Below are 53988 nucleotides of genomic sequence, written 5' to 3' on the forward strand. Positions count from 1 at the left end.
GCCACTCGGTTGATTTACATTGCAAATCCGGCCAACCCGACCGGGACGGCGCTTGACCAGGCAGAACTGTCCCGGTTGGCACATGCCGTGCCATCCGGTTGCCTGCTGGTGCTTGACGGGGCCTATGCCGAGTTTTTCGATGAGTATGATGGTGGTGCCGCGCTGGTGACAGCGCACGAAAATATTGTCATGACGCGGACGTTCTCAAAGCTCTATGGGTTGGGCGGATTGCGTGTGGGTTGGGGGTACGCGCCGCATCCTGTCATTGATGTGCTCAATCGCATCCGAGGGCCCTTTAACATGTCGGCTGTGGCTTTGGCCGGCGCCGAAGCAGCGGTGCGGGACCGGGATTTTGTCAAAACCTGCCTTGAAGAAAACGCGGAACAACGCGCGCGGCTGACGGTTGGTTTACGCCAGTTGGGTATTGCCTGCGACACCAGCCATACCAATTTCGTCCTGGCGCGATTTGCCAACGAGGCAGAGGCTTTGAACGCGGATGCCCATCTGAAGGCAGCGGGCATTCTGGTGCGCCTGGTCAAGGGATACGGGTTCCCGCAAGCGCTGCGGATCACGGTCGGACGGTCCGAAGATATGACCCGCGTCCTAGCAGCCCTTGGGTCGTTCAGAGGCGCGCAATGAGTGTGATATACAACCGCGTGGCGTTGATCGGTCTGGGGCTGATTGCCTCGTCGATGTTTTGGGGGATGAAGCGCAAAAGCCTGGCGGGCGAAGTGACAGGCTATGCGCGCAGCTCGGCAACACGTGAAACGGCGCGGCGTATTGGCCTGTGTGACGCTGTATGCGACAGCCTTCAGGAGGCGGTCAAAGACGCCGATTTGATCGTCCTCTGCGTGCCCGTTGGTGTAATGGGGGATGTTGCGCGCGAGATTGGGCCGCATTTGAAACCGGGCGCCACGGTCACGGATGTCGGGTCGGTAAAACGCGATGTTATCGAAAATGTGCAGCCCCATTTGGCAGACAGTGTCCATTTCATCCCCGGTCACCCTCTGGCCGGGACAGAACATTCCGGTCCCGAAGCAGGCTTTGCTGAGCTTTTCGACAACCGTTGGTGCCTGCTGGTGCCTGTCGCCGGAAGCGATCCCGAAGCCATCGCCCGATTGCGTGCCTTGTGGGAGGGACTGGGTAGCAATGTGGAGGAAATGGAAGCAGATCACCATGATCTGGTTCTGGCCGTGACCAGCCATGCGCCGCATCTGATCGCCTATACGATGGTGGGTGTGGCAGACGATTTGCGCCGCGTCACGGACAGCGAGGTGATCAAATACTCGGCCGCAGGTTTTCGGGATTTTACCCGCATCGCAGCCAGTGATCCGACCATGTGGCGGGATGTTTTCCTGACGAACAAGGATGCAACCCTCGAAATTTTGGGACGATTCACAGAGGAACTTTTCGCCTTACAACGGGCAATCCGCACCGGCGACGGCGACCATTTGCACGATTACTTCACACGCACGCGCGCGATCCGGCGCGGCATCATCGAGGCAGGTCAGGACACCGATGCGCCAGACTTTGGGCGTAGCAAGAGCGCTAAATGAGGGTCTGGGCGATTGTTTTTCTACTGGCCACCAATGCGGCAATAGCGGCGCCCCCTGCAACATCTTTGAGACCAGTTGTCCGGCCGACCGCCCTTGCCGGAACGCAATCGGTGACGTTGGACCCATCGGGCGCTCTCACGCCTGCGCAACGATCTCAAGCAGCCAATGCGGCCGTTCCGAAAAGCGACGCACCACGCAGTTCTTTGCGCCCAAAGATGCGCACGCGTGCGGTAAAACGGGCGATCCGCAAAGAACAGAAATTGCGTGCCAAGGGCGCGGTCTGTGGTGACCCGGATATTCAGGGCGATATCGTCGGCCGGGTGCCGGGAAAAGTCGCTGGCTGCGGCGTGTCCAAAGCGGTCCGAGTTCGGTCAGTGTCAGGCATTGCGCTCAGCCATCAATCCGTCATGGATTGCGGCACCGCGCAAGCGCTCAAAACATGGGTGGACAATTCCGTCAAACCCGCATTGCGCAAAAAAGGTGGCGGGCTCGCGGGCCTTCGCGTGGCCGCGCATTACGCCTGCCGCACACGTAACAACAAAATAGGCGCACGTATTTCCGAGCATGGCAAAGGTCGCGCGATTGATATTTCCGGTTTTGTGTTGCGCGATGGGTCCATGATCACGGTTTTGAAGGGATGGACGGCGCGAGACACGAGTCAGGCGTTGCGGGAAATCCATCGCGGGGCTTGTGGCCCTTTTGGCACCGTGCTTGGCCCCCATGCCGATAGCTATCACCGCGACCACTTCCATTTCGACACGGCACGCTATCGCAGCGGCACCTACTGCCGTTAACGCAAGACCAAGCGCGGTGCTTCGCCCAAAGGTATGAACCCCAGAGAAATGAACCCGTCCCGCAGAGTGAGCGTCAAATCCAGAGTTTCCGAATTGCCTGACAGGCTTGCAAACGTCGACAAGGCCTGTTCGATCTGCGGTCGTATGGCTGCGGGCAAAGCGCCGGATTTCTCCGCAAGGTTTAACATCGCGCGCCAGTTTCGGGCCTGTAGGCTGACGGTGCCGCTGGCAGCCCCCGCGGCATCAACATCCAACGCGGCTGCAAAGCGCAATTGCAATTCGCCCCAAAGCGCCTCTGCCTGTTGTACTGCGATCCGTCGCGGTTGCGGGCGGGACACTTCCAGCGCCGTGATGTCCCACGGTCGGTCAAAAGTCACCGTAGAGGTCAAGGTGAATTGATCGAAAGCAACGGGCCAGTCTTGCGGAATGCTCAGGGCGGCACGCGGTACAGCACCCGGTCGCAAGGCGTCGACATCTAGCTCGAACTGGTATTGCGAGGCGTCTTCTTCGTCTTGCGTGATCAAAACCCGGGATGCGCTACCTGCCAGCACGTCCCCGGCGGCGGCCTTAAGCAACCAGGCGTCCGCGTTGGCCTGCATTGTCTCCAATGCCAGCGACTTATTGGTTTTTACGTGAAGTCTGGCCTGCGCGTTTTGGGTGAGCAGCTGGTTTTGCCCCTCTGGGCTTGCCAATAGCATGGGATCATCCGGCAGAACCAATGTGACATTGCCCGGATCCCAGGCAGGCGCCAGCAAGGTCAGTTTTGAGCTTTCCAGTGCGATGCCAGTATCGGGATCCGCCAACGCCAGATCTTTCAGTGTGATTTGAATGTCGGCGGGGTACCCGTCAAAGGCAATAGCGGTTGTTTCTGCTTGCCAGCCTTCTGCCTGTCGCGCAGTTAACCAGCCGTCGATACCGCGCACTGCGCCGATCGTGGCCAGAGCCCACCATCCACTCCACACCACGGCTGCCCAGACAATCAGCCAAATTACCCGTCGCATGACTGCGCCCTTTCCCTTGTCGCTTAATTGAGGTTTACGCATTGCAACCAAGGAGAACCAGCAAGATGACGATGTGGGTATTCGGTTACGGCAGCCTGCTATGGAATCCCGGATTTGACGTTGCCGAGCGGTGTGTGGGCACCTTGCCGGGCTATGCGCGGTCGTTTTGCATGCGGTCCATTCACCATCGGGGCACCGAGACGGAACCCGGGCTGGTCCTGGCGCTGGACGAAGAGCCCGCGCATGTTTGCGAAGGGGTGGCACTGGCCGTCGCCACAGGACACGAGGCGCAAACCCTGATCTATTTGCGCGAACGTGAATTGATCTCATCCGCCTATCTGGAACGCGAACTCGACATCGATCTGGTCGATGGCCGTCGGGTCAAGGCGCTGTGCTATGTCATCAACCCAGAACACGTACAGTATTGTGGCGGAATGCCGCTGGAAGAACAGGCGCAGATCATCGCAAAGGCAAAGGGCGGCATGGGGCCAAACACTGAATATTTGTTTAATACGACAGCACATCTGACCGATATTGGCCTGCACGATCCCGACCTTGAGTGGCTCAGCCAACGGGTTCGTCACCTCACCGCATAAATCCTTGGCGCTAGGGGCCGTTTTCAGTGTAAGCTACCGCACGAGCAGAACAATAAGGCGCAGGAGCAACAGCGCATGGTATTGCCAGAGCATGAGGTACGACCGGTCTTTTCGCAACCGGTGCGACAAATATCTCTGATGTTGATTGTCCTTGCTCTGTCAGGTTTTGGCAGTTTTCTGGCGTTGCCCCGGGTGCTGCCGGTCTTTGAGGCCAATCCCTATCTCAACGGGTTCATCATCTTCGTGTTCTTCCTCGGTGTCCTCGCTTGTTTCTATCAGGTGTTCCAACTGATCGGATCGGTGCGTTGGATCGAGCGCTTTGCATCAGATTCGCTCGACAGCAGCGGCAAAGCGCCGCAAATGTTGGCCCCGCTTGCCGCTTTGCTGCGTGCCCGCGGCGCACGCATGCAGGTGAGCGCGTCGTCGACTCGATCGATCCTTGATTCCGTGGTCAACCGCATCGAAGAGGCGCGGGAGATCACACGCTACATCGTGAGCATGCTGATATTCCTGGGCCTTCTGGGGACATTCTACGGTCTGGCAACCACTGTGCCCGCCATTGTTGATACCATATCCAGCCTTGCGCCTGAGGAGGGCGAAGGCGGGGTGCAGGTGTTCAACCGCTTGATGAGTGGATTGCAGACCCAATTGGGCGGTATGGGCGTTGCCTTTGCATCTTCCCTCCTGGGTCTTGCAGGGTCCCTGATCGTGGGGCTTCTCGAACTCTTTGCTGGTCACGGTCAGAACCGGTTCTACCGCGAACTGGAAGAATGGCTCAGCTCGATCACGCGGGTCGGATTCAGCTCCGGCGATGAAGCATCTGGCGATCAAGGCGCTTTGGCTGCCGTGGTGGAACATATGGTGGAGCAGATGGAAAGCTTACAGCTGATGTTTCAGAAATCTGACGTCAGCCGGGCCGAAGTCAATGAAAACCTAGGCGCGCTGGCAAGTTCTATCCAGCGTATGACGCAAAAAATGGATGGCATGGATCCGGCAAGCGTGGCGCTGGAGCGGGTCGCTGCCGGGCAGGAACGATTGATTTCAGCCTTGGAAAACCAGACCCATGGCGACAGTGGTATCGATGCAGAAAGCCGCATGCGTCTTCGATCCATTGATGTGCAGATGCTGCGGATACTCGAAGAGATATCCGCAGGACGCCAGGAAAGCATGGCAGAACTGCGTATGGAAATGTCCAGGCTGACCGAAGCCCTGCAAACGGGCCGGTCACGTGCCAGGACCACGATCAAGTCCGGAGATCGGTGAGCATGGCGCTGTCTCGACGCACAGGCGCACGGTTTCAGGCTTCGATCTGGCCCGGGTTCGTTGACGCAATGACCGGTCTGTTGCTGGTTTTGATGTTCGTGCTGACGATTTTCATGGTGGTTCAGTTTGTTCTGACCGAGCGCATCTCCGGGCAGGAAACCGAATTGGACCAGCTGGCGGGGGAGGTTGCCGCGCTGGCGCAGGCGCTCGGACTGGAACAGCAAACAAACAGCACCCTTGAGACGCGCGTCGGCGAGTTGAGCAGTTCATTGACGGATGCGCAGACGCAAATTGCCAGTCTTTCTGCTACAAGAGACGCGCAAGCCGCGGCATTAAACGCCGCCCAAACGCAAATCACCAGCTTCGAAGCGCAAGTTGCAGCGTTGATTGCGCAACGCGATACCGCGCTTGGCGATGTTGCGGCTTTGGAGCAAACCCGTGAAGCCCTGGAGCAAACGCAAGCTGAATTGCTGAGCGAGCAGGAAGCGCTGAACTTGGCGCTTGCGGGTGCGCGCACCGAAATTGATGCGCAAGTCGAGGCGGCGCGTTTGGCGGCTGCGCGGAGGGAGGCATTGGATGCTCTTGTGGCCGATCTGAATGCGCGCAATGCGGCTGTCGAAAATCAGGTCGATCAATTGACCGCAAATCTGGAGCAGACTCGCGAAGCGCTTAGCGCGGAAGAAGCTGCACGGCTGGCGGAAGCTGCGGCAGCCGAGGCCTTGCAGGCCCGGTTGGAGAATGCTGATGCAGAGTTGACGACCATGACCCTCGCGCTCGAGGCGCAGCGTCAGGAAGCCGAGGACACGTTGACGCTGCTCGCAGCAGCGCGGGCTTCGGAAAGCAAGCTGGACCTTCAATTGGCAGCCGCGCTGATCCGTTTGCAAGGCGTTGAAGGCAACCTGGCAACTGCCACGGAAGAGGCAGAGGCATTGCGTCGCGCCGAGATCGCGTTGCAATCTGAATTGCGGGCCGCACAGCGTGAAGCGGCGACGAACAAACAATCAGAGCAATCACAGCAGGAAGAGCTGCGCGCGGAACAGGCGCGATTGCGTGATCAACTGGCAATGGCACTGGCGGCCAAGTTGGCGGCAGAAACGTTGGCTGAAACGACAACCTCGGAAGCTGAACGCCGCGCAGCCTTGCTGGCGCAAGCGCAGCGCTCATTGTCGGAAGAACAAGAGATCAGCAACGAGGCACAGCGGCAGACTGAGTTGTTGAACCAACAGGTTGCAGCACTTCGGGCACAGCTGGGCGGATTGCAGTCGTTGCTCGATGATGCTCAGGCGCGGGATGCAGCCTCGCAAGTGCGTCTGCAATCACTTGGTTCCGAGCTCAATACAGCGCTGGCGCGCGTGGTTGCCGAAGAACGCCGCCGCGCCGAGTTGGAAGAAGCGGAGCGGATCAGGCTTGCCGAAGAAGCGGCCCGGCTTGCCGAAGAAGCTGCCCGTTTGACCGAGGAGACAAAAGATCTTGAACAGTACCGATCCGAGTTTTTCGGGCGCTTACGTGATGTTCTGGGGCGACAGGAAGGCGTTCGTATTGAAGGCGACCGGTTTGTTTTTTCCTCAGAGGTCCTTTTTGCACCGGGGCGCGCGGATCTCTCGCTTGAAGGACAAGGAGAAGTTGCCAAAGTAGCCCAGATCATAGCGAGTGTCGCGGACGAGATACCGCCGGAAATTGATTGGATCATCCGAGTGGATGGGCATACCGACAATTTGCCTCTGTCGGGTTTTGGTGAATTTGCGGACAACTGGGAGTTAAGCCAAGGGCGCGCACTGTCGGTCGTCAAATTCATGGTCAATGCATTGGGTATTTCGCCGAATCGATTGGCCGCAAATGGTTTTGGCCAATATCAGCCCGTGGCGGTTGGAGATAGCGAAGAAGCCCGCGCCTTGAACAGGCGGATTGAGTTGAAATTCACTGAAAAGTAGACGTTTTACGCGCCGTGCTTAAAGCACTCAATGATCTTGAAATCCTCATATGGGCAAGATTTGCAATGATATCGGCTTACTGCGAGTCGGTTCCTGCATCGAAAAGCATTTGTTTTTCGTGAAATAGCATCTGTCACATAAGCCCCCGCCACATGTCATGTGGCGGGTTTTGTAAGTTTGGGAGTTATTCAGCAGTCAGAAGAGGTGGCTTGTTGCCAGAAAGACGCGGCTTGTCCGGTCCTTCGATCTTCAGATCGAGCTCGCCACCCTTGATGCCAACCTTAACAATGCCGCCTTTTGCCAGTTTTCCAAACAGCAGATCTTCGGCCAATGGCTTCTTGATATGCTCCTGAATGACACGTCCAAGAGGTCTGGCGCCCATTTTTGCATCATACCCTTTGTTCGCCAGCCACTCAGCGGCAGGTTTGGTTAGTTCGATGGTGACATTTCGATCCATCAGCTGTGCTTCCAACTGCAGAACGAATTTTTCGACCACCCGCAGGATAACTTCCTTAGGCAACGGCGCAAAACTGATGACCGCATCCAACCGGTTTCGAAACTCCGGCGTGAATGTACGTTCAATCGCAGCGGTATCCTCGCCCTCCCGGCGGTCTCGACCAAAGCCAATGGCTTCCTTGGCTTGCTCTGCCGCACCCGCATTCGAGGTCATGATCAGGACTACATTGCGGAAATCGACCGTTCTCCCGTTGTGATCTGTCAGCTTCCCGTGATCCATTACCTGCAACAGAATATTATAGACGTCCGGATGGGCTTTTTCCATTTCATCAAGCAACAAGACGCAATGTGGATGCTGGTCGACGCCATCGGTAAGCATGCCGCCTTGGTCAAAACCAACGTAGCCTGGAGGCGCTCCGATCAGGCGGCTGACCGCGTGCTTTTCCATATATTCCGACATATCAAAGCGCAGCAGTTCAACACCCAGCGTATCCGCCAACTGTTTGGCAACCTCGGTCTTGCCCACCCCGGTCGGTCCTGCAAAAAGGTAGTTGCCGATCGGTTTTTCAGGTTCGCGCAGACCAGCACGTGCCAGTTTGATTGCCGAAGACAGTGCGTCGATGGCGTTATCCTGTCCGAACACCACGCGTTTGAGAGACCCTTCTAGGTCTTTCAAAACCTCCGCGTCATCTTTGGACACGTTTTTTGGGGGAATGCGCGCGATTTTCGCAACAACATTCTCGATTTCCTTGGTGCCGATGGTCTTCCGACGCTTGGCCGCTACGACCAAGTGCTGTGCAGCGCCTGCTTCATCGATGACGTCAATTGCCGAATCCGGCAGCTTGCGATCATTGATGTAGCGTGAGGCCAGTTCCACGGAGGACTTAATCGCATCCGCCGTGTATTTTACGGAATGATGGTCTTCGAAATAAGGTTTGAGGCCGCGCAGGATTTTGACAGCATCTTCGACGGAAGGTTCGTTCACGTCGATTTTCTGGAAACGGCGGCTTAGCGCACGATCCTTTTCGAAATGCTGCCGAAACTCTTTGTACGTGGTTGAGCCCATGGTCCGCAGTTTGCCACCAGCTAACGCTGGCTTCAGCAGGTTGGACGCGTCCATCGCGCCGCCAGAGGTAGCACCCGCGCCAATGACGGTGTGAATCTCGTCAATGAACAGAACCGCATCATGATGTTCTTCGAGCTCGGAGACCACGGCCTTCAACCGTTCCTCGAAATCGCCGCGATAGCGTGTACCCGCCAAAAGTGCGCCCATGTCGAGCGAGTAAATCGTCGTGTTTTCCAAGACTTCAGGCGTTTCACCCGCGACGATCTTTCGCGCGAGACCTTCTGCAATCGCCGTTTTGCCAACCCCGGGATCGCCAACCAATAGAGGATTGTTCTTGCGGCGACGACAGAGCACTTGAATGCAACGTTCGACCTCGGAATCCCGTCCAATCAGCGGATCAATATCGCCTTCGCGGGATTTGGCATTCAAATCCACACAATACTTCTCGAGGGCGCTCTCTTTTTTCTCACCTTCCGTGACACCCTGGGTTTCTTCTTCGTGCTCCGGGGCACCGGAAACCGGTCGCGGCTCTCCGAAGGCCGGATCTTTTGCAACACCATGCGCGATGAAATTTACCGCGTCATAGCGCGTCATGTCCTGTTCTTGCAGGAAATAGGCCGCGTTGCTTTCGCGCTCCGCGAAAATCGCCACCAACACATTTGCACCAGTTACTTCCGTGCGTCCAGATGATTGCACGTGGATGGCGGCGCGCTGGATAACCCGCTGGAACGCAGCCGTTGGCACCGCTTCGGAGCCATCTACATCTGTCACCAGATTACTGAGGTCCTCGTCCACGAATTCGACTAGCGTCGCGCGCAAGTCGTCGATGTCGACGCTGCAGGCCTTCATCACGCGGGTCGCATCCGGCTCATCTATCAAGGCAAGCAGAAGGTGCTCAAGCGTGGCGAATTCATGGCGCCGTGCATTGGCAAGAGCCAATGCTGAATGAATTGCCTGTTCCAGTGTGGTCGAAAATGAAGGCACAATAAGCGCTCCTTCTGATCGGGGTCGGTGGAGGATCTGATTCATGTCGATCCGTAAGACGACCATGGCCTCATAGTGTTAGAGTTTGGTTGATCATGGCCCGGCTTCAAGTTTTTTCTTCAATTTACCGGTCACAAATTATGTGAATTCGTTTCGGAAGGCAGTGTTTTAGGCGTTAGAAGGCGTCCTTGCGGGCGCGAATTTCGGCGAAGACCTGAGCATTTGTTGCGTTTGCTAGACCCAAACGGTTTCGAATGTCGGCGTTTTGGGCACGTAGAAATGGATTTGTGGCCATTTCAAGTGCCAGAGTTGACGGGACGGTCGGGACACCAGCAGCTCGGGCTGCGTCGATCTCTTGAGACCGCGATATAAGTTCCAGATTATCAGGGTCAATGGTTAACGCAAACTTAGCATTCGATGCGGTGTATTCATGTCCCGAAAAAATAAGTGTGTTTTCTGGCAGCGCCGTCAGCTTGCCAAGGCTGGACCACATCTGATCCGCCGTGCCTTCAAACAGCCTGCCGCACCCTAAGGCCATCAAACTATCGGCTGTGAAAGCCGCATCGGCGTCCGCCACATAGTAAGCGATATGTCCAACAGTATGCCCTGACACATCTAAGATCTGCACCGCATGACCGGCAAACGAAAAGGTCTCAGCATCGGATACCTTTCGGTCCAACGCGGGCAAACGATGGGCATCGGATGCCGCACCTGTTACGGTGGCCTGGTGTTCATCTAAAACGCGTGCCAAACCTTGTACGTGATCCGCATGATGATGAGTGATCCAAACCTCGCTGAGGGCCCATCCCCTCTTTTTGAGCGTGCTCAAGATCGGCTCTGCTTCGGGGACGTCAACAAGCGCTGTTTTGCCGGAAGCTTCATCATGCACCAAAAATGCATAGTTGTCCGACAAACAAGGGACGGTCACAATTTCGACAGGCATGGTCATTTACCTCTGGTTTTGCAAAGCTGGGAACAGAGTGACCGATACCGAGGCTGGCTGCAATGCATCTGGACGTTCAGGATCTGCGAAATTTTTACTACCGGTCGGCCTTGGGTCGCGCGGCACAGTCGAGCTTGCAGGCGCGGGTGGGCGAGATTTGGCCTGAAGCCAAAGGTCAGACGGTCGTGGGTTTTGGGTTTGCAGCGCCTTTGCTGCGGCCCTATCTCAAGGATGCGCGACGGGTCATCGCGTTGATGCCCGGGCCGCAGGGGGTGATGCCTTGGCCAACGGGGAAGCCAAATGTATCGGTGCTGAGCGAGGAGACACTCTGGCCATTGGAAACGGGGCATGTGGACAAGCTACTGCTGCTGCATGCGCTTGAGACATCAGAACGCGCTTCGGACTTGTTGGAAGAATGTTGGCGCGTGTTGGGCCCCGGTGGCCGGGCTCTGTTCATTGTGCCGAACCGCGCTGGTCTGTGGGCCCGACGTGATCGGACCCCTTTCGGTTACGGCAGACCCTACTCACCAGGCCAGCTCGAAACGCAACTGCGTAAACACCAGTTTCTACCCGAACGCCACGCGGGAGCCCTGTATCAGGTGCCATCCTCAAAGCGCTGGTGGATGAAATCGGCACCCGCCTTTGAAAAAATCGGCCGCCGTGTGCCGACGATGATGGCTGGCGGGGCTTTCATGGTTGAAGCCACGAAACTGGTATATCCTCCGAAAGGCAAAATTGCACCTACGCGCATACGTCGTGCCAGTGCGGTGTTGGAGCCCACCGCGAAACCCGTTTAGAGAACCAAGCGCTATTTCATGCAATCTCACGGTTGATCAAAATGCCGTAATTTGAAGCTCGGGAATCGCAAAAACGAATTTTAATTGTCCGAAAACGCAAACTTTCTGAGTGGCCAAACGGTCGCACTTGGCCCAAGTTACTGAAAACACGATAAAAGCCATGGAATCGGTGTTCATTATCATATGTTGCGGGGTGTGATCCTCTCTGCTACATCACCGCTGATTTCGACGTCTTGAGTAATTTCAAGCCGCGCCAACACTCTCGGTGACGCGATAGTTTCGTGTATCCGGGTCCGACTATCGAAAGGGTGGACGTGTCAGAAACAGCTTCGATTTCCACAAGCATTGCCGCGCGATATGCTACGGCTGTTTATGAAATTGCCAAAGATGGAAAAGCCATCCCAGCACTAGAAAACGACCTTGATATGCTGCAGGCCGCACTTGCGGACAGTGAGGACTTTCGAGCATTGATCCATTCTCCTGTTTACACGCGCGACGAACAAGGCGCTGCGATCAAGGCTTTGGCAGAGAAAATGGATCTGTCGGGTACGGTCAGCAATACACTTGCCCTGATGGCGCAGAATAGGCGCTTGTTCGTATTGCCGCAGTTCGTCTCGACATTGCGTGAGGTGATCGCCGCGGAAAAAGGTGAAGTCACCGCAGACGTCACCTCCGCCAAGGCGCTGACGAAAACACAGGCTGACAAGTTGGCCAAAACACTGAAAGCCTCCACAGGTAAAACCGTCACACTCAATGCGACCGTCGATGAAAGCCTCATCGGCGGTCTTGTTGTAAAAGTTGGTTCGCGCATGATCGATACCTCGATCCGCTCGAAACTGAATTCCCTCCAGAACGTAATGAAAGAGGTCGGATAAATGGGTATCCAAGCAGCAGAAATTTCTGCGATCCTGAAAGACCAGATCAAGAATTTCGGTCAAGAAGCTGAAGTGGCCGAAGTGGGTCGCGTGTTGTCCGTTGGCGACGGTATTGCGCGCGTCTACGGTCTGGACAATGTTCAGGCCGGTGAAATGGTCGAATTCCCCGGTGGCATTCAGGGCATGGCGCTGAACCTCGAAGCCGACAATGTCGGCGTTGTGATTTTCGGTTCCGACCGAGACATCAAAGAAGGCGACACGGTCAAGAGAACCAATTCGATTGTGTCCGTGCCAACCGGTGATGAACTTTTGGGGCGCGTTGTGGACGGTCTGGGCAACCCGATTGATGGCAAGGGCCCGATCAACGCGAAGACATCTTCGGTTGCGGACGTCAAAGCGCCGGGCATCATCCCACGCAAGTCAGTGCATGAGCCGATGGCAACTGGCCTAAAGGCCGTAGATTCGATGATCCCGATTGGCCGCGGCCAGCGCGAGTTGATCATTGGCGATCGTCAGACCGGCAAAACCGCCGTGGCGCTCGATGCGATCTTGAACCAGAAGTCCGTGAACGATGATGCGGGCGACGACGAGGGCAAAAAGCTTTACTGCGTCTATGTCGCGATTGGCCAGAAACGCTCCACCGTTGCGCAGCTTGTGAAAAAGCTCGAGGAAACCGGCGCGATTGAATATTACATCGTTGTGGCTGCGACCGCTTGCGAGCCTGCGCCCATGCAGTTCCTCGCCCCCTATTCCGCGAGCGCAATGGCCGAGCATTTCCGTGATAATGGCCGTCATGCTTTGATCATTTATGACGACCTCTCCAAACAAGCGGTATCTTATCGCCAGATGTCCCTGTTGCTGCGTCGCCCACCGGGCCGTGAAGCCTACCCTGGCGAGGTTTTCTATCTTCACTCCCGCCTGCTGGAACGCTCTGCGAAGCTTGGCGACGATGCCGGCAACGGATCTCTGACGGCCTTACCGATCATTGAAACGCAAGGTGGCGACGTTTCCGCCTTTATTCCCACAAACGTGATCTCAATCACCGATGGTCAGATTTTCCTTGAGACCGAACTCTTCTATCAAGGCATCCGTCCTGCCGTGAATACCGGTCTGTCGGTGTCGCGCGTTGGTTCGTCGGCGCAAACCAAAGCCATGTCTTCTGTGGCCGGTCCGGTGAAATTGTCGCTGGCGCAATACCGCGAAATGGCGGCCTTTGCGCAATTTGGGTCCGATCTTGATGCTTCCACTCAGCAGTTGCTGGCCCGGGGTGCACGTCTGACCGAATTGATGAAGCAGTCGCAGTATGCGCCCTTGACCAACGCGGAAATCGTCTGCGTCATTTTTGCGGGTACCAATGGTTTCCTCGACAAGATCGACGTCAAGGACGTGGGTCGTTTTGAGGCCGGGATGCTGGCGCATTTGCGTTCCAAACATCAGGCGTTGCTGGACGACATCACCAACAACGACCGGAAGGTAAAAGACGAGCTGGCCGACAGTATCAAGGCTGCGCTCGATGAATTCGCCGCTGATTTCGCTTAAGAGGTAGGCCCATGCCAAGTCTTAAGGATCTCAAAAACAGGATCGAGTCGGTCAAATCGACCCGCAAGATAACCAAGGCGATGCAAATGGTTGCAGCTGCGAAGCTGCGCCGTGCCCAGGAAGCTGCGGAACAGTCGCGCCCTTATACAGAACGGTTCAACGCCGTGATGGCTGGGCTGGCGGCCTCCGTTGGTGGGTCTGACTCCGCGCCCAAGCTGCTGTCCGGAACTGGTAGCGACAAGGTGCAGCTTCTGATCGTCATGACATCTGAACGCGGCCTTTGTGGTGGCTTCAACTCAAACATCGCGAAACTTGCCCGGACCCATGCGCAAAAGCTGCAGGGCGAAGGAAAAGAGGTGAAAATCCTCACTGTCGGGAAAAAAGGTCGCGACCAGATGAAGCGCGATTACGGCCAATTCTACATTGGCCACGTGGACCTGACGGAAGTGAAACGCGTTGGCTATGTGAACGCCCAGGGCATTGCCAAGGACGTGCTCAGCCGTTTTGACGGTGGAGAATTTGATGTGGCGACGCTCTTCTACGCGAAGTTCGTCAATGTGGTCACGCAAATCCCGACAGCACAACAAATCATACCCGCCACTTTTGACGAGGCGGAAGGCGATGAGGGGTCCACCCTCTTCGACTACGAACCTTCCGAGGAAGCCATTCTGGCAGACTTGTTGCCACGGGGCGTGGCGACGCAGATCTTTGCGGCTCTGCTGGAGAATGGTGCTTCCGAGCAAGGCTCCCGGATGTCTGCGATGGACAACGCCACGCGTAACGCGGGTGAGATGATCGACAAGTTGACCATCCAGTTCAACCGTTCACGCCAAGCCGTTATCACCAACGAGCTGATTGAAATCATTTCCGGCGCAGAAGCGCTGTAGAACAAACCGGAGAAACGACATGGCAAATGCAGTCGGAAAAATCACACAAGTCATCGGCGCGGTCGTTGACGTCCAGTTCGGAGATCACCTGCCGGAGATTCTGAACGCTTTGGAAACAGACAATAACGGCAACCGTCTGGTGCTCGAAGTGGCACAGCACTTGGGCGAAAACACAGTGCGCGCCATTGCGATGGACGCCACCGAGGGTCTGGTGCGTGGCCAAACCGTGACAGACACTGACGGACCGATCTCGATCCCTGTGGGTAACGCTACCTTGGGTCGTATCATGAACGTGGTAGGCGAGCCCATCGACGAAAAAGGTCCTGTGGACGCTGACGAGAGACGCTCCATTCACCAGGACGCGCCAGCCTTTGCCGAACAGTCCACGACATCAGAAGTGCTGGAAACCGGCATCAAGGTCATCGACCTTCTGGCGCCTTATGCCAAAGGCGGCAAGATCGGCCTATTCGGCGGTGCCGGCGTGGGCAAAACGGTTCTCATCATGGAACTGATCAACAACATTGCCAAAGTGCACTCGGGTTTCTCCGTGTTTGCCGGTGTGGGCGAGCGGACACGTGAAGGAAACGACCTTTACCACGAGATGATCGAATCCGCTGTTATCGTGCCAGACAACCTGACCGAATCCAAAGTGGCACTGGTCTACGGCCAGATGAACGAGCCTCCCGGAGCACGGATGCGTGTGGCTCTGACCGGCCTCACACTGGCTGAACAGTTCCGCGACCAGTCCGGTACCGACGTTCTGTTCTTCGTGGATAACATTTTCCGCTTTACGCAGGCGGGTTCCGAGGTGTCTGCTCTCTTGGGTCGTATTCCTTCCGCTGTGGGTTACCAACCAACACTGGCGACGGACATGGGTCAGATGCAGGAACGCATCACATCGACCAAGGCGGGTTCCATTACGTCGGTGCAAGCCGTCTACGTGCCTGCGGACGATCTGACCGACCCGGCCCCTGCGACATCCTTTGCGCACCTTGATGCGACAACGGTTCTGTCCCGTGCGATCTCCGAACTGGGCATCTACCCTGCCGTGGACCCGCTCGATAGCTCCTCGCGTCTGATGGACCCGCAAGTTGTGGGTGAAGAGCATTACCAGGTCGCGCGTGACGTCCAGGGGATCCTGCAGCGTTACAAGTCGCTTCAGGATATCATCGCGATCCTCGGCATGGACGAACTCTCTGAGGAGGACAAGCTGACCGTGGCCCGCGCCCGGAAAACCCAGCGCTTCCTGAGCCAGCCTTTCGATGTTGCCAAAGTTTTCACCGGCTCTGACGGCAAACAGGTGCCGCTCGCGGAAACCATCGAGAGCTTCAAAGCGGTTGTGGCGGGCGATTATGACCACCTTCCCGAAGGCGCCTTCTATATGGTGGGTGGCAGCGAAGAAGTGAAAGCCAAAGCCGAAAAAATGGCGGCTGACGCAGCCTAAGGAGCCGGAACATGGCAGATACGACGCAATTTGACCTGGTCTCGCCCGAGCGGCGGCTTGCCTCTGCGCAGGTCGTATCGGTGCAGATCCCCGGTGCCGATGGTGACATGACAGCGATGGCAGGTCACGCGCCGACCATCACGACTCTGCGCCCCGGTGTGCTCAGCACGGACGGCCCTGATGGTGCGTCCGAGTATATCGTCACAGGCGGTTTCGCTGAAATTACGGCGGCGGGTGTGACGGTTCTGGCAGAACGCGCCATGCCACGCAGCGAGGTGACGTCTGAACATTTGGCCGAGTTGGTCAAAGAAGCCGAAGAGGCGTTGGAAAACGCGAAGTCAGCATTCGTAAACGAGCCCGGCCCGGTAGATGATGCGGCAAAACTGCTGGCGGACATGGTAGCGGTTGGAGACCACATCGGCCTGTGACGCATCCTGCTAACGACATTACAAAAAACCGCTAAACTTTTAGCGGTTTTTTTTCATTTTGACTGTCGGTATCCAAGTTGGTTGCAAAGTTAGAAGGGTTTCAGCTTGCGTCTTTGTCCCTATCAAGGGGCAATTCGGGTAGCAAATTGTCTTCATGCCATTGGGTGGCAAGATCCCATCCCTTGATCACGGGGCGCGTGGGTACAATCTCGTCAGGATGCAGCAGTGCTGTGTCGATTAACCCCTGTCGAGCCGCTACCAATACTGCCTGAAAGATGGACTTGACCCCCAGCTTGCGCATGACTTGGATTTGCAGGTTTTTGGGAGAACCAAACGAGCAGTGCATTTTCAAAGCCGCCGAGGGGTCTTCGCTCATCGCGACAAGACGCAAAAAGCGGATTTCCTCCGGGTTGAGCGGTGTTTGGTTGCTGGCGCCGACCTGCGAGAAATAGACCAATGCGTCGCAGACTGCATGTGCAACGATGTGCAAATCTTCGCGAAACATTCGAAATTGACGGCGTGCGTAATCCGGTGTTTTTACTGTGTTCAAAGCGACCGCGGCCATCAGGCCGGATGGGTAACTGACCTTGAAAATAACGCCATTGCATCCGATGTGATGCGTCTCGGCTGCCTTGAGGTAACGATGTGCTGCGCCATCTTGACCAGTCACGAGTTCATCCAGAAACAGTTCATGCGACTGCGAGATGATGCCAGCGACGATCGGATCATCTGCTGCCAAATTCAGCCGGTCATAGTCATCCCACCATTCGGCCGGCAAGCTTGATATCACACGCCGGGACAGACAGATTTTCCCCTCCTTCAAGATGATGAGTGTAGCATCATCAAATCCGTATTCGCGAGGCATCCGGCCAAAAACAGCGGCAACTTGATCTAGCGTTTCTGCCTCATCGATCTCGCTCATCACGTTTTCGGTCGCAGGATTCCGGGGCAGCAGTCCGTTCTCTTGCGCCAAACGATCCCGGGCGGACCGCAGTTCTTCGATCTTGTCTGAATCAAGACCGCTTCCGGTCGCAATAATATCGTCTAGCAATTCAGCATACCAATTCATCGGGTACTCCATCAGCGCACATTTTGCAGACTTGAACCACCGACGATGGACTTTAGTTGCTGCACCGTTCGTATAGGTAGGATTCTCCTAAAAGGCAGTTAATTTGCGATTCAAATTTTCCGAAAATCCGGTTCAACTGACGTGTGACTCAAATGGCACACCTGTGGTGACCACAATGCCGGGCTTTATGTCGCTGGGCCGCATATTGATTTGCAACAACCGGCAAGGTGCATCGGGTTGGTTGTGGCATCAAGAAAATCTAGCGGCTTCACTTGCCCCGGTTTCGCGTGATCCCAAGTGGGGACAGGCAAAAACTGTTGAGACGGGAGGGTATCTGGATAATCGCTCCACATCCGGCCAGGGGGATTGCGGCGGCTTTTGGGGCTGGTTGGGACAAATCCATCTACCAGGCGACGCTTGTAGTCAAAAAGAGCCGCAGTTACTGCAAGGTAACAGATGCCAGACTACGCAGCGTTAACCCCTCGATGTACGAACTGTGCAGGCGTAGCTTACAGGTAACACACGAAGGATTATCCAATGAATTGGGGTACTATACTCATCGACCCGAAAGGTGCCGCTGCCCTGTGCGCTTGGTTGTTTGTACGCGGTGGGTCCGACTATTCGGCGGCGTACATTCCGTCGTAGATCGGGCTCAGTGTATCCGCTTCGAAAAGCGAAGATACCGACGTGCCGTTCCAGATGTTCAGTATGGCCTGCGCAAACACCGGCGCTGTCGGCACGATGCGGATGTTCTTGGCTGCCTTGACGGCTTCGGTTGCGGCAATGGTATCCGTGGTAACCAGGGACTTCATGACAGAATTGGTGATCCGTTCCACGGCGGGGCCGGACATAATGCCGTGGGTGATATAGGAGTGCACTTCCTTTGCGCCGTTCTCCATGAGAACCTCAGCAGCCTTGCAAAGTGTACCTGCTGTGTCGCACATATCATCCACAATCAGGCACGTTTTCCCCGTAACATCGCCAATTACCTTCATTTCTGCGACTTCTCCGGGTTTTTCGCGCCGTTTATCCACAATGGCGAGAGGAGAATTGATACGTTTGGCCAGCTCGCGCGCCCGTGCCACACCGCCCACGTCCGGGGAGACAATCATTAGCTCGTTCATACGGCTTTTGAAGGCCGTCTTGATGTCCAGCGCAAAGATCGGTGAGGCGTAGAGGTTGTCCACTGGGATATCGAAAAACCCCTGAATTTGCGCGGCATGCAGGTCCATGGTCAGAACCCGCTCGATGCCGGTACCCACCAGCATGTTCGCAACAAGCTTGGCGGTGATCGGCGTGCGCGCTTTGGTACGTCGATCCTGACGGGCATAGCCGAAGTAGGGCAGCACGGCTGTCACGCGTGACGCAGAGGACCGCCGCAGGGCATCTGCCATGATCAGCAGTTCCATCAGGTTGTCATTGGCCGGGTTTGACGTGGATTGCAGGATAAACATGTCTTCACCGCGGACGTTCTCGAAAACCTCCACGAATATCTCGCCGTCGTTGAAGCGCTCGACGCGCGCGTCCACCAGATTCACCGGTTTGCCGCGATGCATCGACATGCGTCGGGCAATGGCACTTGCCAATGGCATGTTGGCATTGCCGGCAATAAGCTTGGGTTCTTGGAAGTCTGGCATGAGGGCGATCCTGAGGTTGCTGGGGGCAAATGTGACAGATTCGTGATGTTGACTTCACCTAACATGGCCTTACCAATCGGCAAAGAACCTGGCAGCTCAAAGGAGCCTCAAAATGGCGCATATCGACCTCTTTTTTTCCACCCTGTCCCCATATGCCTACCTGGCCGGGAACAGAGCGGAAGCCGTGGCCGCAAAACATGGTGCGACGATCACCTACAAGCCGCTCGATATCATGGCGCTCTTTGCACGTACGGGTGGGACACCACCCAAAGACCGACACTTCAGCCGTGTCGAAATGCGCGCGCAGGAATTGGTGCGACAGTCCAAACTGCTGGGCATGCCGCTGAACCTGAAACCCGCTCATTGGCCAACCAATGCAGCGCCTTCGTCTTATGCTTTTATTGCGGCGCAAAATGCCGGGGGTGGAGATCTGGGCAAACTGATGGCCGCGATCCTTCGGTCCGTATGGGCGGATGAAAAAGACATCGCCGAAGACGCAGTCGTGCGGTCTTGTCTGAATGAGGCCGGATTTGATGAGAGCCTTGCGGACAGTGGTATGCTGGAAGGGGCGGAAACCTATGCGGCCAACCTCGAAGAAGCCGTCGAGCGCGGCGTATTTGGCGCGCCGTTCTACATCACAGATGGCGACCAGCGCTTCTGGGGGCAAGACAGAATAGACGATTTGGATGCCCATCTTGCCGGGAAAGTATGACCGGAGGCTTTGTGACCCACGCCCAAACCTTTGGGCGAGGTAACAAGCAAGCACTGGCGATACATTGCACCCTTGCGCACTCCGGCGCGTGGCGCGGTGTAGGGGACGCGTTGCATGATCAATTGACACTGACAGCTTTTGACCTTCCCGGTCATGGAAAAAGCCCGGATTGGGATTACAAGACGGATTTGCATGAGCTGTGCCGGGACGCGGCGCTAGCCTATTTGCCGGGACCGCGGGACTTGATCGGGCACTCTTTCGGGGCGACTGTTGCGTTGCGTCTTGCCGTGGAACATCCGGATCTGGTGCGCAGTCTGACCCTGATCGAACCTGTTTTCTTCGCTGCTGTGATTGCCGACGCGCCGGAACGCATGGCAGCGCATGATCTGGAAACTGCCCCAATTACGTCCGCGCTTGTCGCTGAGGATCACGCCCGCGCTGCGCAGTTGTTCAACCGCTTCTGGGGGGACGGCACGAAATGGGATGCGATGTCGGCGGCGACCCGACGATATCTGACCGAGCGCATGACGATTGTGCCGGGACAATCTGCGATGATCTTTGAGGACAATGCGGGCTTGATGGCGCCGGGCAAACTGGCGCGCGCGAAAATGCCCTGTCTTTTGATAGAAGGTGCAATGTCACCAGATATTATTGATGCGATACACAGCAGTCTCGTACACCGCCTGCCTAATGCCGTGCGTGCGACGATTGCGGGGGCGGGACATATGTCGCCGTTAACGCACCCAAACGAGGTCGCATCGCTGATACTGCGGCTAATCGAAGTGGCTGAGGAATAGGTCAATCTGCTCATGGGTGATTGACCAGTCGCAGACCAGACGAGCCGCGAGCATCGCCTCCGGATCCGCGCCCTCGAGCGCGTCATCCCACATGTTGTAGTGCGCGCCCGCATCATGAAGACGCTGATGCAAGCGGGCTGGAAATCGCGTGAAAACCATATTCGCCTGCGGTTCGTGCAAGAATTCCGCCCCCACCCTGCGTAGGCCGGCCACCAGGTAGTCAGCATTGGCATTAGCGCGCGATGCGGCTTCCAGCCATGCGCCATCCTGCAGGTAGCCCGCCATTTGAGCCGACAAATACCGATGCTTTGAAAACAGATGGGCCCCGCGCTTTCGGCGCAGTTCAAATTCCCATGCTTTTGACGGGTCAAAGAAAACAACGGCCTCGACACCCAGGCAGCCGTTTTTTGTGCCGCCAAAGCTGACCACATCCACACCCGACTTCCAGGTCATTTCCGCCGCCGAACATCCCAATGCAACCAGCGCATTGGCAAACCGAGCGCCGTCCAGATGCACGGGTAGTTCAAAAGACTTGGCCACGGCCGTCAATTCTCGCAACTCGTCCAGTGTGTAAACACTTCCGCGCTCAGTCACTTGTGTGATCGACACAGGGCCGCGTTGCGGTCCGTGCACGCCGCGCACGCCTTCGGCCTCGATCCGGTCGCGCAAGCCTTGCGCGGTCATCTTGTCCGATGTTTCCACAAGGCACAGCTTGGCGCCACCGCTGTAAAATTCGGGCGCGTTGCATTCGTCTTCTTGGATGTGCGCAATCCGGGTGCAAAACACAGCCTGCCAAGGACGACAATAGCTTGCGAGTGCCAGAGCATTCGCCGCCGTTCCGGTGGCAACCAGGAAAACAGCCGCATCTGGCGCTTCGAAGATGTCACGGATCCTTTCGCGCACCTCTTTCATTATTGGATCGGCGCCATAGGGCAGCGCAAATCCGGTATTTGCCTCTTGGACGCGTTGCATGACTTGTGGCAACGCGGGCCCGGCATTGTCAGAAGAAAAATACATCAGGTCGGTTCCTCGATAATATGCTCTTCCCATTCTTCTTCCGGAATGTCGAATTCACTCAGCGTCCACCCCTGCACTGAGACGCCCGCATCATGAACCGATTGCGCGGTGCCACTGATCAGCGGATGCCAATCGGGCAAGGCATCCCCTTGCCAGAGCAACCGGTAGGCGCATGTGTCGGGCATCCAATAGGCGTGCGTGTCGAGGTTGTCCGGTTTCAAAACGATGCAATCTGGCACGAACTGATGTCTGTTGTCGTAATGCGCGCAGCGACAGGTGGAATCGTCCAACAAGCGGCAAGCGATGCGGGTCAAAGCCACCGAGCCGCTGTCTTCGTCCTCGAGTTTGTTGAGACAGCATTTGCCGCACCCATCACATAGGGACTCCCATTCCTTCCGGGTCATTTTGGCCAGCGGCTTACGCTCCCAGAAACGATCCTTCAGGCCCGCGCGGTCAATCGGATCCGTCACAATGCGCTCAAAATTTTGCGGGCCTCGGCACTGTCGGCATCCATCTGCGCAATAAGCGCATTCAGCCCGTCGAAGTTTTCTTCAGGGCGCAAGTGGTCCACCAAAGCAACCGACAATGCTGTCCCGTAAAGATCGCCCTGAAAGTCGAAAATGAAGGTTTCCAGATTGGGTCGGTTTTCTCCAAACATGGGTCTGACACCCATCGAGGCAACACCATTGTAGCTGCCGGCGTGCGGGCCCTCCAACACGTCCACAAGCACGGCGTAGACCCCAAAAGCCGGCGGATGCAGCCCGTCGATGGACATATTCGCAGTGGGGTATCCCAATTCACGCCCGCGCTGCTCACCGCCGATCACAGGTCCCTCGATGCGGTGCCAGTGACCCAACATTGAGGCCGCCAGACGGGGGTCGCCATCGCTGAGGGCGCGGCGAATGGCGGTGGAAGAAACAGTTTCTTCAGCTTGTTCGATCAGCGGTGCAATGGTGACGCCGAAACCCATATCTTGGCCAAATTGGCGAAGATGCGTGGCAGTGCCCGCGCGCCCTTGGCCAAAGCAGAAATCCGCTCCGACGATCACGTGTTTCAGGCCAAAGCCCTGTGCAATCACCTTGTGCGCGAAGCCTTTCGGCGAAAGTGCCGCGAGGGCTGCGTTGAAATTCAATTCGTAGAGACGCGCCACACCCAGCTTTTCCAAGCGGCTGGCGCGCGCTTCGCGGCTCATCAAACGAAAGGGGGGCGCATCATGCGCAAAAAATTCGCGCGGGTGCGGCTCGAAAGTGACAATGCCCAGCGGAGCATCGGGCGCTGCCTGGCGCGCAAGATCAATAACCGACTGATGACCCAGATGCACACCATCGAAGTTTCCGATCGCTGCACTTGCGCCGCGATTTTCCGGGTCAACAAACTGATAGTCGCGGATTATCCTCATCCGCCTTGCGTACCCTTGAAGGTCAAAACACGCAAGCGCGTGACACGGGTATTCTCGTCACAACAAGGGTCGTTTCTGGGTCAGTCGAATTTGCGCGATGGCGCCATCACAGTTGCTTCGCCCACCAGGACTTTCTTCCCGCCCACAGCGCAGTGACAGTCGAGACGCACCCGCCGCTTGGCCATATCGATGTCGATCACCTTGACCTCGGCATAAACCATATCCCCCGGGCGCACAGGAGCGAGGAATTTCAACGACTGGCCCATGTAAACCGTGCCATGACCGGGAAGCTGCTCGCCGATCACGGCCGAGATCAAACCTGCGGTTAACATGCCATGGGCAATGCGGCCTTCGAAAATTGTGTCTTGCGCGTAATCGTCGTCCAGATGTACCGGGTTCCGGTCGGTTGAGATTTGGGCGAACATCTCGATATCCTCATCTGTCACCACCTTTTGCAAATTGCGTGACATCCCCATTTCGATGTCTTCGATGCAGATGGTGCCGCGGAGCATATTGTCCAACATGGTGACCCTTCCGGTAACTTTCTGACGTTTACGCTAATATAGTTGTAACTTTATTACTTCGCGACTGCAGAAAATCAAGAGAAAAATAGGTCAGCGCAGGTACCCTATTGTGTAGGTTGGGTTAGACATTTCTTTTTTTAAATAGAGGCTTAGTGCATCCGGGTCCGGATCAGTTCGGGTTTTTGTTTCGGCAGCGGCCAGCCCCCCGGATATGAACAGCGAATCAATGTCTTCACCCATGGCGCCTGCAATGTCAGTCAGTACACCGTCGCCGATGGCCAATATCCGATTATCCGGTACATCTGCACCAAGAGTTGCCAGCCTGCGGCGCGCCAGATCGTAAATCGGCGGATGCGGTTTGCCGAAATAGAGGCTCTCTCCTCCCATCTCCGTGTAAAGCTGAGCTAAAGCACCAGCGCACCATTCGCGCTGTTCGCCTCTGTCGACCACGATATCGGGATTGGCGCACAAAAGTTTGAGACCGCGCTGCTTGGCCACCAGGAATTGAGGACGCATCACGCTAGGGTCGGCGAGCGGGTCATAAGGGCCTGTGCAAACTATGCCTGTTGCTTCTTCCAAAGGTACCGCACGCACTTTGATAGGATCCTTGACCACGCCGATGGGCTCGAAAAACCGTTCATCGCCGGGGTATCCGATGTGCCAGACGTCTTGGCCGACCACGCCGCGAAACATTGCGGAACGCGCGCTGTCGCCTGAAGTGGCAATGGTGTCCCAACTGTCATCCGGAACGCCAAAAGCGATTAGCTGTTTTTCGACACCGGCGCGCGGACGCGGCGAATTGGTCACAAGCACGACCTTGCCGCCAGAAGCGCGATAGGCCTGAAGCGCCGCAACCGCGTCCGGCAAGGCCGCCACACCGTTGTGCACGCATCCCCAAAGGTCTACAAATAGGGCGTCATATTGGGCTGAAACATCGCTAAGAGAGGTGATGATGCGCGACATGTGCGGTTCGTCCTTGTTGTATGGCGTCAGGGTGCCGACGAACGGATGATCAATCAGCCTGGTAAAACGCCCGGCGTCGGAACACCGGGCGGCGCGATCACACCTTGAGGTTCGGAATGATCTGTTTTTTGCGGCTCATGATACCAGGCAGAACAACCGTGTCGCCAGCAACGGAGGCATCAAAGCTCTTTTCTGCGATGGATTTCACTAAGTCGTTTGGCACCAGTAACGTGGCCTCTTCACTCAGAATATCGACGACGAACAACAGGACCTGGTCGGCACCGTCCTCGGTCGCAACGCCCGGCATTGCGGCCATGAGTGCGTCTTTGCGGTCCAGCACTTGCGCGGGCGAGGTTGTTTCCAGCACGGACACGCGGAATTGCTTGCCGTCGACTGCATATTCTTTGCTGTCCATGCGCAGCAGTTCCGCTTCGGAAAAGGCGGACACATCGGATTTCGCAGCAAACATCTCGGCAGCATACTCGGGTATGTTGATGTCCAATGCCTGCGCCAGATCCCAGGCAATCGCCTTGTCTTCGTTGGTGGTGGTGGGGCTGCGGAACTCAAGCGTGTCGCTCAGGATGCAAGAAAGCATCGCGCCTTGGATGTTCGCGGGCATTTGCGCCATATCCTTGCCAATCATCTTCCACATGATGGTCGCGGTGCAGGCCAGAGGCTCGATGCGAATGTCGATGGGGCCTTTGGTTTCAAGCCCGCCAACCAGTTTGTGGTGGTCAATGATCCCTTGAATATCGGCGTCGTTGATGCTGTCTGGCAATTCCGCCGGATTGTTTGTGTCCACGATCACGACGGGCGTATCAGCCGCGACTTCGGAGATGATGTCCGGTTTGTCGAGCGACCAGCGATCCAGAACGAAAAGGGCTTCTGTGTTAGGCTCTCCCAGTAGAACAGGCTTGGCTTCGACGCCCTTGATCTGGTTCAGGTACCACGCCCAGATGATGGGCGACCCGGTGCTGTCGGTGTCGGGGGATTTGTGGCCAAAAACGAGCGTGCTCATACGAGAGAATCCTAAAGTTAACGGTGTCAATTTCGGCGCCTTATAGCACGGACGTCAGCCTTGTCACCCCGCATATGCTGCATTGCAGCATTAGAGGTTAATTTCCGCACGCTTCTTTTTGGTCAAGCCCGCTACGACCATATCATAGGAGGCCATAAGGTGGTTTTGCAGTTCGTCGTCTGACAGGCCGGGCGCCGCGTAATGTTGCAGCCATTTGAGCCCCCTTGAGGCCATGTAAGGCGCAGGGCGAATGCCAGGAACATCCTGCAACACTTCAAAGGCCAGATCGGAGGCTTTGAAGGTAAAGGCGTCCGCCCCCTTGTTCCATCCGCAAATGGCAAAGACTTTTCCACCGACTTTCCAAACATCTGAGTTGCCCCATTGGACTACGTGGGTCGCCGAGGGCAACTTGGCACAAAAACTGTTGAATTCTTCACGTGTCATCGGGCCAAATTAGGCTGGATGGCCGGCCTTGTCATTGAGAACCTCACGGGGCGCGGGCGGTGCTCGTCTGTCTTGCTGCGGTCAAAAGCGTATTTGGGTTTGTCGATTTACGGGCTTTGTGGTGATGTAAGCGCAAAGCACTCAGAGTAATGTGACACGCCCAAGGTAAAACCCATGCCTAAACCGGCCAAACCGCCCAAGGAAATGGACCTGTATCCACCGATCAAATCGCTTTTGGAAGGGCAGGGGTATGAGGTTAAGGCCGAAGTGGCGGCGGCGGATGTCGTTGCCATGCGGCCCGGCGAAGAGCCAGTGGTCGTGGAATTGAAGCTCACGCCGTCGCTTGCCTTATTTCATCAATGTGTGGAGCGGCTGGCTGTTACGGATGCCGTGTATATGGCGTTTACCCATCAACCGGGCAAAAGAGGTCAGAAATCTCGCAAGCAGGTCATCGCCATGGCCCGCAGGCTTGGGTTTGGGGTCATCACGGTGCGTGCAAAAGATGAATTTGTGCAAGTGCACTGTGACCCGGGTCCCTACGCGCCTCGAAAATCAGCCAAGCGCAAAGCCGCCATGATCAAGGAATTCACGCGACGTACCGGTGATCCGAATGCGGGCGGGCAAACCCGTTTGGGGCTGGTAACATCCTATCGTCAGGACGCGTTGCGATGTGCGGCACATCTTGCAGAACATGGGGCGACCAAGGGTGCACAGGTCGCCAAAACCACCGGGGTTCCAACGGCAACCAGGTTGATGGCCGATAATCACTACGGGTGGTTCCAGCGTGTGGACAAGGGTATTTACGACCTGACGGATTCGGGCCGCAACGGTCTTGTGCATTGGGCTTATAGCTGGGAATAGGCATGACAAGGCCCTGACTCCAACCTCTCACCTGTATTGACGCAAAATTTTCACATCATGGCTGTTGACACGCCCGCGGTGGGTGCCTAGCTATGCGCCGTTAGCACTCAGTAGTTACGAGTGATAACGGTCCAGGTGAAGTAATATTGCTTGGATCAATTGGGAGAAACTTTGAGCCTTAAGGAGCTGCAAAGATGGCATTGAAACCGCTTCATGACCGCGTGTTGGTACGCCGCACGGAAAGCGAAGAAAAAACTTCTGGTGGATTGATCATCCCCGATAGCGCAAAGGAAAAGCCCTCGGAGGGCGAAGTTGTTGCATGTGGCGAAGGTGCCCGCAAAGACAGCGGTGAACTGATCGATATGGCTGTCAAAGCCGGTGACAAAATCCTGTTCGGAAAATGGTCCGGCACGGAAGTCACGCTCGACGGTGAAGAACTGCTGATGATGAAGGAAAGCGACATCATGGGAATCATCGAGTAAGCCATCTGGCTGGCTTGATGGTGGACTGAAATCCACCCCCACGACATATCGCTGCACTAAACTGATTATTCTCAAGAGGAGAAAACAACATGGCTGCTAAGGACGTCAAATTCGACACCGATGCACGTAACCGTATGCTCCGGGGTGTGAACATCCTGGCTGACGCGGTCAAAGTCACGCTTGGTCCAAAAGGCCGCAACGTGGTTCTGGACAAATCTTTCGGTGCACCGCGCATCACCAAGGATGGTGTATCCGTGGCGAAAGAGATCGAGCTTGAAGACAAGTTCGAGAACATGGGCGCACAAATGGTCAAAGAAGTGGCCCAGCGTACCAACGACGAAGCTGGTGACGGCACAACCACTGCAACCGTTCTGGCGCAAGCAATTGTCAAAGAAGGCATGAAGTCGGTTGCCGCTGGCATGAACCCGATGGACCTCAAGCGCGGCATTGATCTGGCAACTGCAAAAGTTGTCGAATCGATCAAAGCGGCCTCGCGTCCGGTCTCTGACAGCGACGAAGTTGCTCAGGTTGGTACAATCTCTGCAAACGGCGAAGCCGAAATCGGTCAGCAAATCGCCGATGCGATGCAAAAAGTTGGCAACGAAGGCGTGATCACCGTCGAAGAGAACAAGGGTCTGGAAACAGAAACTGATGTTGTCGAAGGCATGCAGTTCGACCGCGGCTACTTGTCACCTTACTTTGTGACCAATGCCGACAAGATGACCACCGAGCTGGAAGACTGCATCGTGTTGCTGCACGAAAAGAAACTGTCTTCTTTGCAGCCAATGGTTCCGCTCTTGGAGCAAGTCATCCAGTCGCAAAAGCCACTGTTGATCGTCGCAGAGGATGTTGAAGGCGAAGCGCTGGCTACTCTGGTTGTGAACAAACTGCGTGGCGGTTTGAAAATCGCAGCTGTGAAAGCACCGGGTTTCGGCGATCGTCGCAAAGCCATGCTGCAAGACCTAGCGATCCTCACAGGCGGTCAAGTGATCTCCGAAGATCTGGGCATGAAGCTTGAGTCCGTCACAATGGACATGCTTTGCTCCGCCAAGAAGATCCAGATCACCAAAGACGAAACAACAATCGTTGACGGTTCTGGCGAAAAAGCCGAGATCGAAGCACGTGTTGCTCAGATCCGGACGCAGATCGAAGAAACCACATCTGACTACGATCGTGAAAAGCTGCAAGAGCGTGTTGCCAAACTGGCGGGCGGTGTTGCTGTGATCCGCGTCGGCGGCATGACCGAAGTTGAAGTGAAAGAGCGTAAAGACCGTGTCGCTGACGCGCTGAACGCAACGCGCGCTGCTGTGCAAGAAGGCATTGTCGTAGGTGGTGGTGTTGCTCTGGTTCAGGCTGGCAAATCGCTGGCCGGCCTTGAGGGTGCGAACTCCGATCAAACCATCGGCATTACCATTGTGCGCAAAGCACTGGAAGCGCCGCTGCGTCAAATCGCCGAGAACTCCGGCGTTGACGGTTCGGTTGTCGCAGGCAAGATTCGTGAAAGCGACGACGCCAAATATGGCTTCAACGCACAGACCGAAGAGTATGGCGACATGTTCGCGTTCGGTGTGATCGATCCTGCCAAAGTGGTACGTCACGCATTGCAAGACGCCGCATCCATCGCGGGTCTGCTGATCACGACCGAAGCCATGGTTGCAGACAAGCCCGCCAAAGAAGGCGCGGCACCTGCGGGCGGCGGCATGCCTGACATGGGCGGCATGGGCGGCATGATGTAAGCCACGCCTCTGTGCGAAGATTTGGGCTCGCCTCATGGCGGGCCCTTTTTTGTTGAAATCGATGAAAAGAAACGTTGTTGCCTTGTCGCGGACACAGATCCAACGGTGTTAACCGGCTATTCAGTGGCCAGTGTTAGCGTGCCGCAAATCAGCAAATCTGGGGATCTTTCTTCCATGACCCGCACGGCTCAAATGCACGAAACCGACACCGCCCTTCCCACAGGCAGCATTTCCGCCGATTCGAAAGAAATAGAAGATTTCATCTATTTGATCAGTCATGATTTCCGCACCTCGGTACGTGCGTTGATCGAGTTACCCCAATGGATTGAAGAAGACCTGGCTGAAGCGGGTGTAAAAATAGATGGCTCTGTCGCCGAGAGTATCGAACTGATGAATAGGCATACAGGGCGTCTGGATCGTATGCTTGTGGACCTTTTGACCTTTTCTCGGGTTGGGCGCATGCAGACGATGGAACAAATCGATCTGAATGCTGTTCTGGACGAGGTTCTTGAAGAGATGCGTATTCCTCCGGGTTTCAAGGTTGTGCGCGCGCTGGAATGTGCTGACCTGAAAATGGGTGAAATAGATGTATTGACGCTCCTGACGGCGTTGATCTCCAATGCCGTCAAGCACCATGATCGCTCGTCGGGGCAAATCGTGGTAACGTGTCGCAGCGACGGCACGCACTCGGTTCTGTCAGTGCAAGACAACGGACCGGGAATTGCCACCGACCATCACGATCGGGTGTTCGGGGCCATGACGACGCTTAAACCCCGCGATGAAGTTGAAGGCAGCGGAATGGGCTTGGCCATCGTCAAGAAAATTGCAAAACTCTACAACGGTGATGCTCAGGTGATTGAAAATGCTGGCAGTCGTGGCACAACCGTGGAAGTGCGTCTGCAGGCATAGGGCAAAGACACGCGCGTTGATTTTCACGTTTTCAATGTCAGACGGGTTCAACCCTAACATAGTCAAGTAACGAAACGCCCGCTTGGACTATCCTGAAAGAACCTGTAAGGCGCAGAGATGCGTCTCTTTTTCCTGATCACATGCACCATGATTGCCTTTGCGGCCAATTCCTTGCTCACCCGGTTGGCTGTCGAAACTGGCCATATTGATCCCAACAGTTTTGCATTGATCCGGGTGCTTGCGGGCGCAATTACTCTGGGCGGAATCGTTCTAATCCGAGGCGGTAGAATAAGGCTCTTCGCGCCGGCACGCGTCTTGGGCGCAAGCAGCCTTGCAGCTTATATGGTCGGGTTCTCTTTGGCTTATCTGACGTTGGATGCCGGGCTCGGGGCCCTTATCCTCTTCGGTGTCGTTCAAATGACAATGTTCGCCTATGGCTCTGTGACAGGTACACAGCCAACATCGCGGCAGTTGGGCGGCGCGACACTGGCTTTTGCAGGTTTGCTTGTGGCGCTTTGGCCAGGGGAAGGCGGTCAATCCGACCCGACCGGCGCGGCCTTTATGATCATGGCTGGCCTGGGATGGGCTGCCTATACGATCTCAGGGCGTACGTCACGCGACCCGCTGGCTGCGACATCTGCAAATTTCATCCTGTGTCTGCCACTTCTGACTATCATGTTGATAGGTTTTGTCACCCATGCTTCCGTCCTGGGGTGGGCCTTGGCGATCGTTTGCGGCGGTATCACATCCGGTTTGGGCTATGCGTTGTGGTATCTCGTTCTACCCCAACTGCAGGGGAGCATCGCGGCCATAGTCCAGCTGAGTGTGCCCAATATCGCGCTACTGGGCGGGGCTCTTTTTCTGGGTGAAACCATCACACCCATGATTGTCCTGGCGACGATACTGGTCATTGCCGGGATCGCCATCGCCATTACATCACGATCGTCTCAAGCGGGTCGTACATGATCAGGTCGTTGTCTGAAAAAGCAATACTCGCCAGGCTGCTGGGTTTAAAATGAAGCCATTTCACTTCAGCCTGTGTTGCCCATACGTGACGTGAAACGATGTTCTCAGGGTCCTGCCACCCGTTTGGTACATGGGAGGTTCCGACGATTTGACATCGAAAAAAGATATCAACCTGATGGAACCCGGTACGCGGATCATGGAATTCGTTTATCAGACAGGGCGCATTGACCTGCACGTTCAATCCGGTTTCTTCATGCACCTCGCGCGCCAGATTTTCGGGCAGCGATGCGCCGGGTTCAACCCCGCCGCCGGGCGCGCATAGCAGGCTGCTGCGCCCCTTGGGCCAGGCGTTGACCAGCAACAACCGTGCTTCGTGCACAATTATGGCGCGGGCCGCCAATCGAACAGGTTTTTTATGCATACAGGTTTTTTCCAGTAAAAGCGCGTGACGTTACACTTTCGCAAGTCAAGTAATGGCACTATCTCGAGGGGTATGACCAGAGTTATGCAAATTCTTCTCGTGACAGGCGTCATAGCTTTTGTTGCGGCCTCGGCAAACGCGCGATGTGTTGTGCTGTTGCATGGGCTTGCACGAACGGAATCGTCTTTCGCTGTCATGGAAAATGCTCTTGTATCAAAGGGATATTCCGTCGTGCGGCCCGGTTATCCTTCGACAACCGCTCCAGTGGCGGAACTGGTGGCGCGCACCCTACCGGATGCCATGGCCAAATGTGGCCCGCGCGGACATGTAGATTTTGTAACCCACTCCATGGGTGGCATTCTCTTGCGGCAGTGGGTTGCTGAAGCCGCGCCAGACAGAATAGGTCGAGTGGTGATGCTGGCGCCCCCCAATCAGGGCAGTGAAGTTGTAGACGCCTTCTCCGATATTGACGCATTCGACTGGATCAATGGTCCCGCAGGCGCGCAATTGGGCACGCAAGCAAACGATTTGCCGCGTAGCTTGCCACCCGTGACATTTGACCTGGGCATCATTGCGGGCGATCAATCGTTAAACCCTTATTTTTCTTCGCTGATACCCGGGCGGGATGACGGCAAGGTCTCGGTCCAGTCGACCCGCGTGGCTGGCATGAAGGACCATATTGTTTTGCCGGTCACCCACACCTTCATGATGAACAACCCACGCGTCATTGCGCAAACCGTCGCCTTTTTGACCACCGGCCAATTCGATCGCTCTATGAGCTGGTTCGATGCGGTGCTTTCGCAACTCGGCTGCCCCGATGGAAACTGTGTGCCGAGCGTAGGAGAGATGATTGGCCGACCTTGACCTGCAGGGAGCAGAGGTCCTTGGCTCGGGCGGTCTGAAGCCGGGCAGCCTATCGATTTCCGGTGAAAAAATCATGGCAGATGTTGGTGAAAGGGCCATCGATTTGACAGGTTATTGGATCCTGCCGGGGATTGTCGACCTGCATGGCGATGGTTTCGAACGTCACCTGGCGCCCCGACGTGGTGCAATGAAGCAGATGGCCGAGGGCATTGTCGCAACCGAGGCGGAACTGGCCGCCAATGGCATCACCACTGCGGTTCTGGCACAATTCGTCAGCTGGGAAGGTGGATTGCGCGGCCTGGAGTTTGCCGATCAGGTCTTTTCGGCAATCCGCGCGACCGCGCCCGATCTGGTGACGGATTTGCGGGCTCAATTGCGCTTGGAAATCCATTTGCTGGATCTCTATGACAGCATCCCGGATCGGTTGACGGACTGGGGTGTGGACTACATCGTTTTCAACGACCACCTGCCACATGATCGTCTGGCGCAAGGCCGTCAACCGCCGCGTATGGTCGGGCAAGCTTTGAAAGCTGGACGCAATCCGGATGACCATTTTGAACTCTTGCTGCAGCTCCATGCGCAATCGGACGCAGTGCCAGTAGCGCTGGATAAACTATGTGCGACGCTAAAAAATCGCCACCTGCGCATGGGCAGCCATGACGATGCCACGAAATCAGAGCGCGACACCTGGCATCAGCGCGGCATTCGCATCGCCGAATTTCCAGAAACACTTGAGGCCGCCGAAGCAGCACGTCGCCTTGGGGATGCTGTCATTCTGGGTGCGCCCAACGTCGTGCGAGGCGGGTCCCACAAGGGTAATGTGTCTGCGCTGGAACTGATCTCGATGGGTCTTTGTGACGCCATCGCCTCGGACTACCACTATCCCAGCCCGCGCCGCGCGGCATTGATGTTGGCCAACAGCGGTGTCACCGATCTGACAACTGCATGGCATTTGGTCTCCGCCGGGCCTGCGCGCGTGCTGGGTTTGGCAGATCGCGGAACGCTTGAGGCCGGACAACGCGCAGATGTGGTTATTCTGGATGCCAAGACACATCGCGTGGCGGCAACGATGGCCGCCGGTCGGTTCAGCTACATGTCCGGCGAGATTGCCGAGCGTTTTCTGGCACCGCGTTGAGGGTCATGCCGTAACTCTGTTCACGTGACCCATTTTCCGCCCGGGTTTCGTTTCGGATTTCCCATAAAGATGCATCGCGCAATTGACCTCTTTTGCGAGATCTGAAACCCGGTCCATATCCGCGCCGATCAGGTTTTCCATCGTGACATCGGAATGACGCGCGCCATTGCCCAGTGGCCAGCCTGCTACGGCCCTGATGTGCTGCTCGAATTGATCAACCGTACAGCCGTTCTGAGTCCAATGGCCCGAATTATGCACCCGCGGCGCGATTTCGTTCACGATCAACCCTTCTTGCGTAACAAAAAGCTCGACGCCGAGAACGCCAACATAGTCCAGTGCGTTCAATATTTTGGCAGCGATCAGAATGGCATCGGTGCGCATCGCGGCGGATAGGCGTGCAGGCACCGTGGTGGTGTGTAGAATGCCGTCTCGATGCACGTTTTCGCCCGGATCATAACAGGCAACATCTCCCTGCGGGCTGCGCGCCGCAATAACAGAGATCTCAAGGGAAAAGTCGACAAACCCTTCGAGAATAGCGGCTTGGTCCGCCATTTCGGCCCAGGCCGCATCGACGTCATCGTCGGTTTTCAGGCGGGCTTGCCCCTTGCCATCATATCCAAACCGACGTGTTTTCAAAATAGCGGGCGTGCCAATTTCCTGGACCGCCAAAAGCAGCACGTCCAGGCTGGTAACATCGGCAAACGGCGCCACGTTCAGGCCCAGGTCTCGCAGGAATGTCTTTTCCACCAACCGATCCTGACTGACCCGCAACGCTTCGCGCCCGGGACGGATAGGAGTGGTTTTTTCGATCGTATCCAGGGCCGAGGTTGGGATGTTTTCGAACTCATAGGTCACCACATCCACGTTGCCCGCGAATGCGGTTAGGGCTACGTGATCGTGGTAGGTGGCCGTCGTCACCCGGTCGGCCACATGACCAGCGGGTGGTTCCGCGCCCGGTTCAAAGATATGCGTCTTGAACCCAAGTCTGGAGGCGGCAACGGACAGCATACGCCCCAATTGACCACCGCCCAGAATACCAATTGTTGCCCCGGTTGGCAGCGCGTCAGTCATCTTCGGGCACCTCCGGGATCGATGCGGATAGATCTGCGCGCCAAGTGTCCAACCGGACAGCCAAATCCTCGTCCTGCAAGGCCAAAATGGCTGCAGCCATCAATCCGGCGTTCGCGGCGCCCGCCGCTCCAATGGCCATGGTCGCTACGGGGTATCCACGCGGCATTTGTAAGATTGAATAGAGCGAATCCACACCGGAAAGCGCTTTTGTTTGGACCGGCACGCCAATCACAGGAATACGCGTCTTCGAGGCCATCATGCCTGGCAGGTGGGCAGCTCCGCCGGCCCCGGCAATAATCACCTGCAAACCGCGGTCTGCCGCAGACTTTCCGTATTCCCACAGGCGGTCCGGCGTGCGGTGCGCTGAAACAATGCGGCTCTCATAGGGCACGTTCAGGTCGTCCAGCAGAATGGCCGCCTCGCGCAGTGTGGGCCAATCCGACTGGCTGCCCATGATGATCCCGACAACGGGTGCGGTCATGTCAAAGGCTCCCCTGACCCTGATGCTGAAATCGGCACTATAGACAAACGTTTGCTGTAGGCAATGCGCTGAAAAGAGACGCAGACAAAGACGTCAAGCTATGATGTCAGGTGTCAAACGATCTTCGATCTGGGCGATCATATCCTTCAACCGCAATTTGCGTTTTTTCAATCGTTGCAGCGTCAGCTGATCGCCCATTCCCTTTTCAACCAAGGCTTGAATGGCCTCATCCAAATCGCGGTGCTCGCGCCGGAAAACGGCAAGCTCCACCCGCAATACTTCCTCCGTTTTCATTGACAGATCCGTAGGGGCGTTCATATGGCGGTGATTCCGTTCAATAACTTTTTTCTAACATAAGCGTTCACCTTCTATTCGCCTAGCCCTTGCGTCCGGGACAATTGCTACCCATATTTATGCCACGGGTTGCCAAAATGGGACCCGAATTTGACTGTCGCTTGACGAATAAGGACGTGTCGCATGACGAAAATGACTCTGGCCTCTTATCCCCACATGCTGGGATTCGAACAGCTCGAACGTTTGCTGGAACGCACAGCGAAGTCCGGAAACGAGGGCTATCCGCCCTTTAACATTGAACAGACATCAGATTTTTCCTACCGGATCACGCTCGCCGTGGCAGGGTTCAGTGAAGAGGACTTGTCGATTACCGTAGAAGATCGCCAGCTGGTGATCCGGGGTCGGCAAACCGATGACAGTGAAGGTCGCGTGTTCCTGCACCGCGGCATAGCTTCGCGCCAGTTTCAGCGGAGCTTTGTGCTCGCCGATGGCGTCGATGTCGGTGAAGCGATTATCGAGAACGGATTGTTGCACGTGGATCTAAGCCGCGAAAAACCGCAAACTGTCGTTCAAACAATTAACATCAAGAAAGGGTGACGACATGCAAGAACCACAAGAAACAGCGCAAAACGACAATCGCATTGTTTACGTCAAAACCGTTGATGTAACAGAACTTCCCAGCGAAGTGCGCGACCAGGCTGGCGATCTGGACCAACTTTACGCGGTGCATGACAGCGAGGGCCAGCAATTGGCGCTTGTTGCGGATCGCAGTCTGGCATTCCGTTTGGCGCGGCAAAACGACTACGCGCCCGTTGCGGTGCATTGACACCCGACCAAAGAGATGAATGTTGGAAACAAGGCCGCAGCGATCTGCGGCCTTGTTTGGTTTGAGGGTGGCATATGCGCTTTGATTTCGATTGGGTAGATGCGTTTTCGGACGTGCCATTTGGTGGCAACGGCTGTTCGGTCGTGCATGGCGGGGCGGTTCTGGATGACGCGGTATGCATGGCATATGTGCGCGAAACGTCGCTGGTTGAATGCACCTTTACCGGCCCTTCGGATGTCGCGGATGTGCACGTGAGATACTTCCTCGCCAGCCGGGAAATACCCTTTGCCGGCCATCCCACCGTCGCAACGGTCATGGCGCTCAGAGCGCGCGGTTTGATCTCAGATGGCGCTTTGACACTGGAAACCCAAGCCGGGATCATTCCCGTCGAGGTTCACGGTAATCATGTGAAAATGACCCAGATCGCTCCGGTTTTTGGGCAAACTGTCCCCACGGACATCGTAGCAGCGGTTGGTGGTATCGCGCCGGGCGACATCATCGGTCAGCCGCAGATTGTCTCAACGGGTCTGCCATTTTGCATCACTGTGTTGAAAGATCGACAAACGCTTGAGCGGCTGGTGCTCGATGTGGGCGCATTGCGAACCCTTGGTCACCATTTGGGCCAGCCAGAGACCGACATGATGGAGCCTTTTTGGGTAACGCGATCTGGCGCGACGGATGCAGGGGACACCTACAGCCGTTTGTTGATAGCACCACCCAGCCCACCCGAAGATGCCTTCACCGGATCAGCCACAGGCGCAACGGCCGCATATCTTTGGGCGCACGACATGATCGAAAAATGTGATTTTGTAGCCGAACAGGGGCACGGGATGGGGCGACCGGGCCAGGCTCAGGTGCGGGTGTTGGGAGATCGCAGCGCCATTTCAGGGGTCGAAGTATCGGGGAAGGGCGTGATTGTCATGTCCGGGACTGCGGACCTGCCACAGAGCTTATGACATAAAAAAACCGCCAGCTTCAGAGAGCTGGCGGCATGATTCATGTAAGCGCTGGCTTAAACGCGGCCGCCAATCAATCCCATGCTTTCCAGCTTCAAAAGCACCTGATGCGCACAGTTGTCGACTTCGACATTCTCAGTTTCAACGCATAGCTCGGGGTTCTCTGGCACATCATAGGGGTCTGAAATCCCGGTGAACTCCTTGATTTTCCCCTCTCGGGCCAGTTTATAAAGGCCCTTGCGGTCCCGGCGCTCGCATTCTTCGATTGTCGTGGCCACATGGACCTCGACAAAGGCGCCAAAGGCTTCGATGTCTTCGCGCACGGCCCGACGGGTCGTCGCGTAGGGTGCGATTGGCGCACAGATCGCGATGCCACCGTTTTTGGTGATCTCGGAAGCCACATAACCGATGCGGCGGATGTTCAGGTCGCGGTGCTCTTTGGAAAAGCCCAATTCGGATGAAAGGTTTTTCCGCACGATATCTCCGTCGAGCAAGGTGACAGGACGGCCACCCATTTCCATCAGCTTCACCATCAGAGCATTGGCAATTGTGGATTTTCCCGAGCCGGAGAAGCCAGTGAAAAACACGGTAAACCCTTGCTGGTCCCGCGGCGGACGGGTGCGGCGCAGTTCGGTGACCACTTCCGGAAAGGAAAACCATTCGGGGATCTCAAGACCCTCGGCCAGACGGCGGCGCAATTCGGTGCCGGAGATGTTGAGGATGGTGATGTCATCCTTGTCCTTGATCTCGTCCATAGGCTCGTATTGCGCGCGTTCCTGCACCCAGACCATATGTTTGAAATCGACCATTTCGATTCCCATTTCTTCCTGGTGCGCCCGGAACATATCTTGCGCGTCATACGCCCCGTAGAAGTCTTCGCCTGCGGAGTTCTTGCCGGGTCCCGCGTGGTCGCGGCCAACAATGAAATGGGTGCAACCATGGTTTTTGCGGATCAACCCGTGCCAGACGGCCTCGCGCGGACCGGCCATGCGCATTGCCAGGTTCAGCAATGACATCGACGTTGTCGCGGCCGGGTACTTGTCGAGAACCGCTTCATAGCAACGCACGCGTGTAAAGTGATCCACATCGCCGGGTTTGGTCATGCCGACAATTGGGTGGATGAGCAGGTTTGCCTGTGCCTCGCGGGCCGCACGGAATGTCAGTTCCTGATGGGCGCGGTGCAGAGGGTTGCGGGTCTGAAAGGCGACAACACGGTTCCAGCCCACCTTGCGGAAAAAGGCGCGCAATTCATTTGGCGTGTCGCGCCGTGCCCGGAAATCATAATGCACGGGCTGCTGGATGCCTGTCACCGGACCGCCAAGATAGATTTTGCCGGCATGGTTGTGCAGGTAGTTCACCGCCGGATGCGCATCGTCATCGGCACCAAAAACTTTCTCGGCTTCGAGGGGCTTGTTCGGCTCCCAGTTGTCCGTCACAGTCATGGTCGCCAGGATCACACCTTCCTGATCGCGCAGCGCAATGTCCTGACCCACTTCCAACTTCTCAGCGAAATCCTCGGACACGTCCAACGTAATGGGCATCGGCCAAAGGGCGCCATCTGCGAGACGCATGTTTTTGACAACGCCGTCATAGTCCGCCTCTGACATGAAACCTTTGAGTGGGTTGAACCCACCGTTCATCAAAAGCTCAAGATCACAGATCTGGCGCGGTGTCAGATCCCAGCTCAGCAGATCGCCGGCGTCGGCTTTCAGCTTCTGGGCGGACTCGTAAGAAACATACAACTCAGGGATCGGCGACAGGTTGGGTCTGGGCATCAAAAAAACTCGCTTAATAAAGGTTTGGCATTCCCCCCAAAATGCGCTCGAACGGCCTTTAACGCGTGTAATGTGACAGTTTCAAGTATAGAGTGTGGTGTTGTCGGAAATTTCTATGACTTTGTGCTTAATTCTGAGCATTAGGCTGGCAACCTCAGCGGACGGCGACCTCAAAGATCAGATTCGTCGCAAAAGGACAGGCAGTCCTCCTTTGGGCTTGGGGATTGGCATGCGGCGCCATTCTGGAGGCGGGCCCGTCAGTTCAATCCGCCGTGCACGCAGTAAAGTTGCGACAAAGAGTTTGATCTGCATGGTCGAGAAGTGCATCCCGAGACACTTGTGCGCCCCACCGCCAAAAGGTGACCACGCAAACCGGTGGCTTTGGTCTTCCACACGCTCAGGCGCAAAGCGTTCCGGATCAAATTCTGTTGGGTTGGTGAAATGCTCCGGCGACAACATGGTCACCCCAGGGTTGAGTGACACGGAAGTGCCGGCGGGAATGTCATAGCCTTTCCAGTGGAAATCCTTGATCGCCTTGCGCGGGATGAAGGGCACTGGGGGGACCAGACGCAGCGCTTCGCGAAACACCAGATTGGTCTGGGTCATTTTGCCCAAAGCCTCTTCGTCCAGCGGCCCGTCGCCCAGATCTGCGACCTCTTGCGCCAAACGCTCTTGCCACTCGGGGTGTTCGCCAAGGGCGGCAATCATCACCGACAGCGCCGTGGCGGTCGTATCATGTGCGGCCATGATCAGAAGATTGAACTGCTCTAGAATCTGGTCCTCGTTCCACCCGTCGCCATTTTCGTCCTTGGCCACGCACATCTGTGAGAAAAAATCATCGCCGCCCTGCGCCCGACGCTCCGGGATCAGAGTGCGGAACGTCTCAATCAGAAACTTACGTCCCCGAACGCCGCGCCACATGGGCGTGAACGGGAAGGGGAAACGCACTGCCGTAACCGAGGCCTTGATCTCATCTTCAATGGCGCGGTTGACCTTTTTGGCCAAGGGTCCATCGAGCGGCAGACCCATGAAAACAGCACCACCCAACCGAAGCGTCAAATCCTTGATCGCATGATAGAAACAAAAGGGTTTGTCGTCCGGCCAGGACTCCAGCAGCTCGTGCATCGTGTCCGCCATCCGGATGCGGTAGTCGCGGATCGCCGAAGCGCGAAAGGCCGCCTGCATGATCCGGCGGTTGGCACGGTGGTGGTCGAAATCCTGCAAGAGCAGGCCGCCGGGATAGATGCGCTCCAAGGCGTCCCAACCGCCCTGTGACGAAAATATCTTGTCTTTGTCCAGAAGGACCTTTTCCAAGGCGTCAACGCCACACAGGTTGACCCGCCATACGCCCAGCATGTTGACCTTGTAGACCGATCCGTAGCGCGCCATGTACTCCTGCTGCGTGCCATAGGCGTCACGCACGATTTGCAAGGTGTGGCCGATCAAAGGGGTGGCAGGGGGGCCGGGAACATGGGCCAAAGCGGCTTGGGTGGGCATGGAAGAAGACCTCGCAACAAAGGAGCAATCGAAGCGTGCCGGAACCGGGCACGCGCCGAGTTATCCAATCAGGAAGTGATAGGCGTCTTAACCCACCGTACGCACGCAACACGGTGCGAATTTGCAGGGTGCAAGGAAGGTAAACGAAAAACGGCATGGGCCAAAGGTCCACGCCGTTTTTGGTCGAAGGCTATGGGGGGACTGCTGCGTTATTCCGCAGCGCTTTTGGCCAATTCCGTGACATGGTCTTGCGCGGCAGTTGCGCTTGCATCAGCGTTCTCCGCCAAAAACCGCTCCGCCTCGAGTGCGGCCATACATCCCATGCCAGCGGATGTGACCGCCTGACGATATTTATGATCGGTCAGATCACCAGCCGCAAAAACGCCCGGAATGGATGTCTCGGTGCTGTCCGGCTTAGTGACTACATAACCGCCCATATGCGTTTCAAGCACGTCTTTGACCAGCTCGTTTGACGGCGCATGCCCGATAGCCACAAAAACGCCCTTGGCCGGGATCTCGGTCAACGCACCGGTTTTGGTGTGCTTCACGCGGATCGCTTCCACACCCAGCGGAGCGTCTGTCCCGAGCACTTCGTCCAGTGCATGGAACCACAGCGGCTCGATCTTCGGGTTCTTCATTAACCGATCGATCAGAATTTTTTCCGCGCGCAACTCGTCGCGGCGGTGCACCAGTGTCACCTTGGATGCGAAATTGGTCAAAAACAGCGCTTCTTCGACGGCTGTGTTGCCGCCCCCGATCACCACGATCTCCTGTCCGCGGTAGAAAAAACCGTCACAGGTGGCGCAAGCCGAGACACCGAAGCCTTTAAATTTCTCTTCCGACGGCAATCCCAGCCATTTGGCGCGCGCGCCTGTGGCCAGAATAACCGCATCCGCAACATAGGTCGTCCCGCTGTCCCCCTTGGCCACAAAGGGGCGCTGGTCGAGCTTGAGATCGGTGATGATGTCGCCAATCACTTCGGTGCCCATCGCCTTGGCGTGCTCTTGCATGCGGATCATCAGATCCGGGCCCTGCACTTCGCTGTCGCCCGGCCAGTTTTCCACTTCGGTCGTTGTCGTCAACTGGCCGCCGGGCTCAATACCCTGCACCAAAATCGGGTTCAGCATGGCACGGCTGGCATAGACACCCGCAGTATATCCGGCAGGTCCTGATCCAATGATGAGGACGCGTGTTTGTCTTGTCTCGGCCATAAGGACCCCCGATTGAAATCATAGCAGCGATATCGGATATATAGTGCGCGCGGCCAAGCTTAAACCCCTCGCGTGACGGCGTTGCGTGCATAGCGGATTTGCATTTTCCAAGAAACGCAGAAAGATTATTGCGCAAATGCGAAAGAATATTGCGCGCTGCGCGGCCAATGTTATAACAACCGAAAAATAGGGGGGGCGACATGGCTGGCACGCGACTGGATTCTATCGATCGAAAAATCCTGGCGGAACTTCAGGCTGATGGGCGCATGACAAATGTCGAATTGGCCAATCGGGTGGGAATCTCCGCGCCGCCCTGCTTGCGCCGCGTCCGTTCGTTAGAAGAAGCCGGCTACATCCGAGGCTACCACGCCGATGTGGACGCCCGCGAATTGGGCTTTGAAGTTCAGGTTTTTGCCATGGTCGGCCTGGCTAGTCAGGCAGAATCGGATCTGTCTGTTTTTGAAGACCGCTGCCGCGCTTGGTCGCTTGTGCGCGAATGCCACATGCTTAATGGCGAAGTGGACTTCATTCTCAAATGCGTCGCTCCTGATTTGTCGACCTTTCAGAAATTCCTGACCGGAGACCTGTTGACCACGCCGAATGTTGAAAGCGTCAAGACTTCGCTTGTCATTCGCGGCGCAAAGGATGAGCCGGGTGTGCCCTTTGACGTTCTCGAAGAGCGACTGAGCACCTCGGCATAGGAGCCCGTCAGTCCAGTGTCAGATCGGTATCTTCAGGCGCACGAACATAGTTCAGGGGCCCGAAATCGCTCAGATGTTTGATGTGAGGAAACACGGACATAAAAGCGGCGCGCAGGGTCTGAGACATGAACGGCATCGGGTCCGCACCGGGGTGATAGGTTTCAATTTCCAGACCACCGGCGACAATGGCCGCATGACGCTGCAGGCTCAGGTGGAACATCCGAACGGGGGTGGGTGGCGATACCTCGATCACGTTCACGCCGTCGACAAAGGCACGCGCCGGGGTCATCAGCGGTTTGTCTTCGATGCCATTCCGTAACAACGCAGGCGTTTGCAAAAGCCGCGCGCCCGGCCCCAGGCTCAGGAAACTGTCCGGCCGGTTGATGCCAAAACTATCTGCCATAATCCGAATCAACGGACGGTCGTCGGTCTGCTTTGCGGGGGCAAAAGTGGCGGAACCGAGCCATGAGATTGCGCTGGAACCGCCATCGGCGGTCAGCAAACGGTCCCCGGGCTGCAGATCCTCGATGGCAACCAGGCCATGTGATGATTGCAATTGCGTGCCATGTGAGAATGCGCTGAAGGCCGCGTCAAACACCGCAAGGGTGGGGATCTTGCGCTGACCCTTCACAATATTGCCGTCCGGGAGCAACGCGGCAATATCGGCCATTCGAACGCCGATGGGGCTATCGGCGCGAGCGGCGCGACGCGATAGCCCGGCAATGGGCCCAAACTCAAAGGGTTCCGTGGTCATACAATCCGTTTCAAGTTGCCCACATGCCGCGTCAGTCCTACCGACAGACAGAGAAGCGATCTATTTCTTTTGTGCTTAATGGGTTGGATGTTGCGCGGTTCTGGCCTGCCCTGTCAAAAATTGACGCAGATTGTACATGGTGCCTGAGCAAAGCCTTTGAAACCAATGGAATTGTTGCCGGAGCTGAGCACGAATTGCCACATTCTCGCGCCGGTCAACGCATGACGCGCCGAGGATTAGGTCACCGATTCTGGCTTGCTTGGGCCTCGTTGCAACGGGCTTCAAACGCGTGCGATGCCAACCTCCCCTTGCAACTGCAGGGCCGTTACAAGGTGATGGTGGCGATCAGGCGGCCGTAATCTGCCTCTTTTTCATGTGTCGTGCGGCGGTAGGAATAAAACCGGTCCGGATCGGAATAGGTGCAATGACGGGTCCACTCGGCCGAGCCGATGCCGGCTTGGCGCAATCGGTGCAACCCAAATGCTGGAAGATCAAAGTGCATCCGGTCGTCCTCGCCATTGGCAAAAAAGCGACTGTTCTCCTCGTCCTCGGCCAGAAATACATCAAAAAATTCAGGTCCGACCTCATAAGCGTGCTGTGAAATCGACGGGCCGATGACCGCAGCAATCGATCCGCGCGCTGCGCCAAGGTCACACATCGCATCGATTGTCGCCTCCAAAACACCTTCAAGCGCACCGCGCCATCCGGCATGCGCCGCCCCAATGACCCCATTGTCAACATCCGCAAACAACACAGGCTGACAATCTGCAGTCAGGATCGACAAAGCGAGACCGGGCGTGTTTGTCGCCAAGGCGTCGGCTTTTGGCTTTTCCTCAAATGTTTGCCTGACCTTGATGGCGCGGGCGGAGTGGATTTGATGAACGCTCACAAGGTTTTGCGGCACCACACCCATGGCTTGCGCGACCCGTGCGCGGTTGATGGCAACAATTTCCGATTGATCTGAACTGCCTTCGCCACAATTCAATCCGGCGAAAACACCCGAAGATGCCCCGCCGCGACGCGTGAAAAAGCCGTGTTTCAAAGGCAAAAGGCTTTCAGATGTCAGTATTTCCAGTGTCATATTTCCAAACCTGGCGGTGCGGGGCTGTCTTGAGGAAAGAGGCCCATCACTTTGAACAGATTTCCCATTTCATCCGGGTGCGTCAAGCGCCGATGTGCGGCAATGTGATCCGCGCGCGCCGATCCTTGCAAACGTGTTGCCAAATCCTGCGCGCGCCGGGTGATGCCCAACCGCTCCAGAAAAACGCCCTGTGGCGTCAGGCGCGTTGTCGGGCAGGGGGCGGAGTGTGCAAGCGCTTCGAAATCCACATGTGCGGTCAGGTCCGCTTTGCCGGGGTCGGCCAGCGGGGCGACCGGTTTGTGGCCTTGCATGGCCTGAAACGTATCCCCAAGACTGGTCCAGTCGCCGTAATCGATGATCAACCCGGCCCCACCGTACTGCGCGATCCGTCGTCCCATGGCGTCTACCACCGGCGCGGCCATGGGCGCATATTCGATGACGTCACCGGGTTTTGTGTCAACCAGACGCGCTGCCAGAGCCGGTTGCGGCAACTCTGGTCCAAGTCCGAGGATCAAAGCTCCGTCCTGAACGCCGATCTGAGTTTCGCGCCAATGCCGCTCGGCACGGGTGAACTGGCGGATGGGCAGCGCGTCGAAAAATTCATTGGCCACCAAAAAAAGCGGCTGATCAGGAAGGTCGTTCACAGTGTCCACGTGACGAAGGCTGAAACCCGCAAGGGTGTCGCGCTGCAGGCCTGCCAGTTTGGGCGAGGCTTCGACCAGCACGACCTCTGCGGCTGCGTGAAAACCGGGCACCTTGCGTGTGGCGCGCAACATATCGGCCATCAGCGTTCCGCGTCCGGGGCCAAGCTCGGCCAGGGTAAAACGTGCGGGGTGGCCCTGATCCATCCAGGATTGTGCCAAGCTCAGACCGATCAGCTCGCCAAACATCTGGCTGATTTCCGGCGCTGTGATGAAATCACCAGCAGCGCCAAGCGGCATTTGCGTCGTGTAGTAGCCATGTTCCGGGTGCAACAGACAGTCTGCCATGTAATCCGCAAGCGAAAGAGGCCCGTTTTGGGCAATCCGGGAGCACAGGATCTGGCGCAGGCTCATGCCGTTCGGCGGGCTCGGGCGATCAGCCAAAGTCCCAGCAAGACCATTGGAAGCGACAGGATTTGACCCATGGTCAACCCCCAGCCCGCTATGTGCCAGGCCAATCCCAGTAGGTTACCTTCACTAACAAACTGCGCATCCGGTTGACGCACGAATTCGACGACAAACCGTGCCATGCCGTAGCCTGCGAAAAACACGCCCGCTACCAGACCCGGCGTCTTCAGCGCGCCGAAGCGCCAGACCAGCCAGATCAGCACACCGCCCAGAAGCAGACCCTCAAGAGCAGCTTCGTAAAGCTGCGATGGGTGGCGCGCGCAAATCCCGGCGATGTCCGGGCAGAATTGCGCCGCCTCTGTTGGGAATGCGACACCCCAGGGCACCGAGGTCGGCCGCCCCCAAAGTTCGGCGTTGATGAAATTGGCCAGTCGGCCCAGCAGCAACCCGGGCGGCACACCCAGGGCCATGACATCGGCGGCACTCAGGCGCGGAATGGCGTGACGCCAGGTGTAGATCAGCCCCGCGACGATCACCCCCAAAAGCCCGCCGTGAAAGGCCATGCCGCCCTGCCAGACGGCAAGTATCTCGCCCGGGTGCTGCGCATAGTAAGCGGGTTGGTAAAACGCGACATAGCCCAAACGCCCGCCCAGGATCACGCCGACGATCACCCAGGTCAGAAGGTCTTCGATCTGCGGTGCGGTCATGACCGGAGTGTTCTTTGCCCAGAGGCGCGGCGTTTTCATGGCGCGTACCACCAGCTGCCAACCGACCAGAATGCCCACAATATACGCCAACGCATACCACCGAAGCGCCAGTTCAAAGCCAAACAACGAGATCGAAAAAATCTCGGGGGACACGTCAGGGAAAGGCAGCATCGCTTGCATGAGGCATCCTTTCGTTCGGTGGCGCGACGATGTCAACCTTGCAGCAGCGGTGGTTTGTCACCATATACGGATTGTGAACAGCCGGAGGCGACAGATGCAAACGCGTAACAAGATTTTTGACGATATCTCGCAATTGATGACAAACGCGATGGGCGTGGCGCAGGGCGCCCGCGATGAGGCCGAAACCGCCATGAAAGGCATGATGGACCGCTGGCTTGCCGACCGCGATTTCGTCACCCGCGAAGAATTCGACGCGGTGCGTGCCATGGCCCAAAAAGCCCGCGAAGAGAACGAAGCGCTCAAGGCGCGACTCGACGCCATGGACGCGAAAGACTGATTTCGCGTGCTCCGAAACACCGGTCAGATGCCTCTTTTGGGGCGCTGATCTGTTAACCTCGATTAACATCCCCTTAAGCGCGCCCTCGCAATCCTTAGGATTGGTGATATTTTGCGCCCAAAACGAATTCATCCACAACTTATTGCGTTAACCCACAAGAATAGGGGTTGCCACAGGCTGCTTCGCACAGCACCATATATGGTATAGGCACGGGGGTTCGCCCCGGTCTGTAGAGCAGGCACCTAGCATTGGGGGCCGTCACCGGTCCTGAGCGCTAGCGCGAAAATAAAGGTGGCACAATGGCACTGTCAGAGCCGTATCTAGAAGACGATATTCACCCCATCGACATCGTAGAGCATCTCGCAACCCATCACGAGTGGGACTTCGACCGCATCTCGGACGAGCAGATTGCCATGGCCGTGGAAGGACAATGGCGCACCTATTCATTGACGCTGGCCTGGTCCGCCTATGATCAGACGCTGCGGATGATTTGCACCTTCGACATGGAGCCGCCGGAAGAAAAACAGCCCGAACTTTACGAATTGATCAATCACATCAATGATCAGTGCTGGGCCGGGGCCTTTACCTATTGGGACGAACAAAAACTGATGGTCTACCGTTATGGGCTGATTTTGGCCGGTGGCCATGTCGCCAGCGCCGATCAGATCGACACGATGATCAGCGCTGCGGTGATGTGCGCCGAACGCTATTACCCGGCGATGCAACTGCTGGTCTGGGGCAATCAGACACCGCATGAAGCGCTTCAGGTCGCCATTGCAGAGGCCTACGGACGCGCGTAACAATTCCCTCCGACACGAAGGTCGGTTCGGGGAGATGTCACATGAAAGACAGTCGTATCGCGCGCGACGGCTTGGTGCTGTTGGGCTGCGGCAAGATGGGATCGGCGATGCTGGCCGGATGGCTGGCCCAGGGGTTGCCCGCCAGCGCCGTCTGGGTCGTTGATCCTCAACCCTCTGACTGGCTGATCTCCACCGGCGTAACGCTGAACGGCGATTTGCCCGTGGCCCCCGCCATTGTGCTGGTGGCCGTAAAACCGCAGATGATGGCGGATGCCCTGCCGACGCTCAGGGCCATGGGCAACAGCGATACGGTTTTTGTCAGCATTGCGGCGGGGATCACCATTGCCCGGTTTGAGGATATCTTGGGGGCGGCGACCCCGATCGTGCGGGCCATGCCCAATACACCTGCAGCCATTTCGCAGGGCATCACCGCGATCATCGGCAATGAAAAGGTTGGCCACGCTGCACTGGACGAAGCCGAAGCGCTGCTCAGTGCGGTGGGCGACGTTGTCCGGCTGCAAACCGAAGCCCAGATTGACGCGGTCACCGGTGTCAGCGGATCGGGCCCGGCCTATGTCTTTCACATGATCGAAACCATGGCAGCAGCAGGTACCGCGCAAGGCCTGCCTGCAGATCTGGCGATGCAACTGGCCAAAGCCACGGTGGCGGGCGCCGGCGCGCTGGCACAGGCCGCAGAAGAGGACCCCGCCCAGTTGCGTGTCAATGTCACCTCGCCCAATGGCACAACCCAGGCCGCCCTGGAGGTGTTGATGGACAGCGACACAGGATTTCCACCGCTGTTGGCCCGCGCAGTCAAAGCGGCCACCGACAGATCACGGGAGCTTGCCAATGGATAACATCAATTTTGACGATTTTCTGAAGGTGGACGTGCGGTGTGGCGTTGTGACACGCGCCGAAACCTTTCCCGAAGCCCGCAAACCCGCGATCAAGATGTGGATCGATTTTGGCGAGGAGATCGGCGAGCGCAAGTCCTCGGCGCAGGTGACGGCGCATTACGAACCCGAGGCGCTGGTGGGTAAACAGGTGCTGGCGGTTGTGAATTTTCCGCCCCGGCAGATTGGGCCCTTCATGTCCGAAGTGCTGGTGCTGGGATTGCCCGATGAAAAAGGCGAGATCGTGTTGATCACGCCGGATCAGGATGTGCCCAAGGGAGGGCGATTGCATTGACCAAGATTTTCATGACCCGACCTTTGCCCGACTCCGTTCAGGCTGCGGCAGCGGATCTTTTTGATCTGACGGTACGGCCTCAAACCTCGCCGCTGACGGTGGAGGAAATGCGCACAGCGCTCAGCGACTATGACGGCGTTGTGCCCACCTTGGGGGATATGTTCTCATCCGAGATTTTCGTGGCTGAACCCGCATGGCGCTGCCAGATCCTTGCCAATTTCGGCGTGGGGTACAATCACATCGATGTGGACGCAGCCACCGCCAGCGGCCTGACGGTCACAAACACGCCTGGTGCCGTAACCGACGCCACGGCGGATACGGCCATGACGCTGATGCTGATGAGCGCACGGCGTGCGGGCGAGGGCGAAAGGCTGCTGCGCGCGGGGCATTGGGAGGGCTGGCATCCGACGCAGCTTCTGGGCATGCATCTGGGTGGCAAAACCGTCGGCATCGTGGGCATGGGACGCATCGGACAGGCCATCGCGCGGCGCTGTCACTTCGGGTTCGGCATGCATGTCGCCTACCACAGCCGCTCTGCCAAGACGTTGGATTTCCCCGCCACACAGATGGACAGCCTGTTGCATTTGGCTGCTGCCGTCGACGTGTTGGTCGTGGCCGTCCCGGGGGGCGATGCCACGCATCACCTGATCAATGCGCAGGTGCTTTCTGTCATGCAAAGCCACGCCCATCTGATCAATATCGCGCGCGGCAACGTCGTCGAGGAAAGCGCGCTCATCGCGGCCCTCAGCGCCGGTGACATTGGCGGCGCGGGGCTGGATGTCTATGAGTTCGAGCCGGTTGTGCCCGAAGCGCTCAAAGCCATGGAAAACGTGGTGTTGTTGCCGCATATCGGCACCGCAGCGCTGGAGGTGCGCGAAGACATGGGGATGATGACCGTCACGAACCTCAAGGCCTTCTTCACGGGAGAGATCCCGCCTAACAAGGTCTGACGGTTCAGCTGTCGCCCACCGCCTCGCGCCAATGTCGGCGGCACAAGGACACATAGGTCTCATTGCCGCCGATCTGGACCTGCGCCCCGTCCAGCAGCGCCTTGCCCTCTGCGTCCATCCGGACCACCATCGTGGCCTTTTTGCCGCAATGACAGATCGTGCGCACTTCGCGCATTTCATCGGCAAGCGCCAGAAGCGCAGCGGAACCGGGAAAGAGCTTGCCGCGAAAATCTACGCGAAGCCCGAAACACATCACTGGCAGACCCAGATCATCCACGACCCGCGCCAGCTGCCAGACCTGCGACTCGGTCAGAAACTGCGACTCATCGACAAAGACACAGGCCACGGGTCCTTCCTTTTGGCGCGCGGCGAGGCGGGAAAAAAGATCATCCGTGTCGGAAAAGGTATCGGCCTTTTCGCCAATGCCGATGCGCGATGCGATGCGGCCATCGCCAGCGCGCTTGTCGAATTGCGCCGTCAGCAGATAGGGCGTCATGCCGCGCTCACGGTAATTGTGCGCGGCCTGCAGCAACCCTGTTGATTTGCCCGCATTCATCGTCGAATAATGAAAATAGAGTTTGGCCATATGCGTTTGATAGGGCCCGGAAGGGCCCGTCGCAAGCATAGGCAAACATAATACATGAGCTGGTGCGCGGCTGTCGGCATTTCAGCCGACCCGCCGTTCCCAAACCGGCAGAACGCAACATAGCTCAAAACCGAAACCGGTGCAGGGGACACCGGCCACTCGCTAATTCCCGAACAATGGGAATACCTGTATAAATGACATTTCCCTGACATCCGATTAATGGGGGACGCTGGACATTATTCCCTCGGAAGGTGAATACTTAAAATTCGAACTTGAAGAGGGCGATATGACGGCGATCGGCAGATACCTGAAGAAACATACGGAATCACTGGTTAAGGACGTCGGCATAGAGCAGGCCTGCCAGATTACCGGGAAATCCAAGGCCACGCTGGGGCGATACTATTCAGATCATGATGAACATTCGGACCGGTATATGCCCATCGAAACCGTCGCGCGGTTGGAACAGGCCGCGACCTATCCCCATGTAACCGGCGCGCTGGCCGAGTTGTCGGGAACATCTTTGCAATATGACGAACGCCGCCCAAATGCTGATCGCCCTGGCGGGGTGAATGCGGATGTGATTGCGCTCAGCCAGAGGTTTGCCATGCTGATGGGTGAATATCAGCAGTCGATGGAAGACGGCAAAATCACGGTCAATGAAGCCAAACGCCTCTTGCGCGAAACCAGCCTGTTGCAGCAGGTGCTGATCGATATGAAACTGCATCTGGAAAATGACCATGGCGTGGCGTGACGCATCGCGCCCGCCCCGATTTTACCCGTGACGCTCAACCAGAACTGACCCCACGGAATATCCCGCGCCAAAAGAGCAGATGATGCCCAGATCACCGGGCACCATGTCGCTGGAGTGCTTTGAAAACGCGATGATCGACCCGGCCGAAGATGTATTGGCATAGTCCTGCAGGATATTCGGTTGTTCCTCCGGAGCAGGCGTACGACCCAGAACCTTGCGCCCGATGAAATCATTCATGGTCTTGTTGGCCTGATGCAGCCAAAGACGTTTTAGGTCACCGGATTGCACACCTGCGTCACCCAAATGCGCGGCCATATGCGCAGAAACAAGCGGCAAGACTTCCTTGAACACCTTGCGGCCGTTTTGCATGAATTGCATGTCGCGCCGGTCCGCCATGCCAGCCGGGCGAGAGCGTCGCAAATACCCATTGTTGTTGCGGATATTGTTGGAAAACTGCGTGGCACAACGGGTTGATCTGATCTCGAAACTCGGCCCTTTTGCCGCCTCGCGCCGCTCGATCAGTGTTGCTGTAGCCACATCGCCGAAAATGAAATGGCAGTCCCGGTCGCGCCATTCCAGATGCGCCGAACAGATCTCCGGGTTGATCACCAGCGCGCTTTTGACACTGCCCGAGCGCACCATGTCCGCCGCCGCCTGAATGCCAAAGGTGGCGGAGGAACACGCCACATTCATGTCAAAGGCAAATCCCTCCACGCCCAGAAGCTCCTGGATTTCAATCGCCAAAGCCGGGTAGGCGCGCTCCATATTGGAGGCCGCACAGATCACAAGACCGACGTCGCGCGCTGTTTTCCCTGCCATGTCGAGCGCCTTGTTGGCGGCGCTCACCCCCATCTCGGCCATTACCGAGGGTTCTTCGTCACTGCGCTGACGCAACAGCGGGTGCATCACGGTTGGATCCAGCACACCGGACTTGTCCATGACAAAGCGCTGATAGATGCCAGAGGCTTTGACGATGAAATCCTCGGAAGAATACTCTTTGGCCGCCATCTTGCCTGCCGCAATCGCCTGCGCGTTTTCCGCGTTGTAAAGATCCGCATAGCCGTTGAAGGCCGTCACCAACTCGGCATTGGTGATCACGTTTTCCGGGGTGAAAACACCACTTCCGGTAATGGCAGGTATATGCATTTCTGGGCCTCCGTTGCGCATCAGTGTTGGACGCAAACCGCCCCGATCGTCAAGCCGCGCAGAAAAGGGTGACGCGGCGTTGGCACCTTATCGGGTTGGTACGGAGTAAAGCGTGAAGCCCTCGCGCTGTGCAACCGCCACTGCGCCGGTGTCGCTGGTGAATGCGCCCAAAATCTCTGCGTCACTGGGACAGCCAACCAGATCTGCGGCGTCATCCAGAAACAGATTGGTCGTGGCGTCTTCGCCCAGACGTCGGCACGGATCGCCCTCATAGCGATACCCGTTTCCGAAAAATGGCAGCGATGACGGGGGCAGGGCCACAGGCGCACAGGCCATCACCGTCGCCAGCAGCGGCAGCATTTTGATACCGGTCACAGGGCGGCCCTCGCCTCTAGTGTAGCCGGGCGCGCACAAGATAGGCGGTGATTTCCGTCTCTCCCAAGGCGCGCATCGCATGCAGCCGGTGCAATCCTTCAACAAGAATGAACCCGGTTCCGTCCTTGCGCACCTGAATGGGCGTAGTTTGGCCGTTTTCCAACATGTCTTCTGCGATCACATCGACCTTGGCCGCATCCAGCGTACGGGCCCGTTTGACGGGGACCCGGATGTCCGTAAGGGTGATCGTTTGCTTGTCCAACATTGCACAACTGTGCTCGGGTTTTCATTAGAAAGCCAGCACCAATGCATCAAAACGTGTTTCGAGCCATTGCGCTTCTCCCGGCGCCATTGTTTGTCACATCCGGGGCGGGCGGCTTTTGTAAACCGGCAGGCGCCAGCCAAAGGCCAGCGATCCCGCACGCAATGCCCAAGTGACACCCGCACAGAGCGCCAGCGCAGGCAAGGCTTCCGCAAAATACGGGCGGGCGAAGGCGGCAACCGTTGCCCCGGCAAAGGCCGCCGTCACATAAAGCTCGCCCTGTTTCAGGACCAGCGGCACATCATCCAGCACAACATCGCGCAGCAGCCCGCCCATGCAGCCGGTGATCGTGCCCATCAGGACCACAACCAAGATAGGCTGGTCCAGCGCCAAAGCCACACCGGTGCCCGCGGGAACCGCGACGGCCAGCGCAAAGCTATCCAGCCAGATCAGCGTCTTGAGGCGGCTCTCAAAGAGGTGCGCGGTCAAAAAAACGATCAGGGCTGCGGCGCAGGCGACGCCGATATAGACGGGTTGGGCAATCCAGAAGATCGGGTTGCGGTCCAGCAGTACGTCGCGCAGCGTGCCGCCGCCCACCGCCGTCAGGCAAGCCACAAATGCAAATCCGACAATGTCGAGCTGTTGGCGGCTTGCCACCAGTGCGCCGGTCAGTGCAAAGATAAACACCGAGGCATAGTCTAGAAAACTGATCAAGCTCATAGGGCCGCCTTTATCCACTCAAACGCGCGGGCGTAAGGGGGCGCAAACCCTTCGGGCAGAGGCGCATCAAGGTCCAGCCAGTAAAACCGGAACAGATGCCCACCGTCATCCGCGCACAGATGCTGCCACTTTGGGCGCAGCGGTCCCGCCAACTGGCACAGGCTGAAATGCCAGCGTGTCTCAGGGGCAATATCCGTGCTCGACCCTAGATAGATCGCGGCGCGCGTTTCCAATCCGCTTTCCTCAAAAAGCGCGCGGGCGGCGGCTTGCTCTGGGCGTTCATCTGCGGCCACGCCGCCCTTGACCAGCTGTAACCCGGCCTGAGGGTGTTCAAAGGCGGCAATCCGGCGCGGCACACCGTCCAGATGCAAACCCACCGGGCAGGCGATGTCACGCATCAGATGTCTTGAAGGGGGCCATTCCAGCACGCGCCAGCGCATCCGCCCGTTCGTTTTCGGGGTGGCCCGCGTGTCCCTTGACCCATTTCCAGGTCACGTCATGGCGCGCATTAGCGGCGTCCAGACGTTGCCATAGCTCGGCATTGGCCACGGGCTTTTTTGCGGCATTCTTCCAGCCATTTTTCTTCCATCCAAAGATCCAGGAGGTGATGCCTTTCTTGACGTAGTTGCTGTCAGTGACCAGCGTGATGGTGCTGCGACGCGACAGCGATTCCAGCGCATTGATCGCTGCCAGCAATTCCATTCGGTTGTTGGTGGTCTCCGGCTCACCGCCTTTGAGTTCACGTTCCTTGACAACCGCATCGCCTTCCATCGCGC

Annotated in this window: 61 protein-coding genes (2 of these 61 running past the window's edge); 31 read left to right on the forward strand and 30 right to left on the reverse strand. The window is 56.9% G+C overall.

All coding sequences use genetic code 11. The annotated features are described in order from the left end of the window. The 3 genes in view from hisC to AB8B75_RS05790 are tightly spaced (each overlapping or abutting the next) and all read left to right on the forward strand, a layout consistent with a single transcriptional unit that may run on beyond the window. Nucleotides 1–639, forward strand: partial view of a histidinol-phosphate transaminase gene (hisC, locus tag AB8B75_RS05780; RefSeq protein ID WP_405360563.1) — the 3' portion only. 447 nt of this gene lie to the left of the window's left edge; only the last 639 of its 1086 coding nucleotides appear in the window; its start codon lies off the left edge, out of view; its stop codon occupies nt 637–639. Continuing rightward, on the forward strand, nt 636–1556 hold the full coding sequence (locus tag AB8B75_RS05785; protein ID WP_405360564.1) for a prephenate/arogenate dehydrogenase family protein: 921 nt from the start codon (nt 636–638) through the stop codon (nt 1554–1556). Before hisC ends, AB8B75_RS05785 begins: the two co-directional genes overlap by 4 nt. Beyond that, nucleotides 1553–2350, forward strand: a complete 798-nt coding sequence (locus AB8B75_RS05790; RefSeq protein WP_405360565.1) for an extensin family protein — start codon at nt 1553–1555, stop codon at nt 2348–2350. Before AB8B75_RS05785 ends, AB8B75_RS05790 begins: the two co-directional genes overlap by 4 nt. Here the strand turns inward: AB8B75_RS05790 and AB8B75_RS05795 are convergent. Next, nucleotides 2347–3351 (reverse strand): DUF2125 domain-containing protein, encoded by a 1005-nt coding sequence (locus AB8B75_RS05795; RefSeq protein ID WP_405360566.1) that lies wholly within the window; start codon nt 3349–3351, stop codon nt 2347–2349. The genes AB8B75_RS05790 and AB8B75_RS05795 overlap by 4 nt on opposite strands. 65 nt (nt 3352–3416) lie before the next feature. On the opposite strand from AB8B75_RS05795, the gene AB8B75_RS05800 reads away from it, so the two are divergent. The 3 genes from AB8B75_RS05800 to AB8B75_RS05810 all read left to right on the forward strand — a co-directional run bounded on the left by AB8B75_RS05800 (nt 3417) and on the right by AB8B75_RS05810 (nt 7141). After that, nucleotides 3417–3947, forward strand: coding sequence for a gamma-glutamylcyclotransferase (locus tag AB8B75_RS05800; RefSeq protein WP_405360568.1), 531 nt, complete (start codon nt 3417–3419; stop codon nt 3945–3947). 75 nt (nt 3948–4022) lie between these two features. Further along, nucleotides 4023–5210, forward strand: coding sequence for a biopolymer transporter ExbB (locus AB8B75_RS05805; RefSeq protein ID WP_405360569.1), 1188 nt, complete (start codon nt 4023–4025; stop codon nt 5208–5210). Between the two features lie 2 nt (nt 5211–5212). Continuing rightward, nucleotides 5213–7141, forward strand: coding sequence for a peptidoglycan -binding protein (locus AB8B75_RS05810; RefSeq protein WP_405360571.1), 1929 nt, complete (start codon nt 5213–5215; stop codon nt 7139–7141). Nucleotides 7142–7325: 184 nt separating this feature from the next. On the opposite strand, the gene clpA is transcribed toward AB8B75_RS05810, so the two are convergent. Then, the gene (gene clpA / locus AB8B75_RS05815) at nt 7326–9647 is read right to left on the reverse strand and encodes an ATP-dependent Clp protease ATP-binding subunit ClpA (RefSeq protein ID WP_405360573.1); all 2322 of its coding nucleotides are present in this window, start codon (nt 9645–9647) and stop codon (nt 7326–7328) included. Between the two features lie 175 nt (nt 9648–9822). Beyond that, nucleotides 9823–10590, reverse strand: coding sequence for a hydroxyacylglutathione hydrolase (gene gloB, locus AB8B75_RS05820; protein WP_405360574.1), 768 nt, complete (start codon nt 10588–10590; stop codon nt 9823–9825). Between the two features lie 62 nt (nt 10591–10652). Between gloB and AB8B75_RS05825 the strand changes: the two genes are divergently transcribed. From AB8B75_RS05825 to AB8B75_RS05850, 6 genes are all read left to right on the forward strand, one after another. After that, nucleotides 10653–11387 carry a methyltransferase domain-containing protein gene (locus AB8B75_RS05825; RefSeq protein ID WP_405360576.1) on the forward strand — a complete coding sequence of 245 codons (735 nt, stop codon included), beginning with the start codon at nt 10653–10655 and terminating at the stop codon, nt 11385–11387. 314 nt (nt 11388–11701) lie between these two features. Next, entirely contained in the window at nt 11702–12262 is a 561-nt protein-coding gene (locus AB8B75_RS05830) for a F0F1 ATP synthase subunit delta (protein WP_405360578.1), read from the forward strand. Continuing rightward, nucleotides 12263–13801, forward strand: a complete 1539-nt coding sequence (atpA, locus tag AB8B75_RS05835; protein ID WP_405360579.1) for a F0F1 ATP synthase subunit alpha — start codon at nt 12263–12265, stop codon at nt 13799–13801. It begins immediately after the preceding gene. 11 nt (nt 13802–13812) lie between these two features. After that, nucleotides 13813–14688: a F0F1 ATP synthase subunit gamma gene (locus AB8B75_RS05840; protein ID WP_405360581.1), complete on the forward strand. Its 876-nt coding sequence runs from the start codon at nt 13813–13815 to the stop codon at nt 14686–14688. 19 nt (nt 14689–14707) lie between these two features. Further along, nucleotides 14708–16132 (forward strand): F0F1 ATP synthase subunit beta, encoded by a 1425-nt coding sequence (gene atpD / locus AB8B75_RS05845; protein WP_405360582.1) that lies wholly within the window; start codon nt 14708–14710, stop codon nt 16130–16132. Between the two features lie 11 nt (nt 16133–16143). Then, nucleotides 16144–16560, forward strand: a complete 417-nt coding sequence (locus AB8B75_RS05850) for a F0F1 ATP synthase subunit epsilon (protein WP_405360583.1) — start codon at nt 16144–16146, stop codon at nt 16558–16560. Between the two features lie 100 nt (nt 16561–16660). Here AB8B75_RS05850 and AB8B75_RS05855 read toward each other — a convergent pair whose 3' ends face one another. After that, nucleotides 16661–17629, reverse strand: coding sequence for an autoinducer binding domain-containing protein (locus tag AB8B75_RS05855; protein WP_405360585.1), 969 nt, complete (start codon nt 17627–17629; stop codon nt 16661–16663). 617 nt (nt 17630–18246) lie between these two features. Then, a complete protein-coding gene (locus AB8B75_RS05860; protein ID WP_405360586.1) occupies nt 18247–19266 on the reverse strand; it encodes a ribose-phosphate pyrophosphokinase in 1020 nt (339 codons plus the stop codon). A gap of 112 nt (nt 19267–19378) precedes the next feature. On the opposite strand from AB8B75_RS05860, the gene AB8B75_RS05865 reads away from it, so the two are divergent. Both AB8B75_RS05865 and AB8B75_RS05870 read left to right on the forward strand, forming a co-directional pair. Further along, a complete protein-coding gene (locus AB8B75_RS05865; protein ID WP_405360588.1) occupies nt 19379–19978 on the forward strand; it encodes a 2-hydroxychromene-2-carboxylate isomerase in 600 nt (199 codons plus the stop codon). 11 nt (nt 19979–19989) lie between these two features. Continuing rightward, entirely contained in the window at nt 19990–20775 is a 786-nt protein-coding gene (locus tag AB8B75_RS05870) for an alpha/beta fold hydrolase (RefSeq protein ID WP_405360590.1), read from the forward strand. Here AB8B75_RS05870 and AB8B75_RS05875 read toward each other — a convergent pair. From AB8B75_RS05875 to AB8B75_RS05905, 7 genes are all read right to left on the reverse strand, one after another. Beyond that, nucleotides 20752–21792, reverse strand: a complete 1041-nt coding sequence (locus AB8B75_RS05875; RefSeq protein ID WP_405360591.1) for a threonine aldolase family protein — start codon at nt 21790–21792, stop codon at nt 20752–20754. The genes AB8B75_RS05870 and AB8B75_RS05875 overlap by 24 nt on opposite strands. Beyond that, nucleotides 21792–22262, reverse strand: a complete 471-nt coding sequence (locus AB8B75_RS05880) for a YcgN family cysteine cluster protein (RefSeq protein WP_405360593.1) — start codon at nt 22260–22262, stop codon at nt 21792–21794. Before AB8B75_RS05880 ends, AB8B75_RS05875 begins: the two co-directional genes overlap by 1 nt. Then, nucleotides 22259–23191 (reverse strand): bifunctional riboflavin kinase/FAD synthetase, encoded by a 933-nt coding sequence (locus AB8B75_RS05885; RefSeq protein ID WP_405360594.1) that lies wholly within the window; start codon nt 23189–23191, stop codon nt 22259–22261. Before AB8B75_RS05885 ends, AB8B75_RS05880 begins: the two co-directional genes overlap by 4 nt. 80 nt (nt 23192–23271) lie before the next feature. Then, nucleotides 23272–23715 (reverse strand): MaoC family dehydratase, encoded by a 444-nt coding sequence (locus AB8B75_RS05890; RefSeq protein WP_405360595.1) that lies wholly within the window; start codon nt 23713–23715, stop codon nt 23272–23274. Between the two features lie 90 nt (nt 23716–23805). After that, nucleotides 23806–24678 carry a TIGR01459 family HAD-type hydrolase gene (locus tag AB8B75_RS05895; protein ID WP_405360596.1) on the reverse strand — a complete coding sequence of 291 codons (873 nt, stop codon included), beginning with the start codon at nt 24676–24678 and terminating at the stop codon, nt 23806–23808. Nucleotides 24679–24775: 97 nt separating this feature from the next. Next, the gene (locus AB8B75_RS05900; RefSeq protein WP_405360597.1) at nt 24776–25696 is read right to left on the reverse strand and encodes a manganese-dependent inorganic pyrophosphatase; all 921 of its coding nucleotides are present in this window, start codon (nt 25694–25696) and stop codon (nt 24776–24778) included. A gap of 90 nt (nt 25697–25786) precedes the next feature. Continuing rightward, on the reverse strand, nt 25787–26140 hold the full coding sequence (locus AB8B75_RS05905; RefSeq protein WP_405360599.1) for an MmcQ/YjbR family DNA-binding protein: 354 nt from the start codon (nt 26138–26140) through the stop codon (nt 25787–25789). 174 nt (nt 26141–26314) lie between these two features. On the opposite strand from AB8B75_RS05905, the gene AB8B75_RS05910 reads away from it, so the two are divergent. From AB8B75_RS05910 to AB8B75_RS05930, 5 genes are all read left to right on the forward strand, one after another. Further along, nucleotides 26315–27001, forward strand: a complete 687-nt coding sequence (locus AB8B75_RS05910) for a DUF2161 domain-containing phosphodiesterase (RefSeq protein WP_405360600.1) — start codon at nt 26315–26317, stop codon at nt 26999–27001. 194 nt (nt 27002–27195) lie between these two features. Continuing rightward, nucleotides 27196–27483 (forward strand): co-chaperone GroES, encoded by a 288-nt coding sequence (gene groES, locus AB8B75_RS05915; protein ID WP_219507517.1) that lies wholly within the window; start codon nt 27196–27198, stop codon nt 27481–27483. Nucleotides 27484–27572: 89 nt separating this feature from the next. Next, complete coding sequence (gene groL, locus AB8B75_RS05920) at nt 27573–29219, forward strand: chaperonin GroEL (protein ID WP_405360601.1); 1647 nt, start codon at nt 27573–27575, stop codon at nt 29217–29219. 174 nt (nt 29220–29393) lie between these two features. Then, nucleotides 29394–30128, forward strand: a complete 735-nt coding sequence (locus AB8B75_RS05925) for an ATP-binding protein (protein WP_405360602.1) — start codon at nt 29394–29396, stop codon at nt 30126–30128. A 117-nt stretch (nt 30129–30245) separates the two neighbouring features. Then, nucleotides 30246–31094, forward strand: coding sequence for a DMT family transporter (locus AB8B75_RS05930; protein ID WP_405360603.1), 849 nt, complete (start codon nt 30246–30248; stop codon nt 31092–31094). Here the strand turns inward: AB8B75_RS05930 and AB8B75_RS05935 are convergent. Continuing rightward, nucleotides 31060–31515: an NUDIX domain-containing protein gene (locus AB8B75_RS05935; RefSeq protein ID WP_405360604.1), complete on the reverse strand. Its 456-nt coding sequence runs from the start codon at nt 31513–31515 to the stop codon at nt 31060–31062. The genes AB8B75_RS05930 and AB8B75_RS05935 overlap by 35 nt on opposite strands. A gap of 84 nt (nt 31516–31599) precedes the next feature. On the opposite strand from AB8B75_RS05935, the gene AB8B75_RS05940 reads away from it, so the two are divergent. Together AB8B75_RS05940 and AB8B75_RS05945 are read left to right on the forward strand one after the other, a co-directional pair. Beyond that, complete coding sequence (locus tag AB8B75_RS05940; RefSeq protein WP_405360605.1) at nt 31600–32379, forward strand: esterase/lipase family protein; 780 nt, start codon at nt 31600–31602, stop codon at nt 32377–32379. After that, a complete protein-coding gene (locus AB8B75_RS05945) occupies nt 32366–33514 on the forward strand; it encodes an alpha-D-ribose 1-methylphosphonate 5-triphosphate diphosphatase (RefSeq protein ID WP_405360607.1) in 1149 nt (382 codons plus the stop codon). Before AB8B75_RS05940 ends, AB8B75_RS05945 begins: the two co-directional genes overlap by 14 nt. 3 nt (nt 33515–33517) lie before the next feature. On the opposite strand, the gene AB8B75_RS05950 is transcribed toward AB8B75_RS05945, so the two are convergent. The 3 genes from AB8B75_RS05950 to AB8B75_RS05960 all read right to left on the reverse strand — a co-directional run bounded on the left by AB8B75_RS05950 (nt 33518) and on the right by AB8B75_RS05960 (nt 35384). After that, nucleotides 33518–34585 carry a 5-(carboxyamino)imidazole ribonucleotide synthase gene (locus AB8B75_RS05950; protein ID WP_405360609.1) on the reverse strand — a complete coding sequence of 356 codons (1068 nt, stop codon included), beginning with the start codon at nt 34583–34585 and terminating at the stop codon, nt 33518–33520. Beyond that, a complete protein-coding gene (gene purE, locus AB8B75_RS05955) occupies nt 34578–35066 on the reverse strand; it encodes a 5-(carboxyamino)imidazole ribonucleotide mutase (RefSeq protein ID WP_405360611.1) in 489 nt (162 codons plus the stop codon). Before purE ends, AB8B75_RS05950 begins: the two co-directional genes overlap by 8 nt. Before the next feature lie 93 nt (nt 35067–35159). Then, on the reverse strand, nt 35160–35384 hold the full coding sequence (locus tag AB8B75_RS05960) for a YdcH family protein (protein ID WP_405360613.1): 225 nt from the start codon (nt 35382–35384) through the stop codon (nt 35160–35162). A gap of 159 nt (nt 35385–35543) precedes the next feature. Between AB8B75_RS05960 and AB8B75_RS05965 the strand changes: the two genes are divergently transcribed. From AB8B75_RS05965 to AB8B75_RS05975, 3 genes are all read left to right on the forward strand, one after another. Then, nucleotides 35544–35957 (forward strand): Hsp20 family protein, encoded by a 414-nt coding sequence (locus AB8B75_RS05965; protein WP_405360614.1) that lies wholly within the window; start codon nt 35544–35546, stop codon nt 35955–35957. Nucleotides 35958–35961: 4 nt separating this feature from the next. Further along, on the forward strand, nt 35962–36186 hold the full coding sequence (locus AB8B75_RS05970; RefSeq protein WP_405360616.1) for a DUF1150 family protein: 225 nt from the start codon (nt 35962–35964) through the stop codon (nt 36184–36186). Between the two features lie 74 nt (nt 36187–36260). Beyond that, a complete protein-coding gene (locus tag AB8B75_RS05975; protein ID WP_405360618.1) occupies nt 36261–37142 on the forward strand; it encodes a PhzF family phenazine biosynthesis protein in 882 nt (293 codons plus the stop codon). Between the two features lie 56 nt (nt 37143–37198). Here the strand turns inward: AB8B75_RS05975 and AB8B75_RS05980 are convergent, their stop codons facing one another. From AB8B75_RS05980 to trxB, 3 genes are all read right to left on the reverse strand, one after another. After that, complete coding sequence (locus AB8B75_RS05980) at nt 37199–38917, reverse strand: bifunctional sulfate adenylyltransferase/adenylylsulfate kinase (protein WP_405360619.1); 1719 nt, start codon at nt 38915–38917, stop codon at nt 37199–37201. A 177-nt stretch (nt 38918–39094) separates the two neighbouring features. Continuing rightward, nucleotides 39095–40414 (reverse strand): cytochrome P450, encoded by a 1320-nt coding sequence (locus tag AB8B75_RS05985; protein ID WP_405360621.1) that lies wholly within the window; start codon nt 40412–40414, stop codon nt 39095–39097. A 209-nt stretch (nt 40415–40623) separates the two neighbouring features. Further along, complete coding sequence (gene trxB / locus AB8B75_RS05990; RefSeq protein ID WP_405360623.1) at nt 40624–41625, reverse strand: thioredoxin-disulfide reductase; 1002 nt, start codon at nt 41623–41625, stop codon at nt 40624–40626. 200 nt (nt 41626–41825) lie between these two features. Here trxB and AB8B75_RS05995 point away from each other — a divergent pair, with 200 nt between their 5' ends. Next, nucleotides 41826–42326: an Lrp/AsnC family transcriptional regulator gene (locus AB8B75_RS05995; protein WP_405360625.1), complete on the forward strand. Its 501-nt coding sequence runs from the start codon at nt 41826–41828 to the stop codon at nt 42324–42326. A gap of 7 nt (nt 42327–42333) precedes the next feature. On the opposite strand, the gene AB8B75_RS06000 is transcribed toward AB8B75_RS05995, so the two are convergent. The 4 genes from AB8B75_RS06000 to lgt form a co-directional block, all read right to left on the reverse strand. After that, entirely contained in the window at nt 42334–43080 is a 747-nt protein-coding gene (locus tag AB8B75_RS06000) for a Hint domain-containing protein (protein WP_405360627.1), read from the reverse strand. 325 nt (nt 43081–43405) lie between these two features. Further along, a complete protein-coding gene (gene pgeF / locus AB8B75_RS06005) occupies nt 43406–44161 on the reverse strand; it encodes a peptidoglycan editing factor PgeF (RefSeq protein ID WP_405360628.1) in 756 nt (251 codons plus the stop codon). Next, the gene (locus AB8B75_RS06010; protein WP_405360629.1) at nt 44158–45216 is read right to left on the reverse strand and encodes a class I SAM-dependent methyltransferase; all 1059 of its coding nucleotides are present in this window, start codon (nt 45214–45216) and stop codon (nt 44158–44160) included. Before AB8B75_RS06010 ends, pgeF begins: the two co-directional genes overlap by 4 nt. Further along, nucleotides 45213–46097: a prolipoprotein diacylglyceryl transferase gene (gene lgt, locus AB8B75_RS06015; RefSeq protein ID WP_405360631.1), complete on the reverse strand. Its 885-nt coding sequence runs from the start codon at nt 46095–46097 to the stop codon at nt 45213–45215. Before lgt ends, AB8B75_RS06010 begins: the two co-directional genes overlap by 4 nt. Before the next feature lie 94 nt (nt 46098–46191). On the opposite strand from lgt, the gene AB8B75_RS06020 reads away from it, so the two are divergent. The 5 genes from AB8B75_RS06020 to AB8B75_RS06040 all read left to right on the forward strand — a co-directional run bounded on the left by AB8B75_RS06020 (nt 46192) and on the right by AB8B75_RS06040 (nt 49372). Then, entirely contained in the window at nt 46192–46434 is a 243-nt protein-coding gene (locus AB8B75_RS06020; RefSeq protein WP_405360632.1) for an accessory factor UbiK family protein, read from the forward strand. A gap of 299 nt (nt 46435–46733) precedes the next feature. After that, nucleotides 46734–47234, forward strand: a complete 501-nt coding sequence (locus tag AB8B75_RS06025) for a YbjN domain-containing protein (RefSeq protein WP_405360634.1) — start codon at nt 46734–46736, stop codon at nt 47232–47234. A 41-nt stretch (nt 47235–47275) separates the two neighbouring features. Further along, nucleotides 47276–48091: a pyrroline-5-carboxylate reductase gene (proC, locus tag AB8B75_RS06030; RefSeq protein ID WP_405360636.1), complete on the forward strand. Its 816-nt coding sequence runs from the start codon at nt 47276–47278 to the stop codon at nt 48089–48091. Beyond that, nucleotides 48084–48422, forward strand: a complete 339-nt coding sequence (locus AB8B75_RS06035) for a tRNA-binding protein (RefSeq protein WP_405360638.1) — start codon at nt 48084–48086, stop codon at nt 48420–48422. The genes proC and AB8B75_RS06035 overlap by 8 nt, the downstream gene beginning before the upstream one ends. After that, nucleotides 48419–49372, forward strand: a complete 954-nt coding sequence (locus tag AB8B75_RS06040) for a 2-hydroxyacid dehydrogenase (protein WP_405360640.1) — start codon at nt 48419–48421, stop codon at nt 49370–49372. Before AB8B75_RS06035 ends, AB8B75_RS06040 begins: the two co-directional genes overlap by 4 nt. A 4-nt stretch (nt 49373–49376) precedes the next feature. Here the strand turns inward: AB8B75_RS06040 and AB8B75_RS06045 are convergent, their stop codons facing one another. Beyond that, nucleotides 49377–49958: a thymidine kinase gene (locus AB8B75_RS06045; RefSeq protein ID WP_405360642.1), complete on the reverse strand. Its 582-nt coding sequence runs from the start codon at nt 49956–49958 to the stop codon at nt 49377–49379. A 286-nt stretch (nt 49959–50244) separates the two neighbouring features. On the opposite strand from AB8B75_RS06045, the gene AB8B75_RS06050 reads away from it, so the two are divergent. Continuing rightward, on the forward strand, nt 50245–50709 hold the full coding sequence (locus AB8B75_RS06050; RefSeq protein ID WP_405360644.1) for a hypothetical protein: 465 nt from the start codon (nt 50245–50247) through the stop codon (nt 50707–50709). 21 nt (nt 50710–50730) lie between these two features. Here AB8B75_RS06050 and AB8B75_RS06055 read toward each other — a convergent pair whose 3' ends face one another. From AB8B75_RS06055 to rnhA, 6 genes are all read right to left on the reverse strand, one after another. Then, a complete protein-coding gene (locus tag AB8B75_RS06055) occupies nt 50731–51855 on the reverse strand; it encodes a beta-ketoacyl-ACP synthase III (protein WP_405360646.1) in 1125 nt (374 codons plus the stop codon). Nucleotides 51856–51942: 87 nt separating this feature from the next. Continuing rightward, nucleotides 51943–52230 carry a hypothetical protein gene (locus tag AB8B75_RS06060; RefSeq protein ID WP_405360648.1) on the reverse strand — a complete coding sequence of 96 codons (288 nt, stop codon included), beginning with the start codon at nt 52228–52230 and terminating at the stop codon, nt 51943–51945. 16 nt (nt 52231–52246) lie between these two features. Continuing rightward, complete coding sequence (locus tag AB8B75_RS06065; protein WP_405360649.1) at nt 52247–52495, reverse strand: ParB N-terminal domain-containing protein; 249 nt, start codon at nt 52493–52495, stop codon at nt 52247–52249. Nucleotides 52496–52588: 93 nt separating this feature from the next. Beyond that, complete coding sequence (locus AB8B75_RS06070; protein WP_405360651.1) at nt 52589–53212, reverse strand: trimeric intracellular cation channel family protein; 624 nt, start codon at nt 53210–53212, stop codon at nt 52589–52591. After that, the gene (locus tag AB8B75_RS06075; protein WP_405360652.1) at nt 53209–53610 is read right to left on the reverse strand and encodes an NUDIX domain-containing protein; all 402 of its coding nucleotides are present in this window, start codon (nt 53608–53610) and stop codon (nt 53209–53211) included. Before AB8B75_RS06075 ends, AB8B75_RS06070 begins: the two co-directional genes overlap by 4 nt. Then, on the reverse strand, nt 53603–53988 hold the 3' portion of the coding sequence (gene rnhA, locus AB8B75_RS06080) for a ribonuclease HI (protein WP_405360654.1). It continues 76 nt past the right edge of the window; 386 of the gene's 462 nt are visible here — the last part of the coding sequence; the start codon falls outside the window, past its right edge — the gene reads right to left on this strand; the stop codon is at nt 53603–53605. The genes AB8B75_RS06075 and rnhA overlap by 8 nt, the downstream gene beginning before the upstream one ends.

Origin of the sequence: Roseobacter sp., assembly GCF_045106495.1 — a bacterium.
GTDB lineage: Bacteria > Pseudomonadota > Alphaproteobacteria > Rhodobacterales > Rhodobacteraceae > Roseobacter.

Bases quoted from the DNA above. Each gene is read 5' to 3' on its own strand.
- AB8B75_RS05900 (WP_405360597.1), bottom strand. From the start codon at position 25,696: ATGAGCACGCTCGTTTTTGGCCACAAATCCCCCGACACCGACAGCACC.
- AB8B75_RS05825 (WP_405360576.1), top strand. From the start codon at position 10,653: ATGCATCTGGACGTTCAGGATCTGCGAAATTTTTACTACCGGTCGGCC.
- AB8B75_RS05890 (WP_405360595.1), bottom strand. From the start codon at position 23,715: ATGTTGGACAATATGCTCCGCGGCACCATCTGCATCGAAGACATCGAA.
- AB8B75_RS05935 (WP_405360604.1), bottom strand. From the start codon at position 31,515: ATGCATAAAAAACCTGTTCGATTGGCGGCCCGCGCCATAATTGTGCAC.
- AB8B75_RS05925 (WP_405360602.1), top strand. From the start codon at position 29,394: ATGACCCGCACGGCTCAAATGCACGAAACCGACACCGCCCTTCCCACA.
- AB8B75_RS05840 (WP_405360581.1), top strand. From the start codon at position 13,813: ATGCCAAGTCTTAAGGATCTCAAAAACAGGATCGAGTCGGTCAAATCG.
- AB8B75_RS05985 (WP_405360621.1), bottom strand. From the start codon at position 40,414: ATGCCCACCCAAGCCGCTTTGGCCCATGTTCCCGGCCCCCCTGCCACC.
- AB8B75_RS06070 (WP_405360651.1), bottom strand. From the start codon at position 53,212: ATGAGCTTGATCAGTTTTCTAGACTATGCCTCGGTGTTTATCTTTGCA.
- AB8B75_RS06065 (WP_405360649.1), bottom strand. From the start codon at position 52,495: ATGTTGGACAAGCAAACGATCACCCTTACGGACATCCGGGTCCCCGTC.
- AB8B75_RS05850 (WP_405360583.1), top strand. From the start codon at position 16,144: ATGGCAGATACGACGCAATTTGACCTGGTCTCGCCCGAGCGGCGGCTT.
- AB8B75_RS06025 (WP_405360634.1), top strand. From the start codon at position 46,734: ATGGCACTGTCAGAGCCGTATCTAGAAGACGATATTCACCCCATCGAC.
- purE (WP_405360611.1), bottom strand. From the start codon at position 35,066: ATGACCGCACCCGTTGTCGGGATCATCATGGGCAGCCAGTCGGATTGG.
- AB8B75_RS06010 (WP_405360629.1), bottom strand. From the start codon at position 45,216: ATGAGCCTGCGCCAGATCCTGTGCTCCCGGATTGCCCAAAACGGGCCT.
- gloB (WP_405360574.1), bottom strand. From the start codon at position 10,590: ATGCCTGTCGAAATTGTGACCGTCCCTTGTTTGTCGGACAACTATGCA.
- trxB (WP_405360623.1), bottom strand. From the start codon at position 41,625: ATGGCCGAGACAAGACAAACACGCGTCCTCATCATTGGATCAGGACCT.
- AB8B75_RS05995 (WP_405360625.1), top strand. From the start codon at position 41,826: ATGGCTGGCACGCGACTGGATTCTATCGATCGAAAAATCCTGGCGGAA.
- AB8B75_RS05790 (WP_405360565.1), top strand. From the start codon at position 1,553: ATGAGGGTCTGGGCGATTGTTTTTCTACTGGCCACCAATGCGGCAATA.
- AB8B75_RS05975 (WP_405360618.1), top strand. From the start codon at position 36,261: ATGCGCTTTGATTTCGATTGGGTAGATGCGTTTTCGGACGTGCCATTT.
- AB8B75_RS05810 (WP_405360571.1), top strand. From the start codon at position 5,213: ATGGCGCTGTCTCGACGCACAGGCGCACGGTTTCAGGCTTCGATCTGG.
- AB8B75_RS06075 (WP_405360652.1), bottom strand. From the start codon at position 53,610: ATGCGTGACATCGCCTGCCCGGTGGGTTTGCATCTGGACGGTGTGCCG.
- AB8B75_RS05785 (WP_405360564.1), top strand. From the start codon at position 636: ATGAGTGTGATATACAACCGCGTGGCGTTGATCGGTCTGGGGCTGATT.
- AB8B75_RS05950 (WP_405360609.1), bottom strand. From the start codon at position 34,585: ATGACTGACGCGCTGCCAACCGGGGCAACAATTGGTATTCTGGGCGGT.
- lgt (WP_405360631.1), bottom strand. From the start codon at position 46,097: ATGCAAGCGATGCTGCCTTTCCCTGACGTGTCCCCCGAGATTTTTTCG.
- AB8B75_RS05960 (WP_405360613.1), bottom strand. From the start codon at position 35,384: ATGAACGCCCCTACGGATCTGTCAATGAAAACGGAGGAAGTATTGCGG.
- AB8B75_RS05980 (WP_405360619.1), bottom strand. From the start codon at position 38,917: ATGCCCAGACCCAACCTGTCGCCGATCCCTGAGTTGTATGTTTCTTAC.
- AB8B75_RS05965 (WP_405360614.1), top strand. From the start codon at position 35,544: ATGACGAAAATGACTCTGGCCTCTTATCCCCACATGCTGGGATTCGAA.
- atpD (WP_405360582.1), top strand. From the start codon at position 14,708: ATGGCAAATGCAGTCGGAAAAATCACACAAGTCATCGGCGCGGTCGTT.
- AB8B75_RS05930 (WP_405360603.1), top strand. From the start codon at position 30,246: ATGCGTCTCTTTTTCCTGATCACATGCACCATGATTGCCTTTGCGGCC.
- AB8B75_RS05885 (WP_405360594.1), bottom strand. From the start codon at position 23,191: ATGAGGATAATCCGCGACTATCAGTTTGTTGACCCGGAAAATCGCGGC.
- AB8B75_RS05905 (WP_405360599.1), bottom strand. From the start codon at position 26,140: ATGACACGTGAAGAATTCAACAGTTTTTGTGCCAAGTTGCCCTCGGCG.
- AB8B75_RS05865 (WP_405360588.1), top strand. From the start codon at position 19,379: ATGGCGCATATCGACCTCTTTTTTTCCACCCTGTCCCCATATGCCTAC.
- AB8B75_RS06045 (WP_405360642.1), bottom strand. From the start codon at position 49,958: ATGGCCAAACTCTATTTTCATTATTCGACGATGAATGCGGGCAAATCA.
- AB8B75_RS05860 (WP_405360586.1), bottom strand. From the start codon at position 19,266: ATGCCAGACTTCCAAGAACCCAAGCTTATTGCCGGCAATGCCAACATG.
- AB8B75_RS05895 (WP_405360596.1), bottom strand. From the start codon at position 24,678: ATGTCGCGCATCATCACCTCTCTTAGCGATGTTTCAGCCCAATATGAC.
- AB8B75_RS05805 (WP_405360569.1), top strand. From the start codon at position 4,023: ATGGTATTGCCAGAGCATGAGGTACGACCGGTCTTTTCGCAACCGGTG.
- AB8B75_RS06035 (WP_405360638.1), top strand. From the start codon at position 48,084: ATGGATAACATCAATTTTGACGATTTTCTGAAGGTGGACGTGCGGTGT.
- AB8B75_RS05875 (WP_405360591.1), bottom strand. From the start codon at position 21,792: ATGTATTTTTCTTCTGACAATGCCGGGCCCGCGTTGCCACAAGTCATG.
- AB8B75_RS06020 (WP_405360632.1), top strand. From the start codon at position 46,192: ATGCAAACGCGTAACAAGATTTTTGACGATATCTCGCAATTGATGACA.
- AB8B75_RS06050 (WP_405360644.1), top strand. From the start codon at position 50,245: ATGACGGCGATCGGCAGATACCTGAAGAAACATACGGAATCACTGGTT.
- AB8B75_RS05800 (WP_405360568.1), top strand. From the start codon at position 3,417: ATGACGATGTGGGTATTCGGTTACGGCAGCCTGCTATGGAATCCCGGA.
- AB8B75_RS06000 (WP_405360627.1), bottom strand. From the start codon at position 43,080: ATGACCACGGAACCCTTTGAGTTTGGGCCCATTGCCGGGCTATCGCGT.
- AB8B75_RS05970 (WP_405360616.1), top strand. From the start codon at position 35,962: ATGCAAGAACCACAAGAAACAGCGCAAAACGACAATCGCATTGTTTAC.
- pgeF (WP_405360628.1), bottom strand. From the start codon at position 44,161: ATGACACTGGAAATACTGACATCTGAAAGCCTTTTGCCTTTGAAACAC.
- AB8B75_RS06055 (WP_405360646.1), bottom strand. From the start codon at position 51,855: ATGCATATACCTGCCATTACCGGAAGTGGTGTTTTCACCCCGGAAAAC.
- AB8B75_RS05855 (WP_405360585.1), bottom strand. From the start codon at position 17,629: ATGAATTGGTATGCTGAATTGCTAGACGATATTATTGCGACCGGAAGC.
- groES (WP_219507517.1), top strand. From the start codon at position 27,196: ATGGCATTGAAACCGCTTCATGACCGCGTGTTGGTACGCCGCACGGAA.
- AB8B75_RS05940 (WP_405360605.1), top strand. From the start codon at position 31,600: ATGCAAATTCTTCTCGTGACAGGCGTCATAGCTTTTGTTGCGGCCTCG.
- proC (WP_405360636.1), top strand. From the start codon at position 47,276: ATGAAAGACAGTCGTATCGCGCGCGACGGCTTGGTGCTGTTGGGCTGC.
- AB8B75_RS05910 (WP_405360600.1), top strand. From the start codon at position 26,315: ATGCCTAAACCGGCCAAACCGCCCAAGGAAATGGACCTGTATCCACCG.
- groL (WP_405360601.1), top strand. From the start codon at position 27,573: ATGGCTGCTAAGGACGTCAAATTCGACACCGATGCACGTAACCGTATG.
- AB8B75_RS05795 (WP_405360566.1), bottom strand. From the start codon at position 3,351: ATGCGACGGGTAATTTGGCTGATTGTCTGGGCAGCCGTGGTGTGGAGT.
- atpA (WP_405360579.1), top strand. From the start codon at position 12,263: ATGGGTATCCAAGCAGCAGAAATTTCTGCGATCCTGAAAGACCAGATC.